Genomic DNA, 40,898 nt, shown 5'->3' on the forward strand with positions numbered 1-40,898 from the left:
TCCGGATTCCCGCGCCGCTCGGACCGACAATCGGTATTGTTGGTGCACTTATCCTGGGGCAGGCAGCAGTTGACGCGAATCTTGTCAGTCCGATCCTCGTCATTATCGTCGCTTTGACTGGGCTTTCTTCCTTTGCGATCCCGGCACTGAATTTAAACATGGCCATCCGGATCACCCGCTTTGTCTTTCTGATCATTGCCAATTTCCTTGGACTTTTCGGGCTTTCAATCGCCGGTGCTTTGCTTGTCGCCTATCTCGTTGCATACCGCTCCTTTGGGGTGCCATTCTTCTCGCCGCTTGTGCCCCACTTCCCGTCATCCAAAGACTTTATTGCGAGGCCTCCGGTATGGAAAGAATGGCTCCGTCCTTATTCGGCACAGCCCGTGGACAAGCAGCGCGGACCTAAACCGCAGGAGGATGGGGAATCATGATTCGGGCAGCCAACAATGAAATCGGCACAAGGGAATTTTTTTCTATTATTGTCCTGACTATCGGGATAAAGGGGACGGATGTAACGCCGCAAATTTTATTCAATCATGGAAAAAATGCAGCCTGGATGCTGCCGTTCCTATCGTATTTTATCATCATGATTCCTTTTCTGCTTTTGCTATATTTAATGAAAAAGCATAAACTCGGCCTTGCCGAACTGGTAAAAAAATTAACCGGTAAATACATCGGTTCGGTTATCCTGTTCATCCTTTTTCTTACCGGCCTCCTCGCTACAACGATTAATATCCGAGGATACGGCGAGTTACTGACCGCTCTGTTCATCACAGATAACCCCGGGGCCTATATTTTGGCGATCGGGGTACTCGGAAGTTACTTCATCGCCAGCAAAGGGATTGAAACGATTGGAAGGGTCGCTTGGTTCTTTACCCCTGCCTTGGAAGTTTCGATTTTAGTGATGTTTTTTTTCACATGGCGGTTTACCGACTGGCAGCAGATTTTTCCGATTGCCGGACCCGGCATACTGGAAATCATGAAAAACAGCGCAATATACCATTCCATTTTCGGAGACCTGATCCTCCTCGCCGCGTATTATCCCCTCCTGCGATCGCATAGCGCCTTCAGGACCGGGGCAATTCTCGGGTTCACCGTTTCCTGTATAAAGCTTAGTGCATTGCTCCTGTTATATATCGCGATTTTCAGCTATCCGGAAATTCTGAATATCGCTTTCCCCTATCAGGAAACGACGAGGCTTGCCAGGTTTAATGTACTAACACATATCGAAGGGATCTTTTTCAGTTTTTGGCTCGTCGCTGCGACGATCCATTTTGCGATTTACCTCCATATATCCGCGTACTTGCTTGGAAAGTTGCTGAAGATTGATAAGTTCGAGCCTTTGATCTTGCCCTTGAGCGGAATCGCTTTTCTCGCGGGCCAGATTCCCGATAATATCAGACAGGTCAGTATGTTGAGGGACTGGCTTATTTGGGGTAGTTCACCGACTTTGTTCGCGCTCCCTTTTCTTTTATGGATTTTTCACTTATTCAAAAGGAGGAAGGCAGCGAAATGACGATTCGAAAATGTGCAGCAGTTATTCTTTTGCTTGTCCTGTCGCTTGGCGGCTGCATCAATAAGCGCCAAATCGAGGAACAGGCATATGTGGTGGCCGTCGGGCTCGACAAATCAGAAAAAAATCAGCTTGTCTCGGTCACGCTGCAGATTGCCAATCCACAGGTGGCAAACACCGCGAGCACTCCGCAGGTAAAGGAGAAGCCGACAGATATGATCACGCTTGAGGTGCCGAATCTGCTCTCCGCAAAGGATCAGGCAAATGTGGTCATCCCACGCCGGATTAATTTTGCGCATATGAAAACTTTGATCATCAGCGAGGAGTTCGCTAAATCGGAGCATTTTCATCATACGATTGCTTCGATGGTCATCGATCCGGAAATCCGGCGCGATACATCCTTAATTGTCTCGAAGGAGAAGGCGGTCGACTTTATCCGTAAAAACAAGCCGGAAATGGAGACGCGGCCGCATAAGTATTATGAATTCATGCAACAGACATGGGAAACGTCCGGATTTGTCCCCATCCCGGACATTAATCGCTATTTCACAAGGCTCTCTGGGCAGTTATTCCTTACCGTCTATGCAACGGCGGATAAAGAGAAGGACCCGGAAATCAAACTTGATATTGACAATTATATTGCCGGGCAGATGCCTCAAAAAGGTGGCGACCCGGTTCAAATGATCGGTGCTGCTGTATTTAAGGAGGGTAGGATGGTTGGTAAGCTGACAGGGGAGGAAACACGACTTGCTGTTTTACTGAGGCGCAAGTCGATCATCCAAGAAACGATTTACTCAGTACCTGATCCGGTTAATGGAAAGTACCGGATTTCAGTCAAATTGATCAAATCCGGCAATACCCATATCGATGTCGATACGAAGAAGGACCCGCCTCATGTAGATGTGACGGTGCCCCTACAAATACAAGTTTTGTCGAACCCGGCACTCACCAATTACTCCACAAATGCGAAACACCAGCGAATACTGACGGAGGCGATTAATAAGAGCCTGGAAAAAGAGGCGGGGAATCTTGTAAAGAAGACGCAGGAAAAATACAAGATGGAGCCATTCCTCTGGTTTTTGAACGTCAGGCGCCAATTCTGGACAATCCAGTCTGCAGACAAGTACGACTGGATGGAAAAATATCCGGACGCCACTGTGAATATCAAAATGGATGCCACCATTACAAACTTTGGCGGTGCAGTACAACCGCCAAAATTGATAAACAAGGACTGAGAGACTCATGAAGGTTTTTATCATCGTGCTTGTACTATTCTTCAGTTACCGAACAACCCGTCTCGCTTACTATACGTGGAAACAAGAAACCAAACCGGCCGCCATTGCCATCTGCTTACTGGCCGCTGCCTACCCTGCAATCGGCCTCATCCTGATCATGAAATAAATCATGGGGTCCGGCCTCCCGTGCAGCGCAAAAAAAGCGCAAGTTCCGTTTCCGGAGCTTGCGCCTTTTTCAGATCTACTTTTGAGGGACTAGGCCATGAAGGCTTGTCCATTTTGTCAGGGACGGGCCCTGGCCGGAACGATTAGTCGTTGTCGCGTTGTCTTGCACGCGCTTTTCCGCCTTTTTCGCCCGCTTCCTCAAGGCTCATCTTACCGTCCGGAGTGTCGCTGTCGTCGCGTTGCTTCGCGCGTGCTTCTCCGCCTTTTTTGCCAATTTCCTCATAGAAGTCTCTATCATGGTTTTCAGAAGTAGCTTCTCCGCCCTTTTTACCGATCTCTTCATAGAAATCACGGTCGTGGTTTTCGGCAGTCGCTTCTCCGCCTTTGCGGCCGATCTCTTCGTAGAACTCACGGTCGTGGTTCTCCGCAGTCGCTTCTCCGCCTTTGCGGCCAATCTCTTCATAGAATTCTCTGCCATGAGATTCTGCGGTTGCTTCTCCGCCTTTTTTACCGATCTCTTCGTAGAATTCACGATCATGAGTTCTTGCTGTTTCTTCTCCGCCTTTGCGGCCTGCTTCTTCTACAGTCATTTTCTCATTGTTGTTTCGATTGTCGTTTGCCATGGATAATTGCCTCCTTATGATTGATTTAGCCTACACCTATTACATACCCCGATATTTTTCGGAAAAACATCTCCCGGTTAAATTTCCAAAAAGAAGGCGATGTGTGAACCTTTTAGGCGTTTTTGAATAGGATGGTCGGGACTGAACAAGATGATGGAGGTAGAGGGATGAGCAGAACATTCAGACGGACATTGGCCTGGCATGAAACAATGGAGCTTCATGAGCTGACCGCCGCCCAATCAAACGGGCTGATCAAGCTAAAATCGACGATCCGGAAGGTGAAGGATCCGGAATTGGCTGCACTGTATCGCAAGGCGATCCGAGATCTTGAGGGCAATGTCAGAGAGCTGATCCAGTTTTACCCGTCCGCGCCTGTTCATGCAGCGGAGCGGGCCGATGGTGTCAGTGCGGAGACGGCTTTTTATGCGGGCGATCTGCTCGGCATGAGCAAAACCTTGGTGAGAAATTATGCGAATGCAATAACGGAAACCGCTACTCCAGTGCTGCGCAGGACCTTCTTAAACCACTTGGAGAGGGCTATCAAGCTGCACGGTAATGTCTTCAATTATATGGAGAGGTATGGACTCTACCCTGCCTATGACCTCGGCCGACTGCTGGATAACGATCTGGCCAATGCCAATCGGGCCCTGTCGATGAAATACTGAATAGCAAAGCAAAAGGCCCATTGCGGAAATGCCGCGCTTGGGCCATCAGTTTTTATAGCGGTGATGGATATTGTTCTGCTTATACGTGCCCGCTTCGCTGAATTCATAAAGTTCCATCGAGAGAGCGAGATAGCGTTTCTTGAACAGTTCCGAAAAATGGTCTTTGATTTCCTCGAACAGTTTGTCACATACTTTCTTTTTTTCCTCGTCTGTCCGGCCAGAACCGATTTTCAGCGTGACATGGACGAAAGCATCATCCTCCGTCCCGTCTGCCACGACATAATCCTCCAATTTGATGGCGCGGGAACGGATACCGCCAATAGGAAACAGATTCCCGTGCGACAGGAGAGACAAATTGATTTTCTTCAAAAGAAGCGGCATTTCGGCTTCTTCGCCGACATTATCGGTGTATTCCACGATGATATGCGGCATCTTTCACACCTCTTCCGAATACGTCATCACCAGCAAGTCTGTTCACAAGCGATCCGACTCCCTCGATTTCGGTTGTCACCACGTCACCTGCCACTACATTGACCGTTCCCTTCGGCGTTCCGGTCAAAATGACATCGCTTTCATTTAATGTCATGAAACTGCTGATATATTCGATCAGCTCCGGGATGCCAAATACCATATCCGCTGTATTCCCCTCTTGGACAAGCTCGCCATTCACATATGTGCGCAGTGCCAGGTTCATCGGATCTGGGATGTGAGCCGCATCGACAAGCCAGGGGCCAATCGGCGTGCAGCCATCCCGGTTCTTCACCCGCAAGTTTGGTCGGTAATAGTTTTCCAGATAATCGCGGATCGCATAGTCATTCGCAATCGTGTAGCCGGCAACATGCTCATATGCCTTTTCACGCGGGATCCCTTTGCCTTGTTTTCCGATCACGACGGCCAGCTCGCATTCATAATGCATATAGGCCGCATCGGCTGGGCGGCGTGTTTCGCCAAGATGCCCGATCATCGTATTTGGCCCTTTCAGAAAGATGAGCGGTTCTTCCGGCGCTTTGAATTCCAGCTCTCCCGCATGGTCGGCATAATTGAGACCAAGGGCAAAGATCGTCTTTGGCTCAACAGGCGGCAGCCAGACCACATCTTCTTCCTTGACCATCCGCCCGTCATCGAGCCTTAGTGCCCCGTCTTTTTCCGAAATCCTGTGGAGCGCTCCCTTAAAGGCCACTCTACCTTGCTTCATCCGCCGCTCCTCCTTTCGGCCTCCACCTTGTTTTCAAGAATACCGAGCTGGTCAATTTCAATTCTAACAAGATCCCCATCACGGGCGAGCGGCGGCAGATCCGGCACACCTGTCAGGACGATATCCCCCGGCTCAAGCGTCATAAAATCGGTCAATTCCGCAAGCAGCACGGGAATCGGTCGGATGAGATCACTTGTATTTGCTGTTTTGCGAAGCTCACCGTTAATGTAGATGCGGATCCCGAGTTCGCCCGGATTTTCCACAGCATTTATCGGGATTGCGGGGCCGATCGGGCAAAAACCGTCACGCGCCTTCTCCTTCATCGCGGGGCGAAAATAGCTAGTATGCGGGATCGTGACATCATTGACGATGACATACCCTTTGATATAATCATACGCTTCCTCTTCCCTGACCCTTGCCGCTTTTTTTCCGATGACGATACCAAGTCCTGCTCCAGCCGCCACTTCGCTCACCCCATCAGGAAGCGGGATGGCGTCTCCGTTCCCGGAGACCGTATTGGCCGGTTTGATATAGAGAACCGGGGCTTCCGGCGGTTTTTGATAAGGAGGGAGATGGAGCGTCTCTTCAATCCTTTCATACTCCTCACGAAAATTCAGCAATGTTCCGTAAACCGTCAACGTGTTGCCTCCTCTTCAGAAAGCAGCCGCTCTTCCGATAAAAGAACGGCCGCTCTACGTTATGTTATTTTCCGGTACCCGCCCTCGAAGAAGGCGAGCGGTTTGCCGTCTTCTACACGCAGATCCGTCACTTCCCCGATGAATAGCGTATGGTCACCGGCGATGACTTCATTCTGCACATTGCACGTCATATTGACGAGGGCATCCGGGATGACTGGCATGCCATTGAAGTGATCGAATTCGACATGCTTCTCCTCTTTTTTCTGGCCGGCAAAATAAGCGGAAAAATCCTGTTGATCCTCTTTCAGCACACTGACGGCAAATGTTTTTGCCTGGCTGATCAGCGGATTCATGTTCGCTTTTTCGCCGACTGAAATGAGTACGAGCTTCGGGTGAAGCGAAACGGAAACAAACGCGTTCGCCGTCATGCCGTGGACCGTCTCCCCAAGCTGTGTCGTAATCACTGTCACACCTGTCGCAAATTTCCCCATCGCTGTTCTAAACAAGCGGTCTTCCATCCTCATTGCTCCCTTCAGGCACTTCTCCCCTAAATGATAAACTCGGGCTTCCGCTGTTCGAGAGTCGGTTTTCCGGCCTCTATTTCCTCGCCGGTAATAATGTCAAGGACGGCCGAGGCTTCGTTGAACCAGCAATCCGGAGCAGCATGGCCCCAGAACGTCTGCCGCCGCGGGTCGTTTAAATCCCAGCGAATCGGCTTCCAGTCGGGATCACTTGTCAAATAGTCACCGCTGTATAATTCAATCCGGTGGCCGTCCGGGTCGCGCAAATAAAGGAAGAATGCATTGGACAAACCATGGCGTCCCGGTCCCCGTTCAATCTTCTCCCCATATCCGAGCGAGGCGAGCATATCGCACGCGTGGATGATGGCGAGCGGATCTGGGAGCCAGAAGCCTGCATGGTGGAGACGCGGTCCCTCTCCGTTCATAAATGCCTGGTCATGGACGGTATGCTTCCGGTGAAGCCAGGCTGCCCAAGTCTTTTCATCCTCTGCCGCCGTATATTCCGAACAAGCAAATCCGAGCGACTCTTTGTAAAAGTCACAGGCGGCTTCCACGTCACGGACAAGACAATTGAAGTGATCGATCCGCTGGATACGCGCCCCTCTGTACAAATCATAGCGCTGCAGCAAACGTTCCACTTCTTCCATTCTAGCAAAGAACTCGATCGGCAGCCCGGAAATATCCTGGACGCGGAGCGCACGCCCGATGCCCCGCTGCTCACCGTCATTGAGCCACTTTGTCTTGCAGCCTTTTGAGGCGAACAATTCCTCAAGCAGATCAAGATCCGCTTCGGAACCGACCTTATAACTAAGAGCCTCGACAGCCGGCTTCTCGCTCTTTTTTAGCAGCAGGCTGTGGTGCCCCCGTTCTTCAAGGCCGCGTAAAAACAAGTGATCGCCATCGCTTTCCGTTTCAATAAAACCGAGAGCATCCACGTAGAACCTTCGTGAAGCCTCCAAATCTGTAACATGGAGCACTGCTCTTGCACAGCGGACAATATTGAAATCCATTTCTACGCCCCCTTTTAGACCCCCGCAAAGTCCGGCTTTGAGGAAGATCCCTTTTTCAAAAAGTCATTGATCAGCTCTTTATAAGGTTCTTTTTCAAAATTGGAGAAATAGGTCATACCCATCCGGACCGGATCACCGAAGAAATAATATTCATAGTGCATTTGCCTGCTGCCGAATGCGCTCATCGTTACGTCCCACGCGAGCCTGAAGAGCTGGACGCGCTCATATCCTTCGAGATTTTTGCCTTGGAGCCCGCGGTGCAAAATGGCCCCGATCTCCTCGTTCTCAAAATCTGCCTGTGTCGGGATCCCCATCAGGCCCGATGCACCGAGCACACGAAGAATTTCGACGAGCCGCGGATAAATCCTAGGGTACCAGTTTCTCGCCGCATCAAGCGCCGCATAATCAGGTGTCATCATTCCCCACTGGTCGAGCTTCGAATTGTGCTCCGCCCGGTACAGATGCGACTTCATCGTCTCCAGCGTAAGCATGATTTCCGTTCCCTTATCCTGGACATGCTGGAAGCCATCAATGCCGATTGCGTCCATCATGCTGAGGGCAATGCCGAGGACGAATTCGGTTTTCACAATGTTTTTTGCCAGCACCTGATGTGACATGTGGACGACTGCGTTTGTTTCACGGAACGTCCGGTTGCAGATCGAGGAATTCCCACAGACGAAAACACGGTCCCACGGAACAAAGACATGATCAAAGGAAACGATCGCATCCCCTTCCTCAAAGCGGGAGGAAAGCGGATGGTCCCACTCATTCTTGCCGTAATCGAACGATTCCCGGCTAAGGAATTTCAGGCCTGGGGTATTGTTCGGGATCGCGAAGGCGAGTGAATACGGGTCATCAAGCTCTCCGGCCTTTTTTACGGTCGACGGGAAGACGAGCAGTTCATCCGTGATGCCCCCTTGAGTGGCGAGCAGGCGTATTCCGTCTACGATAATGCCGTCGCTCCTTTTCTCGACAAGATGAAGCGCCACGTTCGCATCCTTTTGCTCGTGCTGTGCCTTCGCCCGATTCACTTGCGGGTGGATGAGCGTATGGGTCAGCGAGATATCATTTTCTCGGGCATACTCATAATAGTTTTTCGCATTGTCGGCAAACATCGGATCTGCCTCTTTGAAAAATTCATAGGCCGTCCCCATCGCCATTACCTCAGCATTCAGATAATCCGGAGAGCGTCCCATCATGCCTCCCGATGTTTTCGCCCATTCCGTGATCGCTTCCCGGCGGGCGATCAAATCATCGATCGTTCGCGGCTGCAGAAACGTCATTCCGACTTTATTGCCTGTAGAAGGTGACGTATAAAGCATTTTTTCCGGCTTCTCGTACTGGAGATCATAAAGATCAGCCATTGACCTGATCACATTTTTGAAGGCGGAATGGGTTGTCGGATCCTCCACTCTCTCACCGTGGATATAAATGTTGTTTTTGGCGGCTTTCAAACGATCGATATATTCCTGGCCTGTTTTAGCTGGCATCGCTGCGTTCCCTCCTTATTTTTTCCCGAACTGCGGAATGTGATGGTTTTCGAGTGCCACGTGAATGACTTTCGGTTCACAGTAAAATTCGAGAATGGCATAATGCCCGCCTTCCCTGCCAATTCCGCTCGCCTTCATGCCGCCGAATGGAATTCTAAGGTCTCTCACATTCTGCGAATTGACCCAAAGCATTCCGGCATCGACCGCCTGGGCAACCCGGTGCCCCCGCTTCATATCATTCGTCCACACATAGCCGGCAAGCCCGTACTTAACGTCATTTGCCATTTCGATCACTTCTTCTTCGGTTTCAAATTCGATTACAGTCATGACCGGGCCGAAGATTTCCTCTTGGGAGACCGCCATTTTGTTTTGAGCGCCAAGGAGCAAGGTCGGCGGCACGTAGTTTCCGGCTTTGAATTCTTCCGCCACTTCGCCCTGAACAACTTCACAGCCTTCCTTTTTTGCAAGCTCGATATAGCCAGTCACTTTTTCAAAATGCTTTCGATCAATCAGCGGTCCGAGCTCCGTTCCTGGATCAAGCGGATCGCCGATGGTGATATTGGCGACCCTTTCTTTTAGGGCAGCGATGAATTCATCTTTGATGGAAGAGTGGAGGAAAAGCCTCGAATTGGCTGTACAGCGTTCTCCATTAAAAGAGAAAATTCCCCAGACGGCAGCGTCCAGCGCACGCTCAATGTCCGCATCCCCAAAGACGATCAAAGGGGATTTGCCGCCAAGCTCCATTGATGTTTTCTTCAATGAATCAGCTGCATTTTTGATAATGGTCGATCCTGTCACTGTTTCACCTGTGAATGAAATTGCCTTCACTTTGTCGTTCTCGACGAGCGCTGCACCAGCCGTTTCCCCGAAACCATGGACAACATTGAACACTCCATGGGGAACCCCGGCCCGGTCGATGATCTCGGCAAGCTTATTTGCGGAAAGCGGCGATAGCTCCGCCGGTTTTAGCACGACGGTATTTCCTGTGGCAAGGGCAGGAGCGACCTTCCACGTTGTCAGCATAAAGGGGGCATTCCACGGCGTAATCAACCCGACCGCACCTAGCGGCTTGTAAACCGTGTAATTCAGGAACTCGCCATCCTGCATATAGGCATCCCCGTGCATCCGGGTCCTTACCATCCGCGAATAGAACCGGAAATTCTCTGACGCACGTGCAGCCTGCTTCCTGGTCTGTGCAATCGGCAGACCGGTATCAAGCGCCTCCAGGCGAGCAATCTCCTCCTGTTCCTCATCGATCAGATCGGCAATCTTCTCAATGTACGCCATCCTTTCCTCCGTTTTCATCCGTCCCCATGGCCCCTGGCGGAACGCCCTGTCAGCAGCCGCTGCGGCTATCTCGATGTCACGCTTTCCACCTTTTGCGACACGGTTTATCTCCTCATTCGTGAACGGCGACACATTCGCGAAAGTATCCCCGCTTTCTGCATCCCGGAACTCCCCGTCCACATATAGCCTTACATCCTCTACCTTCGTATGCGCCAGCTCTCGCGCGCCCTTCACAACCTCCATTGCTAAAACCTCCTTTTGGGGGACAGGCCAAAGCGCTTTACACTTGACTGCGGCAGGCCGAACCCTTTTTTATCGTACGACGACGGTATCCTTCAGTTCGGTATAGTTCATCAAGGTTTGGCGGATTTCTTCCTGGACTGCGGCAGATGGGAGGGCCATCGGTTTCCGGAGGACCGGCTTGATTTTGCCCATCATGCCTAGCGCCGCCTTCACCGGCGCAGGATTCGTATCCCGGAACAGGACGTCATTCAGCGGCATCATTTCATAATGCATGTCTTGCGCCCGCTTTACGTCCCCTTCCGCCCACGCATTGTAAATTTCTGCAACTCTCTTCGGGGCTACATTTGCAGTGGCGCTGATATGGCCGGCTCCTCCGATGGCGAGCATCGGGTAGCAGAGCAATTCAATTCCCGAATAAAGATTAAAATCGCGGCCGCATTTCAGGAGAACGCGGTTCACATGCTCGAAATCCTTGTTCGATTCTTTAATGCCGATGATGTTCGTACAGTCCTCGACAAGCCGGGCAATTGTCTCCACTTCGAGATTAACTGCAGTCCGTCCGGGTATGTTATACAAAATGATCGGGATATCGACTGAGTTGGCGACGGTCTTGAAATGATCATACAGCGCTTGCTGGTTCGGCCTATTATAATACGGAACAATGACCATCGCTCCGTCCGCACCCATTTCCTGTGCCGCCTTCGTCAGGCGGAGCGTCTCCCGATGATTAACTGAACCAGTCCCCGGGAGAAATGGAACCCGGCTATCCACTCTTTTTACAGCCGCTTCCATTACTTGTTCGCGTTCCTCAACCGTAAGTGAACTTGGCTCCCCACTCGTCCCCGTCACGGAAATCCCGTGGCTTCCGCTTTCAATATGCCAGTCTATCAGACTCTCAAACGTCTCAAAATCTATACTCTCATCTTCCAAAAACGGTGTGATGACAGGTGAAATCGATCCTCTAAATCGCAGCTTCGCCTCTCGGTAATCCATTGAACAAGCCCCCATTTCTCTGCTAATTTTCTGAATAATTAAATCGTATATGATTTCATATACAAAGTCAAATGATATTTGCAAACGCTTACAAATTAATTTTTATGGAATGGATTTGGATATGAAAAAAACCGCTCCACGGCCTACGGCTGGCCTTTGGAGCGGCGTCTTTCAAAGTCTTCTGCTGTTTTCCATTTATGCTGCCGGACGGCTTCCTCCACTTCTTTAAAGGAGGCTTTCGTCTCAAGGAGCCTGATAATTCCCTCATGCTCATCGATTGCTGTCTTAACCCGGCCTGAGTACAGTGTTGAACCGGCTCCGCGGATGGCATCAAGCTTTCCCTGCAGTTGACTGATCATCGTGATCAGCGCCCCATTTCCGCACCCCTCATAGATCATTCTGTGAAAATCAATATTGAATCCACTGTAGCTTCTAAAATCAAATTCTTCCAAAGCCTCCTTCATCCGTTCATTTTTCTCCCGAAGCTCGCCGATTCTCTCTTCCGTTATCGAAGGAATGCCGAGTGCTGATGCATACCCCTCCAAGACGGCAAGCACCTTTAAATTTTCATAGTAATCTTCCTCATTAATCGGTCTGACGACCGGACCGACGTTCCGCTCGTACTCGACAAGCCCTTCTGCCTCCAGCTGCCGGATTGCCTCCCGTACAGGGATCGAGCTCGTCGCCAGCTCCTTGGCGATCTGATCAATCACAATCCGCTGTCCAGGCGCGTATACGCGCTCGACAATTCGTGCTTTTAATACCCGATAAACCATCTGCTGCTTATTCTCTTTATTTTTCTCCATGAGTTAATCGTATAGGATATCGTATACTATCGTCAATAGCTGGGGCCATAAAGAAGGCTGTCCAGAAGGTCAATGAAGCTGCGTATGGAAAAGTCGGTGTGCGGTTCCGGTTGCTTTCCGCTCCGGGGCACGCTTTCCGCGGGCACGGCTTGAGCTTCCTCAGTCGCTTCGCGCCTTGCGGGATCTCAAGGCCCGTGCTTTTCCCGCAGGAGTCGGCCCCTGCACTCCAAGCAACGGCCAGGTAGGTAGGCGAATTACAAACAGTCAGACCCCACCGTAGAAATAGAAAAAATCGCTTCCTTTTACAAAGTGAAGTCACCACAACACCATCTAAAGGAGCGATTTTTCATGTGCAATCTAAAGACTGTTGCTGATAATTATACCAGACAACTGGCATTTCCGATCGAGGCTAAGACGGTCTTCGAACATCCGAAACGCGTGATCATCCCCGCATTCAGTAAGTATAATAACCGTCAATCCCTGGATGTCGAATTGCTTATTAAGGAAACCGGCAGATCTACCGGAACCCGGTTTATGAAGAAGTGAAGGGCAAAGCGAGAAAAACCCTTGTAGAGGAAAGCCTTAAACAGGTATACGCCAAGAGGAGGTTTGAAGCAGAGTGAATTTTTGGAAATCCCAAGTGCGATTTGGTGTTCTGAGAGACACCACGTGACTGACAGCAAAAGGAAAAGCAGGAGGAAAAACCGGCGGTTTTTCCGCTCCTGCTCCATTTTAGGAATTATTGGACAGCCCTTATTCCTCCTCTTATTGCTCTGATTTTTTGACAACCGGCCGTTTGTCCTTGTGGAGAGCGTTCTTTATAAAGTCGTCATCCACATTCAAGTGTTCCTTGATTGTGTTCGCCGGGGTCAGCGCCATCCACTGATTCAGGGAAACATCTGCAAAATGGTCACTGCGGAACATTTCTAGGAAACGAAGCGTTGTATCCCCGGTATTTTCAATATAGTGGCCCATTGCGAAAGGAACAAACCCGACATCGCCTTCCCGGTAATCAAATGTCCGCGCATGCCCTTCTGCGGCGAATACCGTCATCCGGCCTTTGCCTTCCAGATAAAATTGCCATTCTGCTGCGTTCGGATGCCAGTGAAGTTCACGCAGGCCGCCCGGTTCCACTTCTACAAGAGCAGCTGCCACGGTCTTTGATGCATGGAAGTTTTTCGAATCGGCGATCCATACTTTGCCTCCAGGACTCGTAATCGGTTCTTGCTCAAGCAGGCGGAAGCTGAACGGATTCGGCACGCCTCCGTTCGTATCGGTCGGGTGCTCTTCGCAAAGCGGTCCCGGCACTTTTCCTTGGAACATATACTCTTCCTTATGAGGGATATGGTCAAAAGCGTCCTCAGAAACACCAAAGTTCTTCGCAAGTATTTCTTTCGGTGTATGGGCAAACCAATCCGTTATCGAGAATGTGCTGTTTTCTGAGAAACTGCCGTCATCAAAGACGAGCAGGAACTCGCAGCCTTCTTCAAGGCCGGTAATGGAATGAGGGAAACCAGAAGGGAAGAACCAAAGATCTCCTTCTTTGACATCGTCGATGAATACCCGCCCTTCCGCGTCAACGCATGTGATGCGTGCACTTCCAGAAAGCATGATCGCCCATTCCGCTTCCTTATGCCAATGCAATTCCCTGACTCCGCCAGGCTTCAGGCGCATATTCACAGAAGCCAGCGTATCAGCGATCGGCAGTTCACGTTCTGTTACTTCATGTGACCAGCCGCCCTTTTGAAGTCGCATATGTGAATCCGCGAATGAAAACTTCATATTTGGCAATGTGCCAGAATCCGTCTCCGGCGGTACGATCACATCCGGATTTTGCAGATCGCGTTCTATATTGCGCGGCCCTTCGTCTGTTGCTCCTTTATCTCCGCGGATCGGATGCGGAATCGATTGATCCATGACTTTTCTTTTATATTCTTCAAGTGATTTTCCCATACTGAACCCTCCTACGAAAATTTTAATAGCCCAATGCCAAGCCGAGTGCGCGTGGATCTGCCGCGGCCTCCAGTCTGTTCGGAAAGATCTGTATCGCCTGGGCATGCCCGACAAGGTCGCTGTAATCTTCTATATAATGAACATTTATATGGCCCTTTTTTTCAAGCTCTTGAGCAAGCGTTTCTGAAAACCGCCCTTCCAGTCTGAGACCCCTATGCTGGTCGCCCCATGTTCTGCCTAAAAGCCAGCGGGGTTCATCAATGGCTTCCTGGACGGAATAACCCTTATCGAATACCCGTGTAATGATCGTCGCCTGTGTTTGCGGCTCTCCGTCTCCGCCCATGGCACCGACGACAAGCTCCGGACCGTCATCTCCCAACACCATCGAACATGTTAATGTATGGGCTGGACGCTTATTAGGCTCCAATGCATTACGTGCAGACGGATCCAGTGAAAAATATGTTCCTCTGTTTTGAAGAACCATACCGGTTTTTCCTGCAACCAGCCCTGACCCCCATTCCCAATAGAGGCTCTGTACGCAAGCTACAGCATTTCCTTCACGATCGACTGCACAGCTGAATGTCGTATCCCCTTTGTGGCTCAAGCCTTGCTCGGGGGCAACCATGTTCGGATCATCCATCATTTTTGCCCGATCTGAAAGATATCCCTTGCTTAACAGCTCCTTTATCGGGACTTGGTTAAAGTTAGGGTCATCCAAATATTCATCCCGGTCTTTAAAGGCAAGAGCAGTCGCTCTGGTAAACTTGTCAATGTAATCCACTTCTGATAGATTGGCAATATCATAATGCTCCAACATGCCAAGGATCTCTAATGTGGTATGGCCTGCAGAATTCGGAGGCGGCGCCAGAACCATTCTGCCTCTGTATTCGGCACGCAAAGGATCCACCCATTCGGACGAATGTTTTTCAAAGTCCTCCAACGTTAAGAGGCCGCCCTCTTTCTGAAGGAAATTAACGATGTCCTTTGCAATTTCTCCTTTGTAAAAAACATCCCTGCCTTCCTTCCCGATTGCTTCAAGCATATCGGCCATTTCAGGGTTATCCATCACTTCGCCAGCTAAATAAGGAGCGACTCCATCCTTTAGATAGACTTCTGCAGTAGAAGGATAGGAGCGGAGCAAATGCAAGCTGGATTCCGAGAATTTCGCTAAGGACTCGCTTACCGGAAATCCGTTTCTTGCATAGTTTACTGCCAGTTCGAGGCATTCCTCAAAGGAGAGTTTTCCAAACCGTTCATGTGCGGAGGCCCAGCCGTCAACGGCTCCTGGCACCGTGAGTGCCGCTCTGGGACTGCGGATATCAATCTGATCCTGGCCCGCATACACATCCCGGTTTGCTTTACTGCCAGCTTGTCGCTGGCATTCAGGCAATACTGCTTGCCTGTAGCAGCTTCATGGATGATCCAGAAAGAATCTCCTCCTGGACCGGTCATATGGGGAAAAACAACGCCTAGTGTGGAATTGACCGCAACCATCGCATCAATTGCGTTGCCGCCATTTTGCAAAACCTTGTTTCCGGCAATGGTGGCCAATTCATTTGGAGAGGCTACAGCTGCTTCGCGTGCAATAAATGACTTGCCGAAGCGCGGGTCAATATTTCGTGCCCCCATCCTTTGTTTTGTCTGATTAGAATCCAAAAACCGTTCACCCTTCCTATACTTTTTTCTCTACCCCTTTCTTTATTTCTTTCTTTGATTCTCCCTGCTACATTCATGTCGTTCCCGTCTCGCACAGGGATAAACGACTTTTTTCCAATTCTGGAATTTACTATTATTTTTCCATTGAAAATCCATCTACAGCGGTGCTTGCTGGTTAACTGAATTACACCGGAAGTAAAATAAGTCTATAAAAAATAAAGCAGGAGAAGAAAAAATGACGCGTTTTTCTTCTCCTGCTTTTTCCTTTTTCACTTATCTTGTGGCTGCCTTCCCAGAAGACCCGCTCACTTTTAAAGATAGACACCGGTAGTTTTACATTATTGTTTTTTCCGCTGCCAATGAGACGGATTGATACCGATAGTTTTGCCTTTTCGCTTTCTTCCAGTGTTATTTTCGGATCAAGTCCTTATCATTGTGTAAAAAGAGAATTCCTCTATATAAAAGGAAAGGGTCGTCACAGAAAATCAGTTTTCACTGACGTTCTGGACAACCCTATCATTATGATATAATACTTTCCATTGTTTCCATCATGATCGGCTGAGGATCAATTCTTTTCACTTCAATAAACTGAACTTGGTGTCCATCCATTTCTTTTACCGTAAATAGAAAACCTTGATCCTCCAAAGTCCCGCCTTCGGTAATGTCAAAATTCTGGGAGAGCACCCAGCCGCCGAGTGTGTCAACTTCCTCGTCGGATAGTTCTGCTCCGAGCAGATCATTGACCTCATGAACAAGCACTTTCCCACTGAAAACATAGTGATTTTCGTCCACCTTCGTTATATCCTCTACCTCATCCGTATCAAATTCATCACGGATTTCTCCGACAATCTCTTCAATGATATCCTCGACGGTGACAAGTCCTGACGTACCGCCGTATTCATCAACGAGAACTGCCATATGGGTATGCTCCTCTTGCATTTTCAGCAGCAGGTCATGGATTGGGATCGTCTCGATTACGAGAATGACCGGTTTCAGAAAGTCAGTGATTTTCCGGTTTCCATCCGGGCCATTTTTAATCTGCGCCATCAAGATATCTTTCACATTGACGAGACCAATAATATTGTCTTTGTCCCCTTCGTATACCGGATAGCGGGTCAATTTCTCCTCCTGGACCACATCAAGCCAATCCTTAACGTCGTCATCAGTGGACATTGTGATCATTGCAGTGCGGGGCACCATGATCTCCTTGGCGATCCGGTTGTCGAACTTAAATATATTGTTGACATAGGTCAATTCCGCCTGATTGATTTCGCCGCTTTTGTAGCTGTCAGACAAGATGATGCGCAGCTCTTCCTCGGTATGCGATACTTCGTGTTCCATCACTGGCTTGAGGCCAAATATTTTTACCATGAAGCGGGCCGAGCCGTTGAGGGCCCAAATGAACGGAAACATGATTCTGTAAAACCAGATGAGCGGCTTTGCAAACATCAGTGTAACCCTTTCCGCCTTTTGAATGGCTACCGTCTTCGGCGCCAATTCCCCGACAACCACATGCAAAAATGTAATGAACAGGAATGCTACTGCTACTGAGATAATATGGGATACCGATGCATCGATTGCAAGTTTGCCCAGTAACGGGTCAAGCAGGCTTTTGACTGCGGGCTCTCCAAGCCAGCCGATGCCGAGTGCGGTTACAGTAATCCCAAGCTGGCATGCAGACAAATATTCATCCATGTGCGTAATGACTTGTTTGGCTGCTTTAGCTCCAGACCGCCCCTCTTCAACGAGTTGGTCGATCCGCGAACTTCTAATCTTGACAATGGCAAATTCCGTAGCTACGAAAAAAGCGGTCATTGCGATCAAAACTGCAATTAAGAGTAAACTGACTATGTCCAAATGGTTCACCTTTCAAAGAAAGGTGTACACCTCCTGTGGTTTTATTCGTCTATCGTCATAACGCGGACGAGACGTTTATACACTAAATTATACTATGCATCTTTCACGTTGCCTATTTTTTATTTCTGTTTTTTTGTTAAAGTTTTATTTTCGAGTCTACCCGAAACCCAGATTGCAAGCAGTTTTTTCATCTAGTGGAAAGGGCTTACAAAAAATAATTCTTCTCTGTTCGCTCCTTACCGTGTACACTATGATTGAGACAGAAAGCGAGGTTGGAAAGTTGAATTTATGGGATTTTATCGTTGCTCTGATCCTGGGCCTTGTCGAAGGACTCACTGAATTTGCGCCCGTGTCGTCCACTGGCCACATGATCATCGTCGACGATATGTTGTTGAAGTCAGTCAATATTTTAGGCTCGCCTGAAGTGGCAAATACATTTAAAGTCGTCATCCAGCTCGGCTCCATTTTGGCCGTGGTGATCGTCTTCTGGCAGAGGCTCTGGAGCCTTGTCGGTGTCCGCATGCCTGGATCCCAGGCGGTACCCGACAAGGGGCAGAAACATCTGAAGTTAACCCACATTATCATCGGCCTCGTGCCAGCCGCCGTTCTTGGCTTTGCCTTCGAGGACTTTATTGACAAGCACTTGTTCTCCGTGGAGACCGTGCTTATCGCTCTCATTGCCGGAGCATTCCTCATGATTGGCGCCGACTTGAAAATGAAGCGTGATCAAAAACAGAACCGGCATTTTGAAGGGGCAGACCTTGATGAAATTACATATAAGCAGGCATTCCTGATTGGTCTGTTTCAGTGCATCGCCCTCTGGCCGGGCTTTTCCCGTTCCGGGGCGACGATCTCCGGCGGTGTTTTCATGGGCCTGAAACACCGTGCAGCTGCCGATTTCACCTTTATCATGGCGGTGCCCATCATGTTCGGAGCCAGTGCCGTTTCCCTGATTAAAAAAATGGATGTCTTGACGGCCGATGTGATTCCGTTTTTTGCAGTCGGCTTCATCAGTGCGTTCATCTTCGCTTGGATATCGATCCGCTTCTTCCTGGCATTGATCAACAAAATCAAACTGATGCCATTTGCGATATACCGGATCATCCTGGCGGTTGTCCTTGGGATTGTTTATATTAATATGAGATAACTGGCGAAACCTCTGCTTTCAGCAGAGGTTTTTTTATGGACGGGACTCCTTATTGTATCTCCAAAAACGAGTATAGACTGGAAACTTAGGCAGGCGGCCTGCAAACGCTAATAGAATGGTTCAGCTTTGTTCTTTTCAAGGAAAGCGCGATTTCATACAATAAAGCTACATGTACATTCAGGAAGGCGGGATCAAGATGGGAAGACCTATTTTTACACCGCTCGGTGACATGGCGGTTGTGATTGAATTCGCGAAGGAAATGAGCTTGGAGACGAACCAGGTGATCATCGCCTGGAAGCGGCAGCTGGAGCAAGAACCGTTTCCAGGTTTTGTCGAGGCTGTTCCTGCTTACACGACGCTGACGGTTTTTTATGATCCAATGAGGATTCCGTCCTCGTTCCCTTTTGCAGAGGTAAAGGAGAAGCTGATCCGCCTAGGTGAGCGGGTGGAGATCGAGAGGAACGAAGAGCGCCCGATCCTGGACATTCCGGTCTATTACGGACCGCCCTATGGTCCCGACCTGCCCTATGTTGCCGAATATGCCGGATTGACCGAACAAGAGGTGATTGAGATTCATAGCGGCCAATTGTACGATGTCTATTTTCTTGGCTTCGCTCCTGGGTTCCCTTTTCTTGGAGGCATGGATAAGCGCATTGCCGTTCCGCGGAAGGATACTCCCCGTCTCCGGGTCGAAAAAGGATCGGTCGGCATTGCCGGCGAACAGACGGGCATTTATCCGAATTCATCCCCCGGCGGCTGGCAAATTATCGGTCGCACCTCCCTCTCCCTCTTCGATCCTGCCAACACCCCGCCCGCCCTCGTCACCCCCGGCATTCGCCTCCGTTTCCAGAGAAAGGTACCGTCACGGTGAAGCGGTAAAGTATAGACGATAGGATTAGAGAACAGGGAAGAGGTGGATGAAAGATGGGAATATATATAGCGAAGGCCGGGATGTTGACAACGGTGCAGGATTTAGGACGGTTCGGCTGGCAGGCTTCAGGGGTACCTGTCGGCGGCGCGATGGATCAGCGGGCCGCTATGCTTGCCAACGCTGCCGTGAATAATCCGTTCGGCGAAGCATTGCTCGAATTTACATTGATCGGGCCTGAGCTTGTATTCGAGACTGAGGCGGTTGTGGCCATCGCCGGTGCAGATATGGCACCTCTTCTCGACGGAGAGCCGGCTCCACGTTTAAAGCCGTTCGTTGTCCGCCGGAACAGCCGGCTTGCTTTCCATTCGGCAAAAAACGGGGTCCGAACTTATCTCGCTGTCAAAGGCGGGTTCTCACTCCCCGAAGTCCTCAGCAGCAAAAGCACGCTGCTGAGCGCGAAGCTCGGCGGGCTTCATGGCGAATCCCTCAAAAATGGGGACAGGCTGCCACTCGAACAATCCTGGGCCGCGGTGCCTGCGGGATGGAGGCTGTCTCCCCAATCCGAAAGCTATTTGGAAGATGACAGTCCCTTGCGATTTGTCCGGGGCCGTCAATACGGCTGGGTGGATTCTGAGGCACACAAAACGTTTGTCAGCAGCCTTTACAAAGTGAGCCCAAATTCGGATAGAATGGGGTGCCGATTGACAGGGCCAGCCCTCACATTTGCGCATTCCATGCAATTGCCGACAGAGGGAACGGCATTCGGCTCCATCCAAATCCCACCGGACGGGCAACCGATCATCTTGATGGCCGACAGGCAGCCAACAGGCGGATATCCGAAAATCGGTGAAATCCTTACATCCGACTTGCCGCGGCTAAGCCAAAAAGCGCCGGGCAGCCATGTACGATTTGAAGAGATTCCGCTGAAAACAGCACAGGAACTGCTGAGAGAAAATCTGCTGCAATTGCAACTCTTGAAATCGGCGGCTGCCTTAAAGTGGTCAAAGGAGGAGTCGGGAAAGCATGTATAAGATTGATTTGAACTGTGATATGGGTGAAGGTTTCGGAAACTATTCATTCGGAAGCGATAAAGAAATGATGAAGTGGATTTCCTCTGCAAATATTGCCTGCGGGTATCATGCTGGTGACCCGCGGACAATGAGGGAAACGGTTGAATTGGCTTTGGAGTATGGCGTCGCCATCGGCGCCCACCCGGGGCTGCCTGATCTGCAAGGTTTCGGCAGGCGCCCGCTTGCCATCTCCGCACAGGAGGCGTATGATATGGTCCTGTATCAGATTGGGGCACTCCAAGCATTTGTCAGTACATGTGGAGGAGTGCTGCATCATGTGAAGCCGCATGGAGCACTTTACAATATGGCTGCATTGGACGCTGATCTGGCAGAGGCGATTGTCCGGGCAGTGAAGGCTCTGAATCCCAAACTGAAAATATACGGGTTATCCGGCAGTCAATTGACAAAAGCCGCAGAATCGGCAGGCCTGTCGTATGCAGCAGAAGTGTTTGCCGACAGAACCTATCAGCCGAACGGAACGTTGACACCGCGCAACCGGCCTGATGCGGTCATCACTGATGAAAATGCTGCGATCAACCATGTTTTGAGAATGGTGAAGGAGAACCAGGCAGCAACTGCAGAGGGAGCGCTCATCCCTGTAAAGGCCGACACCCTTTGTCTCCATGGAGACAATCCGGCCGCCATCCGCTTCGCTCAAACCTTGCATAGCGTCTTTTCCAAAGAAGGCATCAAAATTGGAATTTAAAAGTTACAGCAGCCCTAAATATCGTGAAGGGCTGTTTGTTTTCAACAGACAATGGGGAATGTGTTGGTATCAAGAGTATGGAAGGAGTGAGCGGTACGTATAGGAAGATTGTGCATGTAAGCCCGCCGCAGTTTTTGATTTTAACATTTTTAGGGTTGATGCTGACCGGAACGGTGCTGTTGAAGCTGCCGTTTTCGACCGTACAGCCTATTTCCTGGATGGATGCCTTGTTTACCGCCACGTCCGCCGTCACGGTGACCGGACTGAATGTGATAGATCCAGGGGCAGCCTATACACTGTTCGGGCAAATTGTGATCATGCTGCTGATTCAGGTAGGCGGCCTTGGCATTATGTCTTTTTCGATTCTGATTTTTATTATGCTCGGACGCAAAATCGGCTTGAAGCAGAGGATTGTCATCCAGCAGGCCCTCAATCAGACATCTATTGGCGGTATCATCAGATTGGTCCGGCGTTTGTTCGTCTTCTCCTTCTTGATCGAAGGTGTAGCCGTCATTTTTCTAAGCATACGCTGGGTTCCTGAATATGGTTGGGCAAAGGGAATCTATTACGGTTTCTTCCATGCAGTTTCTGCCTTTAATAACGCAGGATTCGCCCTTTGGCCAGACAATCTGTCACGGTATGTCGGCGATCCGATTGTCAACTTGTCGATTACCGGCCTAATCATCATTGGGGGAATCGGCTTTACTGTCTTATCCGATCTTCGTGACAAGAAAGGGCTGCGGAAACTGACGTTGCATTCCAAGCTGATGATTTATGGCACGCTTCTAGTCAATCTCGTCTCCATGCTCGTTATTTTCCTGCTTGAGCACCATAACCCCGCTACACTTGGCGGGCTTGACCTTTCGGAAAAATGGTGGGCCGCCTATTTTCAGACGGTGACAGCCAGAACCGCAGGATTCAATACGATTGACATTGCCGGCTTCGATGCGTCCACAGCATTGTATATGATCATGCTGATGTTCGTGGGGGCAGGAAGCGCTTCTACCGGCGGTGGCATCAAACTGACCACCTTTCTCGTCATTTTGCTGGCGGTGGGCACGTATTTAAAAGGAGAAAGGGAAGTGACCTACCTAAACCGTTCCATTCACACGAATCATATTTTCAAAGCGTTGGCCATTGCCGTCATCAGCCTGTCATTGATTTTCACATCCCTGTTCATCCTGAACATTACAGAGGATCTGCCTTTTCTTCCGTTAATGTTCGAGGTCGTCTCTGCGTTTGGGACAGCCGGCCTCACCATGGATGTCACAACCCACCTGAGCACGGTCGGAAGGGGAATCATCATCTTCATGATGCTAATCGGAAAACTCGGCCCGCTGACCCTGGCTTTTTCACTGGCCAGAAAGCATCAGGCCAAAGTCCGTTACCCGAACGAAGACCTCCTTATCGGCTAACATTTGGAGTCTGGTTTCCGGTGCTTTTACGCGTCTTTAGACCGGAGATCAGCCCCCTTTTTGTATATGCTTCCAAAGTAATGGGCATTATTTACATCTTTGATTATTGGAGGGCGTGTGATAACATTTTTGGTAGGTAGTGTATAAGGGAAAGCATTCTAGAACGCCCGTAGGTCAGAGAGGAAGATACATAAATGGAAGAATTAACGAGGGAGGAATTGCTTCAGCGGCAGTTTGAACATGAGGATTCCTTCGTGTCGGCAACGATGCAGCCTTCACTGGACCGGATCCAATCTTTTTTGCTCGAATACACGAACTTGCATTATCTGACTTTCATCAGTGAGGAAATTCTAGTCCGCTATATTAAACATCATCGTGCCAATGACTACGAACAGATCTCCTTTAAGCAGACAATCAAGGACATCAAGAACTTTTTATACTTTCTATCAAACTGCAAAAATATCGAAAACGTACCCGATCTAGATCTCTCCGTCCAAAACACCTCCTTTTGGAGCCAAATTTAACAAACATGCCAATCAAGCAATAATGAGAGGACAGTTCCCTAAGGCGATTTCTCGCCCTTAAGGCCTGCATGAAGCGTGAAACTCTCCATAAGCAATAAGAAAACCCGGGCGGTCATCCGCCCGGATTTTCTTTCATTACCGTCTGCAAAAACTTTGTGGCAGCTGGCTGCCGCTTTGAATTTGACGGTATGCAGAGCACGGCTTGCTGGCCGTAAACGAGGGGAGCAAGCTTGTCTATTGCCTCAATATCCACACCGACAATTTCTCCTCCAGGCGAAGCGTAGCCCTGCTCAAGCGCTCGCCCGCCGACGCCCAGCCCGGCAAGCGGAATCAGCTGCCCATCCTCATTCAACTCGTCAAAAAATTCTTTCCTGACAACGAGCACATCAATCGAAGCGGTTGAAAGTTCCGCAGCAAATTTCTGCAATCCGGCATTGGCCTCCGGATTCATTCCTTCAGACGAAAACGGGACAGCCCGAATCTGGACTTCAGCATGTTCCGCTTCATCTCCAGCAAGCAGCCTTTCGTTCAATTCCCCCTCCAGCTTCTTGATGGCCTCTTCGTTCACCCTCTCCTCCAGCAAAACGATATTCAAAAAAACGTCCTTCTGCGGAGGCTGTGAAAATAGGAAAATGGCGGCAACGATCAGTCCGATGCCCCCGAGAAAATAGAACTTGTAATAATGCCAGAGATGATCGAACTTCTCCCTCGCCGTCATTGGCGCCAATGTTTCCTTCAGACTCTTCTTCATACAGCCTCACCTGATTTATGCTTCCGCGTATTTTTTGCGCAAAAATTGAATGCTTCCGTCGATATGCGGTTCTGTCGTGCCTTCCATCAAAAATTGAATATGCGGCTTCCGCGGCTTGATCAGCTCCATCACTTTATCGTAATTGAGCAAGCCCTGACCGACTGCCGTGAAGGTCAGCTTTCCATCGTTAATGATAAAGTCTTTTGCATGGACGATAGCAATCCTGTCGCCGAGAAGGCGGACCGCTTCATCATATATTTCTTCCTGGCGTTCATATGTTTCAGCAGTCAGCAAATTCGCCGGATCAAAAATGACCTGCAAATTATTTGAATCGACAAGATCCAGCAGGCGCTTCAGCAATTTTGCCGAATAAACCGGATGATTCACCCCTGCTTCAACACCGACGATCACGCCGAACTTTTCCGCCTCCGCCACAAGCTCCTTCACACTCTCGACTACATCGAGAAACGGTTTTTCATGGAAGTTATCTTCCGTATAGCCCATTTTCGCGTGGACATTTCCAGTTTCCGTGCCGACGATACTGCAGCCGAAGTCACGTGCATAGCGGATATGCTCCTTGAAACGATCCAAGGCTTTTCTCCGCTCTTCGAGATCGGGATGTATCATATTAATATAGCATCCGAGGACAGAAATTCTCAACCCCCTGCTGCTGAATGCTCCTCCAATTTGGTGGGCAAGTCCCGGCGAGAGACTGCCATTTTTTGTATTCAAATCGGGAAAGGATTTTGCCAAAGCCAGCTGGACGCCGGAAAGCCCCTTCCCGGCAATTTCCTCTGCCAATTCCTCTAATGGGCGGTTGGCGATGTCGTGTGCGCGTATACCTAGATTCATTGTTTTATCCCCTTTCGTCAAGTTTCAAAAAGACAGCAAGACTAGGAATCACTTCCCGGAGCTGTTCAACGATCTTTTTCGCAAGCCTAATCGCTCCTGTCTCACTGAAATGGGTATCGTCTTTAATTCCATCAGGATAATTCGTCTGTTCTCCCGGCTTGAACCAGAGGAAAAGCTTCTTCGCACCCTCCGGCCCCAAGTCCTCATAAATCAAGCGGGACTTCTCCCACAGATCAATCAGCGGGACGCCTTCTTTCTCTGCCAGCTTGATCATCGAGGACGGATATTCTCCAAGACTGTTAACAATTTTGCCAGACTCATCGAACGTCCTCCTGTGCATCGGTGTGATCAAAACCGGGAATGCCCCTTTCCGTCTCGCCCCTTCAATGTAGGGAAGCAAGCTGGCCGGAAATTCTTCAATCGGCTCGGTTCCGATCGGCTTCTGATCATTGTGACCAAACTGAATGAATAGGTAATCCCCTTCATCGATCCTCTCTAAAATTGCCTGGAGCCTGCCCTCTTCCCTGAAGCTGTTCGAACTCCGTCCCCCGACCGCTTCGTTATGAACGGTCACATTTTCATCGAAGAACGAAGAAAGCACCTGCCCCCATCCAGCTCGCGGCTCTTGGCCAGACGGGCAGTCGGACACAGTTGAATCCCCTGCAAGAAATATACATATCTTCCTTTTCATTCTTCTCCTCCTTCTTGCGCGAAAATAAGCCGCTCCCTCGATAGGAACAGCTTCTCTCGCCGATCAGTCCGGAAGTAAATCTTCACGGACCGGTGTGAACACATCAACGATTGCAGATTTCTCAAGCGCCTTTGCACTGTGTCTCGCTTGGCTTGGAATGACGAGGCTCTCTCCTTTTTCAAGAATTGTTTCTTCCCCGTCAACCCGGAAGGACATTCTCCCGAATAGGCAGTACGTCATCTGCTCGTGGATATGATGATGCTCATACCCTTCCGCACCCTTTTCAAAGTGTACCTCCATCATCATCAAGGAAGCACCCGGAGGAAGTATCTTCCGCTTAACACCCGGTTCAGCTTCTTCCCATTGGCCGAATTTCCTCACCTTTCCTCACATCCTTCCATCATGTTTCAAGCTCCGCCGTTTTGAGGGTTCTGCTCGCCTCTGCACGACTGAAGGCCAGCAGCGAAATGCGCATGATCATATATCCAAGCAGACCAAGGCTAAAAAACGGGATCAAGCCCGGAAGCAGACTCAAGCCCGTATATAAAATGGCCGCGCCGATCAGCATCATAAATGTGAAATGCGGGAAAGACAATCCGAGAACGAGCGCATTTTTCAAATATGTCTTGATGGATCCTTGAAAATGAACGTATACCGGAAAAATATACAAAAGCAAGACAAGATAGACGAAGCTGATGGCGACGATCGCATAACGGACGAACGTGAACAATACGGTTGTCGTCGGCAAATAGGCCAAGTCGACATATAAAATGAATCCGGCAGCAAGCAGGAGAATGCCGAGGAGGTTCGATTTCAGAAACTCCTTTTTGTAAACAGTCCAGTATGTGGAAAAGATGGGGATATCCTTTTCGCCCAGCTGCCATTTGCGTGTCACCGCAAAGAGTGCGACCGTGGCAGGAGCCCAGCCGAAAACGCCAAGCCCCAACACGGCGAACGTGAACCAGAGCACATTTACATAGGCTATTCGCGAAATCGATTCGCACACCCGAAAAAACAATCCATCAAAGCCTCCAAGTTTCATCAACAGCACCTCCCCGGTATGTCTTCTTTTATTGGCCGATCATGTCTCTTTCTGCCGCACCAAGCAGATCTTGGATCGAAACAGGTTTGTTTTCCTTTGCTGATTTCCAGACTGCTTCTCCTACCGCGATCGAGTAGGCTCCCGCTTCTGACCCGGCGAGAATCTCGTACTTCCGTCTCGGATCAGGACCAAGGAACAGGTCATTCAGCAAGACCGGATCACCGCCGCCGTGGCCGCCCGGCGTCTCGACCACATGAATAATTTCCTTTGAGCCGAACAATGGATAAACATCGATCGTCTGCTTTGGCACTTCGAATGGCACCCGGCTCGGCGCATGCCATTCCTGGGTTTCGATTCTGCCCTTCGTACCATTGATGGCAAGACGGTAGCCTTCAAACGGCACTGAAAAATTGATTGAATAGCTTAGCAGCGCACCTTTCTCGTAGCGGACTGTTGCCACATATGTATCTTCAATGTCGATCTCCGAATCAAAGATGCAGGCGTCCGGCCTGTAGCCTGTATACTGTTTGTCATTCATCTCTTCCATTTTAAGATGGTCGTCCTTTACAGCCGCCTGCATCGTCCGCGGGTTCCATCGCATGTAGTAGTCGCAATCATTCTGGACACTGCACGTACCGCAATAGCGGTTATCAGTCTCCGGATCCGGGTTCAGTTCCCCGCCAGGTCCGTAGTAATTCAACGCACCATATGCGAAGGCCTCGATCGGCTTTTGATCGATCCACCAATTGACCAAGTCAAAATGGTGGGTCGATTTGTGGACGGATAGCCCGCCGGAAAATTCCCGTCTTCTGTTCCACCGTTTGAAGTAGCTCGCTCCGTGATAGGTATCGATATACCAGTTAAGATCGACGGACGTCACCCTGCCGATTCTTCCTTCAAGGATCAGCTCCTTGATTTTCCGGTGATGCGGACTGTAGCGGTAGTTGAACGCAACCGTGACCTTCCCTTTGCTTGTCGCTTCAGCCTCACGAACCCGTTTTGCATCTTCAGCTTTCGTGACCATCGGCTTTTCTGTGATAACGTCAATACCGGCCTCAAGCGCGGCGAGAATGTAATCGACATGAGTATCATCCCGACTTGTTACAATGACTGCATCCGGCTTTGTTTCCAGTAGCATCTGCCCGAGTTGCGACGGATTATAGGAAGGGACGGACGCCAGCTTCGAAAAACGCTCCCTGCCAAGATGAACCCGGTATGGGTCACTGTCGAGCAGTCCAACGATTTCATTTCCCTCTGCGAATTCAGCAAGCAGCGGCTTGATGAACATACTCATTGCACGATTGCTCAATCCACAGACTGCATATCTTCTTTTCATTCTGCGCTCACTTCCTCATCCGCCGTTAGCTTATCCATCTCCATGCACGCCATAATGAACGCGCCGGCCCCATGCAAATCATTCACGCTTCTTTCGCGGGTGATATAGTACTCGTACACACCGATCGAAGTGCCGATAACGATATCCTTCAGTGTGACCTTTCCATCTTCCGCTAGCTCCACCTTGTGTTCGATCAGCCCTGCGAATGCCTTTTTCGCTATATCCGCATACTCCCTGCCGACATATCCTTTCAGAACAGCCTTTGCAATCACATAGGTGAACAGGCTTGAGCAGGAAGCCTCGAGCCAATTGTCTTCCCGATCCCCTTTATCAATGACCTGATACCATAATCCGGTTTCCGCATCTTGATAGTTTGCGATATTTTTAACGTAGTCGCGGATGAAAGAAATCCACTCATTCCGCATCACATGACCTTCTGGGAGCAGATCGATCATGTCGATGACAGCCAGGCCGTACCAGCCGAGCGCCCTGCCCCAGATTTCCGGAGCCTTCCCGTCTTCACGTGCCCAAGGCTGCTGTGCTTTTTCGTCCCAGCCGTGGTGGTACAGGCCGGTATGCTCGCATTTTGTGTGCTTTCGCATCAATTGTTCCTGATAAATGACCATGTCGATGAGTTCAGGATCACTGAAGTCATTCGCGTAATGGAGGGCGAACGGTCCGCCCATATACAAACCATCGAGCCACATTTGGTACGGGTACTTATCTTTATGCCAGAATCCGCCTTCGCTCGTTACATTCAGTGTCGGAAAAATATCTCGAAGTCTTTTGGCCGCAAGTTTATATTTCTGCTCTCCTGTTGTTTTATAAAGCGGGAATAGCAAAAGCCCTGCCTGGATCGAGTCGAGTTCATCCCGGGCAAAAAGCAGATTTCCCTCTTCATCGACGAGATTGTCCACGTATGCCTTATAATAATCATGATATTTCGTGTCGCCTGTTTTTCTGTAGACAAGATCCATCGCGCAAAGGAAAACTCCCTGATGATAATGCCAGCGGCTTGCCGGCGGAAGCTCAGCCGGAGTAAAAGTTTCCATTAGCGTATCGCATGTCTTTTGAGCCCAATATAGAGGCGTTTCAATTTCCACAACATTTTTCAAATGGTGTCCACCCTCTCCAAATCCTTTTTGTAAGCGTTAACAACCTTTCTCTCCTTTACCTTAAAACATAATAGAAATAAAAACTATAATCATTTCAGCGGAAGTTCATATCCGGAAAAGGAAAAGAGCCGACGGCAGGCCGCATAGCTGTTGTATTGAGCAGGATATTAAGAAATGATTATCCCGGTCACATTGATAACAGGGCGTTTTAAAGCTATAATTTAAAAGTAAAGCGTTTCCATTATTACATAGATTTATATCTTCAAATGAAAGGAGGAGGTGCGCGTGATAAAGAAAAAACCCGCCAATTATTTTTACAAAATTATAACTTTTGTCATTATTGTCAGCATTGTGCCTGTTATTATTGTCGGGATTTTTTCTTACAGCCGGTCAGCTTTGGTCATCCAGGATCATGTCGTTAAGGAAAAAGAGCAGAGTATTTATCAAGTGCAGACGAACGTTGAGCAAATTTTGAAATCGGTCGACCACGCATTGAACCATTTCGTCACCTCTTCCCAAATCAAGCAGGCCCTCCGCCAGCCTCTCATCGCAGAACAATTTCAGCTATACAATTTGCTGCGCGAGGAAATGAGCCAGCTGCAAACATATGATTCACGGGTCGAGGATGTCCTTCTCGTTTCCTTTGAAAACGATTGGCTGATCAACAATTATGGCTTGCAGCGCCTTTCCGCCGAACAGGTTGGACAGTTCAAAGACTCCTACTTATCGGTTCCATTCCGGTCCGCCTGGCTGCTTGAAGAGAAAAACAACACGCTATATAAGACACTCGGCCAGAAATCCTGCTCTTATTATACGAATATCGTAAAACAAGTTCCGCTGACGAGCGCGAATAAAACAGGCATTGCTCTCGCAACGATTCCAACATGCTCGTTCAGCGATATATTGAAGAAGTCGAGCAGTTCAGAAACAATTCTAATCCTTGATAACAATGACCGGATCATCGGCAGCAGCGACGGATTACATGTCGGGAGCATATACAGCAACAAGGATATCATCAAAGCAGTCAAAGATTCCGAAGAAGACTTCGGTCAGTTCGACACGGTACTTGAGGATTTGGATTACACAGTAACCTATAGGAAGTCGATTTATAATAGCTGGTCCTATCTTTCCCTCGTAAAAATCAGTGAATTGAACAAGCAGTCGAGCTCGATCGGCTGGTTTACTTTTATCATTTCAGCAACATTGGTCATACTTTCACTCATCGTCGCCCTTGTCGGATCCCAGAGGATTTATCGCCCGGTCCAGCGGCTTCAGGACTTCATCCTGCAATCGTTTAACCCGAAGGAAGGCATGCTGCCGCGCAATGAGTTCGAATTGATTGAAACGCAGATCCACCATATGGCGAAACAGAACATCACTTTGGAGGAAAAGCTGCAAAGCCAGGTAAGCCAGCTGAAACAGTTTTTCATGATCCGGCTGCTTGATGGCAAGCTGCAGAATGAAGAGCTGTTATCAAGGTTCAGCGCCCTCGGATACTCCCAGGATTGGAAACGGCTTTCTGTCCTCTCTCCAGATCGATTCGCTTGAGGGCTCCGGTTTTGACAAGAAAGAAGAGGATGTCCTGCTGTTCGTCATCAACTCGCTCGTGGAAAACATGATTCCGCCAGCATACAGGATGACGCCTGTCGTCAAAAACAGCACTCAGATCACTGTCCTGACAAGCAAACATGATACAGAGGAACATTATATTTACTATGTGAACAATATCGCTGAGACCTTGCAGAAAAAGGTGAAAGAAGAGCTTCAGCTAACGGTCAGCATCGGGATCAGCCAGTCATTTGACGACCTGTCGCAAACGAAAAATGCATACCGCGAAAGCTTGGAGGCGCTTAAATATACGCTCAAATACGGCGCCCAATCGATCATCTTCTTTGAAAACCTGGAGCGCGCCAATGCTTTCCACACCTATTTTCCAAAAGGGATCGAAAACGAACTGTTTGATGCCATCAAGGTCGGTGACAAGGAACAGGTTGATTCCCTGCTCGATGAGCTGCTTAACGCCATTTTTGAAAGAGATCTTAACCATTTGCAGTATCAGATTTCAATTGTCCGTTTTATGAATGACCTGATCGAGCTGATGCAGACCCTCGGTATCGATGTACTCGAACTCGAGGACAACAAGCTGATGTTCGATGAGCTTTACAATTTGAAATCGAAGCAGGAAGTTCGGGCGTGGTTCCAAGGGATGATTATCCATCCGCTCATGTCTAAAATTGAGAAACGTTCCGAATCGCAGTATAAAAACATCTCGGACAATATTATCCATATTATTCAGGAGGAGTTCGACACCGATCTGACGCTTGAAGTGATTGCTGCCCGCCTCCACTACAATCCGAACTATCTTAGCAGTATTTTCCGCAAGGAGATGAACATTTCCTTCAGCGAATATTTGTCGCTCTACCGGCTGAATATGGCAAAGAAATGGCTTCTGGAAACGCGCATGTCTGTCAAAGAAATTTCCGAGAAGCTCAATTACAACAATCCGCAAAATTTCATCCGCTCTTTCCGAAAGAGTGAAGGGACGACCCCGGGCAAGTACCGGGAATTGAAGAAGGCACTGTAGAAAGGAGATGCACCTATGACGAAGCTGATCGTAGCAAAAGACGGAAGCGGAGATTTCACAACCATTCAGGCTGCAGTTGATGCAGTCCCCGTCCACCCGCTTGAAGCCGTGACGATATTCATTAAAAACGGAGTATACGAGGAGACCGTCACCCTCCCTGACAATAAGCCCGATCTTTATCTTATTGGGGAAGACAAGGAAAACACGATCCTTACCAGAAGCACATATGCAAGGATGCAGGACAGCAAGGGCAAGGAGCTCGGTACCTTCCAGACCGCCACAATCTATCTTTTTGCAGATCGTATTTTTATCGAGAACCTTACAATCGAGAACAAGGCCGGATGGGGAGAGGAGATCGGTCAGGCGCTCGCCCTGTATGCGGCCGGAGATAAATGTACCTTCTCAAACGTCAGGCTCCTTGGCAATCAGGACACGTTTTACAGTGCAAGAGGACGGCAGTATTTCTTAAATTCCTATATCGAGGGGCATGTTGACTTCATTTTTGGCTCCGGTACCGTGTTTTTCTCCGAATGCGAGATTCATAGCTTACGGAAGGGATACATAACTGCGGCCTCGACACCCGCCGGCCAGAAATACGGATTCATCTTTCTCAATTGCCGTCTCACCGGGTCAGCGCCGGATTCATCCGTTTTTCTTGGCAGGCCGTGGCGCCCCCATGCCCATACAGTGTTTATCAATACGTGGATGGGACCGCATATACGCCCCGAAGGTTGGGACAACTGGCGAAATGCGGAAAATGAACAAACTGCGCGATTCGGGGAAGCAGATAGCAGCGGGCCGGGTGCTCATGAAGGCCGTCGTGTGCGATGGAGCAGGAAACTTAGCCCCGACGAAATCAAAAGGCATACGATTGACAATATTTTCAAGGCAGATGATGACTGGCTGCCTTTTGGGGAGGAAAAGTGATGGAAAGAATGCTATGGGAAGGGCCGGCTCCCTTGGCCCAAGGGGAGGAAAGAGAGGCCAGGCCCTATATGGAAGCCTTTCCGATTGAAAGCGGGAATCCGAAAGCGGCGGTGATCATTCTGCCCGGAGGCGGTTATCGCAGACGGGCCGACCACGAAGGGACACCTGTCGCGAACTGGCTGAACTCGATCGGCATTGCGGCTTTCGTGCTTCATTATCGGGTTTCCCCCAATCGGCATCCCGCGCCGTTGCTTGATGTCCAACGTGCCATCCGGATTGTCAGGCATGAGGCGGATAAATGGAATGTCGATCCCGAAAGAATCGGCGTTCTCGGCTTTTCCGCCGGCGGCCACCTTGCCTCCTCAGCGGTGACCCTTTTCGGCCGGGAGTTCGGTGAAAAGCAGGATGATATCGATGAAGAGAACCCGAGGCCGGATCTCGGCATTCTCTGCTACCCGGTCATCTCCTTCTTGGAACATGCCCATGAAGGCTCGAAGACCCATCTTCTCGGAGATAATCCGTCCGATGACCTGACCGGGCTCTTGTCTACTGAAACCCAAGTCAATGCCGACACGCCCCCATGCTTTCTCTGGCATACCGCAGACGATGCTTCGGTTCCCGTTGAGAACAGTCTGATGTTCGCCGCCTCACTCAGCAGGAACCGTGTACCATTCGCCCTGCATGTATACGAAAGCGGCAGGCACGGTCTCGGGCTGGCAGAAGAATTGCCTGATGTGGCCGAATGGACGGAGACTTGCGGAAATTGGCTAAAGAAGCAGGGATTTTGCTGAAAAACATGATAGAAAAAGGGTGCGGTCCAGAAATAGAACCGCGTCCTTTTTCGCCTGCAACTGTTCTCGCTGCTCTCATCACCAACCGCCGTATCAGCCTTGCTTGCCTTCAGAGTGAGCAGGGGCTGCAGACAACTGACTTTTCAGCCAATCAAATGATTTCTCACCGCTGATTTCATGGCCGCCTTCGAAGAAATGGAGTTTGGCCTGCCCTTTCGCAGAAAACTCTTCATAGATTTTTTCAATCTTTTCAAAAGCCGCGGCCGTATGTTTTTCCGGAAAGAGGTGATCCTGCTTCCCTGCTTCAACGAACAGCGGACGCGGTGCAAGAAGCCCGATTAAGTCGGGCATTTCTCCTAATTCCAGAATGCCCGGGATGTAGTTATCGAGACAATGCCTCCTGTCCATAATACTGCCGCGGAATGTATTCGTGTAACCGGATATGACCGCTGTCCGGATTCTCTCGTCAAGAACAGAGGTATAGGCGGCAACAAGCCCTCCGCCGGATATTCCGATGATGCCGATTCTCTCCTCATCGACATCACTGCGGCCGGCCAGATAGTCAATCACGCGCCGGCACTCGAAAATCCGCAAGCCCGCCAATGTCTTTCCAAGCAGCAGGAGCTGGCTCGCCAGTGAATAGCAGGAGTTGTCATTCGGGTTTTCCGGTAAGTCATCCGGCGCATACCTCCGCTCGCCGAAGCCGATTAATTCTGGAACGGCAACAATCATGCCCCTTTTCGTAAGCTCGATTGCAAAGTCCTTATGATAATCCGCTTCCCCGTCATGATCCTTCCCATCCGGGTTCATGCCGGCTGCCCCCCTGTTCCCGGGACCGTGCCCGTGCAAAGCGAGAACCGCAGGGAGTTTTTCCCCCGGCTCTGCGTCAGGTACGAGCAGATACATCGCCATTTTTAATTGCGGCAATGTTGTTATCTCAATTGAACAGCGGACATAACCTTCTTTTTGCTCCATATGGATCATCGAAGGTGCAAGCGGGGCAGAACTTGGAAATTCGCCGAGTTTTTCCTCAAACATCGCAGTCATCTGCCGCTTCCATCCCTCGTCATACACTGTCGGATGCTTAGAAATGGCCTCTTCATATAAATTGTCCAAAAAAGGGTGCTTTGCCCACATCATTATCGCCTCTTCCTTCACATTACGGTTTGTCTGCTTCTCCTAAAAATTCAACTGAATGCTCACTTGCCTCATCGATTTCAGCATATCGGCTTCCGATTTTTCTCGCCCGTTTCCCTTCTGTTGATGCATCCTCTGTCCTGTTTCCTCACTTTGATTTCTGAGCGGATTCATTAAATTCCTTAACGATTTGATCCCCGCCTGACTTTTTCCAGTCTTCTACCGCTTTTTCAAATCCTGCTTCATCAATTTTTCCTAAAATAAACTGGTATGTTGCATCCGTGATGATCTGGTTGAGAATTTCCCCTTTTTCAATGTACGTCGAGGAATCAAGCGTAATCGTCGGATCTTGGATGAGGTAGTCCTCGTTCTCTTTGACGAGTTCTTCCGCCTTCGCCTTTACATCATAGCTGTGCAGTCCCTCGTACCGGTCGTTGGAAGCCGGCTCGCCGATCTCAATAGCTTGGTATGGCTTCACCTCACGGTTCGTTACATCCGTATCGCCGCTTGGAAGTGCCGCCCCATCCTCCGTCGTGTAATGTTCGCCTTCAACTCCCCAGTAAATCAGGTTGGAGACTTCAGGCGTCATCAGCTTGTCAAAGAAGGCAAGAATATCTTTCAGCTGTTCTTCAGACTTCACCGCTGATTTCGGGAATAGGACAACCCCGCCATATCCTGGCAGCGACCAGATTCCGTATTTCCCATCGGGATTCTTGATCTGATTTTGCACATCGAACTCGATATCCGGATTGATTTTCACCGCGTCCGCATAAATCGTCAGGACGTCGCCCATCGAACCGATGTACATGCCGGCCTTGCCATTTTTCAGGAATGCCTGTTGGTCATCCTTGCTCGTTACAGGGAAATCTTGATTGATATAGCCATTGTCGCGGAGGTCTTTGAAAAAGTGAAGAGTGTCCATGTATTCCGGGAACATAAACTCCGGCAGGAGCTCCCCGTCTTTCTCACCCCATCCATTCGGCGTTCCATACCAGGAAGAAACAGTTTTGAATGCGCCATAAATGAGGTCACTCCGGTCTGTGATACCGAATGTATCCTTCTGGCCATTTCCATCCGGATCGTCCTCTGTGAACGCGCGTGCCATTTCATAAATATCCTCTATCGTTTCCGGTGTGCCGAGGCCAAGATTGTCTGCCCAGTCTTTCCGGTAAATAAGTCCCTGTCTCGAAGAGGGACGGCCTTGATACAGGGCATAATATTTCCCATCTACTTCCGTGTTTTGCATCGATTGTTCATTCAGCTTCTTTAAATTCGGGAACTCATCCAGATACGGTCCAATCTCCCAGAACTGATCATCGCGGATTGCTTCCTTGAATTGGAGAAAGGTCGTAATATTCCCAAGGAATGATACTTCCGGCAACGTTCCTGTCGCAAACGAAGAATTTAATTTCTCTATGTAGTTCCCATCCGGAACCCATTGCATATTCAGTTTTGTATCGGTCTTTTCTTCCAATATCTTCTGAATCTTATCAGATGGGACATCCGGTGTATGAAGCGGCGCCATTATGGTAAATTCGGCCTTCCCATCGGTGTTTTTTCCTGAAGCGCTTTCATTTGCACATGCAGAAAGCACACTCGTACCAAGCATGAGAGCCAATGCCATACTTGTCCATTTCCTTGTTTGTCGCAAACTTCTCATCTCCCAATCTATATTTGATGTCTTCTCCAACGTTAGCCGAAGATGGGCCGTTCGTAAATAATCACTCTCTATGATTCTGGCTTTCCGGCGCCTCTCATGATACCGACCTAAGCAAATGATTATGAGAAAAGGCTCGCTCTTTGATAAAAATCAGGCGTTCTTGCCAATTTCTGCACGCTTTGAGGCAGAAACGGTTCCGCGGCTTTCTTTCGCAAGCAGCGGAATGAGCCATTGAAACGCCGCCAATGCGAATAGGATCCAAGGCAGTGCCACTGAATGGATCTCCTTTGAAAAGAACAGAAAAATGATGATTCCTGTCCCCCTGCCAAGGTTGATAATACTCTCCCGGAGCACGACCGCTTCGACACGTAAATTTTCTTTCAGCGGAAGACGTCCGATCCAGCTATAATAATACGCTTCGTAGGAATTCGCCTGCAGCGGTTTGAAGATCGAATTGATCGACATAAAAAGAACAACCGACCATACAGCAATTTCTGAAAGCAGAAATGCGGAAGAAAGCGTAAGCCCTGCAGCTGCGATGGCAAGATACGCCACCGTCCCCTCCAGTCTGGCGAACCGCGAAATAATATAGCTGGAAATCATCGACAGCCCGAGGAACAGTACATTCAAATACGCGACAGGCTGTTCTCCTTGAAAAATCATATAAAGTAGAATCGATGGAATAAAGGACAAAATACCGTGCGGAAATCCGAGCACAAACCAGCCGACCAGCGCTTTGCGGAAGCCGGGCTCGCGCTTCAACAAAAGGGGCAGATACTTCATATAATACGCCTTGTGGCGGGTTTCTTCCTTCTTAATCCGCAAGCTTCCGGCAACAGCGACGACGAACATCACAAAAGCCGCCGCAAAGACGAACGTATACCCCTGGAAACCGGCAAACAGACCGATGATAAAGCCGGCGATTGCCGGTCCGGCAAGATTCGTTCCGTTCATAACGATTTGATTCCAACCGAGATAGCGGTGGCGGTTCTCGTCGTTTGAAACTTCATGGACAAGTGTAAAATAGCCAAGCCAATAAAGTGCCTGGGACACACCTTTTAAAAGGGCAAACGCGTACGCATACTCGACAATATGCTCTTGAGCGGCAAGGATGGAGAGATAGAAAAGCGCCGTCAAGAAAATCCCGAACCTGTAAGCAGCAAGCCTGCCCTTCTTCTTGGCAATTTTCCCACTCAAGAAAGTAGTCGCCGCCTGCGTGAGAATGGCAATCAGATTGAACATACCGTTGAGCAACAGGCTGTTCGTCAGCCTCCATAAATAAAGATTGAGGAAGATGAGCGACATTGAATTGCCGAATTGGTAAATGGCATGGTTCACGAGCGTGATGACCGCTTGGTTGGACATCCTTTTACTTTTTGAAAGTGTCAGCATGGCGGCTGGACTGCCCTCCTGGTGACAAGATGATCATAAAATTTGGCCGCTTCCTTCAACGGCGGCGCCTCTTTACCGGCAAGGCGATGAAGCTGGAGACGGATGAGCGTTGCCTGTGTGCTCGCATTCATATCTCCTTCGCGTAGACCCTTACTTAAATGGACGGGCTTCGGCATATAAGGATAAAATTCGTCCTCTTTCACTTGTGCCACATTCGGGGCGGACGGAGAACGGCCGATTTCACGCGAAAAAGCCCCGTCCGGCCGTTTCAGCTTCACAATATTGGCGATCGTGATGTCAAAAATCTCAGCAAGCTCCTCATCCGGTATGTCCAAAGCCAAATAGGCAAGAAGGTCGATTGGATTGCGGATATAACACATATCCTTCGCTTCTTCGCTCCGCAGGCAGGTGAGGATGCTTTCATACATCTTCTCTTTCCTCGGCATCGGAATTCCGAACCGGCTATAGAACGTATGCAGCTTGAACGTTCCGGAAATACGGACATATAAACTCCCGCCTCCCCAAAGGCCCGTATCCGGATCTTGAATCCCGGCCAGGTACCGGGTTGCTTCGTCGATGAACGGCTGCTGGCGATCTATTGGCATCTGTCCGATATATACACAGCTGGAGGAAAGCAGATCGCATCCCCTCCAGCTATTTGACAGATCGATACTCTTCCATTTTTCCAAATACGCTTCTGTGCTTTCCGCATAGTCCGGTGCTTTACGGGCTGCGTATGGCAGCGGATAAAGCGGTTCACTGCCGAGCTTTTTCATTGAGCCCGCTGAATAATTGAGCGCCCTGTGTACCATCACCTCATCCTGCCTCATGGCTGGGTTCCGATCATAGAAGTAGCCCGTATCCCTTTCTTGTTTCTCCCGGAAAAAACGCACAAGATTTGCCCGCATTGCTGCGGGCATCCTTTCCAATAAATGATTACGCAGCAGGATGTTGAGTGCCTGTGCCGTGGATTCAATATCAGGCGAAAAGCACTCATCTCCGATTGAGCTTCTGGCATAATAAAATCCGCCCGATCCGGGATCATATTGTCCGGCCAGCCATTTGAACAGACCGTTGTATTGGTCTTCCAAGCGCTCAAGCTTCTGATCAAAATTCATGAATCGGCCCCCATTCACTCTTTAATCGATCCGAGCAATGCCCCTTTTGTGAAGTGTTTCTGCAGGAAAGGATAGACGAGCAGAACCGGAATTGTCGCTACTACGATAACCGCCATTTTTACCGTAATTTCCGGAGGCGGTATATCGGTGAAAGCAGAGCTGTCATAGCTCAGCCCGCTCGCCAGAACAACAATCTGGCGCAATAAGACCTGAATCGGCCATTTTGCCGAATCGTTGATGTACAGAATGGCGTGCATATACGTATTCCAGTACGTCACCGCATAAAAGAGCGAAATGGTCGCAATCGCCGGCATCGAGCAAGGGATAATGATCCGGAAGAGTACCCCAAAGTCATTGCACCCGTCAATTTTTGCCGATTCCACAAGCCCCTCAGGCAAGCCTTGGAAAAAGCTTTTCAAAATGATCATGTTAAATACGTTGATCGATACCGGAATAATCAGCGCCGCCAATGAATCGAGCAGCCCTGTCTGTTTGACGATGAGGAACGTCGGGATCATCCCTCCATTGAACAGCATCGTGAAGATGACGAAGAACATGATTTGCTTCCTTCCGACAAGGTCCCTCCGTGACAGTCCGTAGGCGGTCAATGTGGACAGGAACATGCTCCACATCGTTCCGAACAGCGTGACTCCAATTGATACGAGCAGCGCTTTGAAGATCGTGCTCGTCGAAAAAATATATTTATAAGCAGACAAGCTGAAAACGGTTGGAAAGAGAACAAATTTCTTTTGCGCCAATTCTGCACTCGTCGTGAAAGAGCTCGCAACAACGTGCACGAAAGGGAGCACGGTGATTAGCGCGATGATGATCAATAGTGTCAAGTTAACCCAGTTGAATATGCGGCTGCCGAGCTGTTTGTCTTCAACCATTTGGTAATACCCTCCTTTTGTCCGAGATCAATAGATCCCCTCTTCTCCGACTTTCTTAGCAAGCTTGTTCGCGCCCATGACGAGAACGAGTCCGACAAGCCCCTTGAACAGGCCGATTGCTGTACTGTAGCTGTACTGGCCCTGCTTCAGGCCGGTCACGTACACATACGTATCGAAAATCTCCCCTACTTCACGGTTCGATGCATTGAGCAGAAGGTAAACGTGCTCAAATCCAAGCTCCAGCACATCGCCGATTTTCAAGATTAAGAGAACGATAATGACGCTTTTAATCGATGGCAAGGTAATATGCCAAATCTGCTGCAGGCGATTTGCCCCGTCCATCCGTGCCGCTTCGTACAGCTGCGGATCAACCGCGGCAATGGCAGCAAGGAAAATGATGGTCCCCCAGCCGGCTTCACGCCAGATGATTTGCATGATATACATCGGCCTGAACCATTCTGCATTCAGCAGGAAGTTTATCTTCTGAAAGCCGAATGTCTCAAGCAGTCCGTTCACAAGGCCTCCGTCCATCGTCAAAAGCACATAGGAGATGGAGACAATGATAACCCAGCTCATAAAATGCGGGATATAGATGAGTGTCTGGATCGTCCTTTTCATAAAGTGGATTCTGACCTCGTTTAGCATCAAGGCCAGGATAATGGGGATCGGAAAGAATATGAACAGATTCAGTCCGAATAAGATAAGCGTGTTTTTAAAGATGATCCAAAAATCAGGTTCAGAGAACAGGCGCTGGAAATGCTCAAAACCGACAAACTGACTGCCTGTAATCCCCTTATAAGGCTTGTAATCTTGGAATGCGATAATCAGACCGTACATCGGAATGTACTTGTAGATAAAAAAATACAAAAGACCTGGCGTCAACATTACATATAAAGTGGTACCTGTAGGTAGGACACTCGAAAAAAAGAGTGTTCAACCTGCAGGTGCTTTTTATATACTTGAAATTAAGAATATGGGATTAGGGGATAACATGAGCAAAGTAACTTTTTCGTCCGAACAGGTAAGTGC

At 49.3% G+C, this 40,898-nt stretch carries 40 protein-coding genes and 2 pseudogenes (1 of these 42 only partly in view); 16 read left to right on the forward strand and 26 right to left on the reverse strand.

The annotated features are described in order from the left end of the window. The 4 genes in view from AC0TWI_RS12440 to AC0TWI_RS12455 are tightly spaced (at most 7 nt apart) and all read left to right on the forward strand, a layout consistent with a single transcriptional unit that may run on beyond the window. Positions 1-431, forward strand: partial view of a spore germination protein gene (locus tag AC0TWI_RS12440; protein WP_488126656.1) — the final stretch only. It extends 1,105 nt beyond the left edge of the window; the window shows 431 of its 1,536 coding nt (coding positions 1,106-1,536); the start codon falls outside the window, past its left edge; the stop codon is at positions 429-431. After that, positions 428-1,516, forward strand: a complete 1,089-nt coding sequence (locus AC0TWI_RS12445) for a GerAB/ArcD/ProY family transporter (protein WP_488126657.1) — start codon at positions 428-430, stop codon at positions 1,514-1,516. The genes AC0TWI_RS12440 and AC0TWI_RS12445 overlap by 4 nt, the downstream gene beginning before the upstream one ends. Further along, positions 1,513-2,748, forward strand: coding sequence for a Ger(x)C family spore germination protein (locus AC0TWI_RS12450; protein ID WP_488126658.1), 1,236 nt, complete (start codon positions 1,513-1,515; stop codon positions 2,746-2,748). The genes AC0TWI_RS12445 and AC0TWI_RS12450 overlap by 4 nt, the downstream gene beginning before the upstream one ends. A 7-nt stretch (positions 2,749-2,755) precedes the next feature. Then, on the forward strand, positions 2,756-2,914 hold the full coding sequence (locus tag AC0TWI_RS12455; RefSeq protein WP_488126659.1) for a hypothetical protein: 159 nt from the start codon (positions 2,756-2,758) through the stop codon (positions 2,912-2,914). Between the two features lie 142 nt (positions 2,915-3,056). Here AC0TWI_RS12455 and AC0TWI_RS12460 read toward each other — a convergent pair whose 3' ends face one another. Beyond that, the gene (locus tag AC0TWI_RS12460) at positions 3,057-3,536 is read right to left on the reverse strand and encodes a KGG domain-containing protein (protein ID WP_488126660.1); all 480 of its coding nucleotides are present in this window, start codon (positions 3,534-3,536) and stop codon (positions 3,057-3,059) included. A 167-nt stretch (positions 3,537-3,703) separates the two neighbouring features. Here AC0TWI_RS12460 and AC0TWI_RS12465 point away from each other — a divergent pair, with 167 nt between their 5' ends. Next, positions 3,704-4,201, forward strand: a complete 498-nt coding sequence (locus tag AC0TWI_RS12465) for a spore coat protein (RefSeq protein ID WP_488126661.1) — start codon at positions 3,704-3,706, stop codon at positions 4,199-4,201. Positions 4,202-4,246: 45 nt separating this feature from the next. Here AC0TWI_RS12465 and AC0TWI_RS12470 read toward each other — a convergent pair whose 3' ends face one another. The 9 genes from AC0TWI_RS12470 to AC0TWI_RS12510 all read right to left on the reverse strand — a co-directional run bounded on the left by AC0TWI_RS12470 (position 4,247) and on the right by AC0TWI_RS12510 (position 12,384). Further along, positions 4,247-4,633: a 5-carboxymethyl-2-hydroxymuconate Delta-isomerase gene (locus AC0TWI_RS12470; protein ID WP_488126662.1), complete on the reverse strand. Its 387-nt coding sequence runs from the start codon at positions 4,631-4,633 to the stop codon at positions 4,247-4,249. Next, complete coding sequence (locus AC0TWI_RS12475) at positions 4,602-5,396, reverse strand: fumarylacetoacetate hydrolase family protein (RefSeq protein ID WP_488126663.1); 795 nt, start codon at positions 5,394-5,396, stop codon at positions 4,602-4,604. Before AC0TWI_RS12475 ends, AC0TWI_RS12470 begins: the two co-directional genes overlap by 32 nt. Continuing rightward, positions 5,393-6,034, reverse strand: coding sequence for a fumarylacetoacetate hydrolase family protein (locus AC0TWI_RS12480; RefSeq protein ID WP_488126664.1), 642 nt, complete (start codon positions 6,032-6,034; stop codon positions 5,393-5,395). Before AC0TWI_RS12480 ends, AC0TWI_RS12475 begins: the two co-directional genes overlap by 4 nt. A 59-nt stretch (positions 6,035-6,093) precedes the next feature. Next, positions 6,094-6,552, reverse strand: a complete 459-nt coding sequence (locus AC0TWI_RS12485) for a flavin reductase family protein (protein WP_488126665.1) — start codon at positions 6,550-6,552, stop codon at positions 6,094-6,096. Positions 6,553-6,581: 29 nt separating this feature from the next. Further along, complete coding sequence (gene hpaD / locus AC0TWI_RS12490; RefSeq protein WP_488126666.1) at positions 6,582-7,565, reverse strand: 3,4-dihydroxyphenylacetate 2,3-dioxygenase; 984 nt, start codon at positions 7,563-7,565, stop codon at positions 6,582-6,584. Between the two features lie 14 nt (positions 7,566-7,579). Further along, positions 7,580-9,055: a 4-hydroxyphenylacetate 3-monooxygenase, oxygenase component gene (gene hpaB, locus AC0TWI_RS12495; RefSeq protein WP_488126667.1), complete on the reverse strand. Its 1,476-nt coding sequence runs from the start codon at positions 9,053-9,055 to the stop codon at positions 7,580-7,582. A 15-nt stretch (positions 9,056-9,070) separates the two neighbouring features. Next, positions 9,071-10,585, reverse strand: a complete 1,515-nt coding sequence (hpaE, locus tag AC0TWI_RS12500) for a 5-carboxymethyl-2-hydroxymuconate semialdehyde dehydrogenase (RefSeq protein WP_488126668.1) — start codon at positions 10,583-10,585, stop codon at positions 9,071-9,073. 69 nt (positions 10,586-10,654) lie between these two features. Beyond that, positions 10,655-11,578 carry a 2,4-dihydroxyhept-2-ene-1,7-dioic acid aldolase gene (hpaI, locus tag AC0TWI_RS12505; RefSeq protein WP_488126669.1) on the reverse strand — a complete coding sequence of 308 codons (924 nt, stop codon included), beginning with the start codon at positions 11,576-11,578 and terminating at the stop codon, positions 10,655-10,657. Positions 11,579-11,721: 143 nt separating this feature from the next. Continuing rightward, positions 11,722-12,384 carry a GntR family transcriptional regulator gene (locus tag AC0TWI_RS12510; protein ID WP_488126670.1) on the reverse strand — a complete coding sequence of 221 codons (663 nt, stop codon included), beginning with the start codon at positions 12,382-12,384 and terminating at the stop codon, positions 11,722-11,724. 348 nt (positions 12,385-12,732) lie between these two features. Between AC0TWI_RS12510 and AC0TWI_RS12515 the strand changes: the two genes are divergently transcribed. Beyond that, the gene (locus AC0TWI_RS12515; RefSeq protein ID WP_488126671.1) at positions 12,733-12,930 is read left to right on the forward strand and encodes a hypothetical protein; all 198 of its coding nucleotides are present in this window, start codon (positions 12,733-12,735) and stop codon (positions 12,928-12,930) included. Positions 12,931-13,149: 219 nt separating this feature from the next. Here AC0TWI_RS12515 and AC0TWI_RS12520 read toward each other — a convergent pair whose 3' ends face one another. From AC0TWI_RS12520 to AC0TWI_RS12530, 3 genes and pseudogenes are all read right to left on the reverse strand, one after another. Continuing rightward, the gene (locus AC0TWI_RS12520) at positions 13,150-14,337 is read right to left on the reverse strand and encodes an oxalate decarboxylase family bicupin (RefSeq protein WP_488126672.1); all 1,188 of its coding nucleotides are present in this window, start codon (positions 14,335-14,337) and stop codon (positions 13,150-13,152) included. Between the two features lie 22 nt (positions 14,338-14,359). After that, a pseudogene (ggt, locus tag AC0TWI_RS12525) lies at positions 14,360-15,966 on the reverse strand (gamma-glutamyltransferase). Positions 15,967-16,512: 546 nt separating this feature from the next. Beyond that, positions 16,513-17,850, reverse strand: a complete 1,338-nt coding sequence (locus AC0TWI_RS12530; RefSeq protein WP_488126673.1) for a hemolysin family protein — start codon at positions 17,848-17,850, stop codon at positions 16,513-16,515. A 280-nt stretch (positions 17,851-18,130) separates the two neighbouring features. Between AC0TWI_RS12530 and AC0TWI_RS12535 the strand changes: the two genes are divergently transcribed. From AC0TWI_RS12535 to AC0TWI_RS12560, 6 genes are all read left to right on the forward strand, one after another. Beyond that, entirely contained in the window at positions 18,131-18,997 is an 867-nt protein-coding gene (locus AC0TWI_RS12535; protein ID WP_488126674.1) for an undecaprenyl-diphosphate phosphatase, read from the forward strand. Positions 18,998-19,193: 196 nt separating this feature from the next. After that, positions 19,194-19,868, forward strand: coding sequence for a 5-oxoprolinase subunit PxpB (pxpB, locus tag AC0TWI_RS12540; RefSeq protein ID WP_488126675.1), 675 nt, complete (start codon positions 19,194-19,196; stop codon positions 19,866-19,868). A 53-nt stretch (positions 19,869-19,921) separates the two neighbouring features. Further along, positions 19,922-20,899: a 5-oxoprolinase subunit C family protein gene (locus tag AC0TWI_RS12545; protein WP_488126676.1), complete on the forward strand. Its 978-nt coding sequence runs from the start codon at positions 19,922-19,924 to the stop codon at positions 20,897-20,899. After that, positions 20,892-21,644: a LamB/YcsF family protein gene (locus tag AC0TWI_RS12550; protein ID WP_488126677.1), complete on the forward strand. Its 753-nt coding sequence runs from the start codon at positions 20,892-20,894 to the stop codon at positions 21,642-21,644. The genes AC0TWI_RS12545 and AC0TWI_RS12550 overlap by 8 nt, the downstream gene beginning before the upstream one ends. Positions 21,645-21,721: 77 nt before the next feature. Continuing rightward, on the forward strand, positions 21,722-23,059 hold the full coding sequence (locus AC0TWI_RS12555) for a TrkH family potassium uptake protein (protein WP_488126678.1): 1,338 nt from the start codon (positions 21,722-21,724) through the stop codon (positions 23,057-23,059). A 194-nt stretch (positions 23,060-23,253) separates the two neighbouring features. Then, positions 23,254-23,583: a hypothetical protein gene (locus AC0TWI_RS12560; RefSeq protein ID WP_488126679.1), complete on the forward strand. Its 330-nt coding sequence runs from the start codon at positions 23,254-23,256 to the stop codon at positions 23,581-23,583. Between the two features lie 112 nt (positions 23,584-23,695). On the opposite strand, the gene AC0TWI_RS12565 is transcribed toward AC0TWI_RS12560, so the two are convergent. From AC0TWI_RS12565 to AC0TWI_RS12595, 7 genes are all read right to left on the reverse strand, one after another. Beyond that, on the reverse strand, positions 23,696-24,334 hold the full coding sequence (locus AC0TWI_RS12565) for a hypothetical protein (RefSeq protein WP_488126680.1): 639 nt from the start codon (positions 24,332-24,334) through the stop codon (positions 23,696-23,698). Positions 24,335-24,349: 15 nt separating this feature from the next. Continuing rightward, entirely contained in the window at positions 24,350-25,186 is an 837-nt protein-coding gene (locus AC0TWI_RS12570; RefSeq protein ID WP_488126681.1) for a sugar phosphate isomerase/epimerase family protein, read from the reverse strand. A 4-nt stretch (positions 25,187-25,190) separates the two neighbouring features. Next, positions 25,191-25,877 carry a rhamnogalacturonan acetylesterase gene (locus AC0TWI_RS12575; protein ID WP_488126682.1) on the reverse strand — a complete coding sequence of 229 codons (687 nt, stop codon included), beginning with the start codon at positions 25,875-25,877 and terminating at the stop codon, positions 25,191-25,193. Between the two features lie 63 nt (positions 25,878-25,940). Further along, a complete protein-coding gene (locus AC0TWI_RS12580) occupies positions 25,941-26,258 on the reverse strand; it encodes a cupin domain-containing protein (RefSeq protein ID WP_488126683.1) in 318 nt (105 codons plus the stop codon). 19 nt (positions 26,259-26,277) lie between these two features. Further along, complete coding sequence (locus AC0TWI_RS12585) at positions 26,278-26,919, reverse strand: YesL family protein (RefSeq protein WP_488126684.1); 642 nt, start codon at positions 26,917-26,919, stop codon at positions 26,278-26,280. Positions 26,920-26,947: 28 nt separating this feature from the next. Further along, positions 26,948-28,255 carry a Gfo/Idh/MocA family protein gene (locus tag AC0TWI_RS12590; protein ID WP_488126685.1) on the reverse strand — a complete coding sequence of 436 codons (1,308 nt, stop codon included), beginning with the start codon at positions 28,253-28,255 and terminating at the stop codon, positions 26,948-26,950. Then, entirely contained in the window at positions 28,252-29,370 is a 1,119-nt protein-coding gene (locus AC0TWI_RS12595; protein ID WP_488126686.1) for a glycoside hydrolase family 88/105 protein, read from the reverse strand. The genes AC0TWI_RS12590 and AC0TWI_RS12595 overlap by 4 nt, the downstream gene beginning before the upstream one ends. 285 nt (positions 29,371-29,655) lie before the next feature. Here AC0TWI_RS12595 and AC0TWI_RS12600 point away from each other — a divergent pair, with 285 nt between their 5' ends. Genes AC0TWI_RS12600 through AC0TWI_RS12615 form a run of 4 tightly spaced genes read left to right on the forward strand, consistent with a single transcriptional unit; the run spans position 29,656 to position 33,672 of the window. Next, the gene (locus AC0TWI_RS12600) at positions 29,656-30,918 is read left to right on the forward strand and encodes a cache domain-containing protein (RefSeq protein WP_488126687.1); all 1,263 of its coding nucleotides are present in this window, start codon (positions 29,656-29,658) and stop codon (positions 30,916-30,918) included. Then, on the forward strand, positions 30,830-31,954 hold the full coding sequence (locus AC0TWI_RS12605; protein ID WP_488126688.1) for a helix-turn-helix domain-containing protein: 1,125 nt from the start codon (positions 30,830-30,832) through the stop codon (positions 31,952-31,954). The genes AC0TWI_RS12600 and AC0TWI_RS12605 overlap by 89 nt, the downstream gene beginning before the upstream one ends. Before the next feature lie 15 nt (positions 31,955-31,969). Next, positions 31,970-32,881 carry a pectinesterase family protein gene (locus AC0TWI_RS12610; protein ID WP_488126689.1) on the forward strand — a complete coding sequence of 304 codons (912 nt, stop codon included), beginning with the start codon at positions 31,970-31,972 and terminating at the stop codon, positions 32,879-32,881. Continuing rightward, complete coding sequence (locus AC0TWI_RS12615; protein ID WP_488126690.1) at positions 32,881-33,672, forward strand: alpha/beta hydrolase; 792 nt, start codon at positions 32,881-32,883, stop codon at positions 33,670-33,672. Before AC0TWI_RS12610 ends, AC0TWI_RS12615 begins: the two co-directional genes overlap by 1 nt. Positions 33,673-33,765: 93 nt before the next feature. Here the strand turns inward: AC0TWI_RS12615 and AC0TWI_RS12620 are convergent, their stop codons facing one another. The 6 genes and pseudogenes from AC0TWI_RS12620 to AC0TWI_RS12645 all read right to left on the reverse strand — a co-directional run. After that, on the reverse strand, positions 33,766-34,812 hold the full coding sequence (locus AC0TWI_RS12620) for an alpha/beta hydrolase family protein (RefSeq protein WP_488126691.1): 1,047 nt from the start codon (positions 34,810-34,812) through the stop codon (positions 33,766-33,768). Positions 34,813-34,957: 145 nt separating this feature from the next. After that, positions 34,958-36,433: an extracellular solute-binding protein gene (locus tag AC0TWI_RS12625; protein ID WP_488126698.1), complete on the reverse strand. Its 1,476-nt coding sequence runs from the start codon at positions 36,431-36,433 to the stop codon at positions 34,958-34,960. A gap of 186 nt (positions 36,434-36,619) precedes the next feature. Then, complete coding sequence (locus tag AC0TWI_RS12630; protein ID WP_488126692.1) at positions 36,620-37,834, reverse strand: MFS transporter; 1,215 nt, start codon at positions 37,832-37,834, stop codon at positions 36,620-36,622. 20 nt (positions 37,835-37,854) lie between these two features. Then, positions 37,855-38,979 carry a prenyltransferase/squalene oxidase repeat-containing protein gene (locus AC0TWI_RS12635; protein ID WP_488126693.1) on the reverse strand — a complete coding sequence of 375 codons (1,125 nt, stop codon included), beginning with the start codon at positions 38,977-38,979 and terminating at the stop codon, positions 37,855-37,857. Positions 38,980-38,993: 14 nt separating this feature from the next. Then, positions 38,994-39,869, reverse strand: a complete 876-nt coding sequence (locus tag AC0TWI_RS12640; protein WP_488126694.1) for a carbohydrate ABC transporter permease — start codon at positions 39,867-39,869, stop codon at positions 38,994-38,996. 27 nt (positions 39,870-39,896) lie between these two features. Continuing rightward, positions 39,897-40,763 (reverse strand): annotated as a pseudogene (locus tag AC0TWI_RS12645) (ABC transporter permease); the annotation flags it as partial. Positions 40,764-40,898 lie beyond the last annotated feature (135 nt).

Source organism: Lederbergia sp. B243.17 (assembly GCF_057657925.1).

Excerpts from the sequence above, each read along its gene's own strand:
- AC0TWI_RS12445 (WP_488126657.1), top strand. The coding sequence starts at position 428 with ATGATTCGGGCAGCCAACAATGAAATCGGCACAAGGGAATTTTTTTCT.
- AC0TWI_RS12450 (WP_488126658.1), top strand. The coding sequence starts at position 1,513 with ATGACGATTCGAAAATGTGCAGCAGTTATTCTTTTGCTTGTCCTGTCG.
- AC0TWI_RS12455 (WP_488126659.1), top strand. The coding sequence starts at position 2,756 with ATGAAGGTTTTTATCATCGTGCTTGTACTATTCTTCAGTTACCGAACA.
- AC0TWI_RS12460 (WP_488126660.1), bottom strand. The coding sequence starts at position 3,536 with ATGGCAAACGACAATCGAAACAACAATGAGAAAATGACTGTAGAAGAA.
- AC0TWI_RS12465 (WP_488126661.1), top strand. The coding sequence starts at position 3,704 with ATGAGCAGAACATTCAGACGGACATTGGCCTGGCATGAAACAATGGAG.
- AC0TWI_RS12470 (WP_488126662.1), bottom strand. The coding sequence starts at position 4,633 with ATGCCGCATATCATCGTGGAATACACCGATAATGTCGGCGAAGAAGCC.
- AC0TWI_RS12475 (WP_488126663.1), bottom strand. The coding sequence starts at position 5,396 with ATGAAGCAAGGTAGAGTGGCCTTTAAGGGAGCGCTCCACAGGATTTCG.
- AC0TWI_RS12485 (WP_488126665.1), bottom strand. The coding sequence starts at position 6,552 with ATGGAAGACCGCTTGTTTAGAACAGCGATGGGGAAATTTGCGACAGGT.
- hpaD (WP_488126666.1), bottom strand. The coding sequence starts at position 7,565 with ATGGATTTCAATATTGTCCGCTGTGCAAGAGCAGTGCTCCATGTTACA.
- hpaB (WP_488126667.1), bottom strand. The coding sequence starts at position 9,055 with ATGCCAGCTAAAACAGGCCAGGAATATATCGATCGTTTGAAAGCCGCC.
- hpaE (WP_488126668.1), bottom strand. The coding sequence starts at position 10,585 with ATGGAGGTTGTGAAGGGCGCGCGAGAGCTGGCGCATACGAAGGTAGAG.
- hpaI (WP_488126669.1), bottom strand. The coding sequence starts at position 11,578 with ATGGATTACCGAGAGGCGAAGCTGCGATTTAGAGGATCGATTTCACCT.
- AC0TWI_RS12510 (WP_488126670.1), bottom strand. The coding sequence starts at position 12,384 with ATGGAGAAAAATAAAGAGAATAAGCAGCAGATGGTTTATCGGGTATTA.
- AC0TWI_RS12515 (WP_488126671.1), top strand. The coding sequence starts at position 12,733 with ATGTGCAATCTAAAGACTGTTGCTGATAATTATACCAGACAACTGGCA.
- AC0TWI_RS12520 (WP_488126672.1), bottom strand. The coding sequence starts at position 14,337 with ATGGGAAAATCACTTGAAGAATATAAAAGAAAAGTCATGGATCAATCG.
- pxpB (WP_488126675.1), top strand. The coding sequence starts at position 19,194 with ATGGGAAGACCTATTTTTACACCGCTCGGTGACATGGCGGTTGTGATT.
- AC0TWI_RS12545 (WP_488126676.1), top strand. The coding sequence starts at position 19,922 with ATGGGAATATATATAGCGAAGGCCGGGATGTTGACAACGGTGCAGGAT.
- AC0TWI_RS12550 (WP_488126677.1), top strand. The coding sequence starts at position 20,892 with ATGTATAAGATTGATTTGAACTGTGATATGGGTGAAGGTTTCGGAAAC.
- AC0TWI_RS12555 (WP_488126678.1), top strand. The coding sequence starts at position 21,722 with ATGGAAGGAGTGAGCGGTACGTATAGGAAGATTGTGCATGTAAGCCCG.
- AC0TWI_RS12560 (WP_488126679.1), top strand. The coding sequence starts at position 23,254 with ATGGAAGAATTAACGAGGGAGGAATTGCTTCAGCGGCAGTTTGAACAT.
- AC0TWI_RS12565 (WP_488126680.1), bottom strand. The coding sequence starts at position 24,334 with ATGAAGAAGAGTCTGAAGGAAACATTGGCGCCAATGACGGCGAGGGAG.
- AC0TWI_RS12570 (WP_488126681.1), bottom strand. The coding sequence starts at position 25,186 with ATGAATCTAGGTATACGCGCACACGACATCGCCAACCGCCCATTAGAG.
- AC0TWI_RS12575 (WP_488126682.1), bottom strand. The coding sequence starts at position 25,877 with ATGAAAAGGAAGATATGTATATTTCTTGCAGGGGATTCAACTGTGTCC.
- AC0TWI_RS12585 (WP_488126684.1), bottom strand. The coding sequence starts at position 26,919 with ATGAAACTTGGAGGCTTTGATGGATTGTTTTTTCGGGTGTGCGAATCG.
- AC0TWI_RS12590 (WP_488126685.1), bottom strand. The coding sequence starts at position 28,255 with ATGAAAAGAAGATATGCAGTCTGTGGATTGAGCAATCGTGCAATGAGT.
- AC0TWI_RS12605 (WP_488126688.1), top strand. The coding sequence starts at position 30,830 with ATGAAGAGCTGTTATCAAGGTTCAGCGCCCTCGGATACTCCCAGGATT.
- AC0TWI_RS12610 (WP_488126689.1), top strand. The coding sequence starts at position 31,970 with ATGACGAAGCTGATCGTAGCAAAAGACGGAAGCGGAGATTTCACAACC.
- AC0TWI_RS12615 (WP_488126690.1), top strand. The coding sequence starts at position 32,881 with ATGGAAAGAATGCTATGGGAAGGGCCGGCTCCCTTGGCCCAAGGGGAG.
- AC0TWI_RS12620 (WP_488126691.1), bottom strand. The coding sequence starts at position 34,812 with ATGATGTGGGCAAAGCACCCTTTTTTGGACAATTTATATGAAGAGGCC.
- AC0TWI_RS12625 (WP_488126698.1), bottom strand. The coding sequence starts at position 36,433 with ATGGCATTGGCTCTCATGCTTGGTACGAGTGTGCTTTCTGCATGTGCA.
- AC0TWI_RS12630 (WP_488126692.1), bottom strand. The coding sequence starts at position 37,834 with ATGTCCAACCAAGCGGTCATCACGCTCGTGAACCATGCCATTTACCAA.
- AC0TWI_RS12635 (WP_488126693.1), bottom strand. The coding sequence starts at position 38,979 with ATGAATTTTGATCAGAAGCTTGAGCGCTTGGAAGACCAATACAACGGT.
- AC0TWI_RS12640 (WP_488126694.1), bottom strand. The coding sequence starts at position 39,869 with ATGGTTGAAGACAAACAGCTCGGCAGCCGCATATTCAACTGGGTTAAC.